General features: G+C 27.6%; 57 protein-coding genes, 10 tRNA genes, 2 rRNA genes, 1 pseudogene and 1 CRISPR repeat array (1 of these 71 running past the window's edge). Of the genes and pseudogenes, 1 reads left to right on the top strand and 69 read right to left on the bottom strand.

The annotated features are described in order from the left end of the window. From VJI77_RS05460 to hrcA, 13 genes are all read right to left on the bottom strand, one after another. Positions 1-893: the 5' portion of a DUF6017 domain-containing protein gene (locus VJI77_RS05460; protein ID WP_000063201.1), read on the bottom strand. It extends 136 nt beyond the left edge of the window; only the first 893 of its 1,029 coding nucleotides appear in the window; it begins with the start codon at positions 891-893; its stop codon lies off the left edge, out of view. Positions 894-982: 89 nt separating this feature from the next. Further along, positions 983-1,267 carry a CD1845 family protein gene (locus tag VJI77_RS05455; RefSeq protein WP_001267197.1) on the bottom strand — a complete coding sequence of 95 codons (285 nt, stop codon included), beginning with the start codon at positions 1,265-1,267 and terminating at the stop codon, positions 983-985. Between the two features lie 165 nt (positions 1,268-1,432). After that, a CRISPR array of direct repeats spans positions 1,433-2,325; the repeat unit is 30 nt; unit sequence ATTTACATTACAGTATGTTTCTATTTAAAC. Between the two features lie 191 nt (positions 2,326-2,516). Further along, a complete protein-coding gene (locus tag VJI77_RS05450) occupies positions 2,517-3,335 on the bottom strand; it encodes a hypothetical protein (RefSeq protein WP_323988579.1) in 819 nt (272 codons plus the stop codon). 1 nt (position 3,336) lies between these two features. After that, the gene (locus VJI77_RS05445) at positions 3,337-4,326 is read right to left on the bottom strand and encodes a CRISPR-associated protein Csm4 (RefSeq protein WP_323988578.1); all 990 of its coding nucleotides are present in this window, start codon (positions 4,324-4,326) and stop codon (positions 3,337-3,339) included. Between the two features lie 11 nt (positions 4,327-4,337). Next, the gene (locus VJI77_RS05440) at positions 4,338-5,018 is read right to left on the bottom strand and encodes an RAMP superfamily CRISPR-associated protein (RefSeq protein ID WP_323988577.1); all 681 of its coding nucleotides are present in this window, start codon (positions 5,016-5,018) and stop codon (positions 4,338-4,340) included. A 24-nt stretch (positions 5,019-5,042) separates the two neighbouring features. Beyond that, positions 5,043-7,001 (bottom strand): Cas10/Cmr2 second palm domain-containing protein, encoded by a 1,959-nt coding sequence (locus VJI77_RS05435; RefSeq protein ID WP_323988576.1) that lies wholly within the window; start codon positions 6,999-7,001, stop codon positions 5,043-5,045. Position 7,002: 1 nt separating this feature from the next. After that, on the bottom strand, positions 7,003-7,923 hold the full coding sequence (locus tag VJI77_RS05430; protein ID WP_323988575.1) for a DUF6602 domain-containing protein: 921 nt from the start codon (positions 7,921-7,923) through the stop codon (positions 7,003-7,005). 2 nt (positions 7,924-7,925) lie between these two features. Beyond that, on the bottom strand, positions 7,926-8,666 hold the full coding sequence (gene cas6 / locus VJI77_RS05425; protein WP_323988574.1) for a CRISPR-associated endoribonuclease Cas6: 741 nt from the start codon (positions 8,664-8,666) through the stop codon (positions 7,926-7,928). A 62-nt stretch (positions 8,667-8,728) separates the two neighbouring features. Then, positions 8,729-9,415 carry a hypothetical protein gene (locus tag VJI77_RS05420; RefSeq protein ID WP_323988573.1) on the bottom strand — a complete coding sequence of 229 codons (687 nt, stop codon included), beginning with the start codon at positions 9,413-9,415 and terminating at the stop codon, positions 8,729-8,731. Between the two features lie 143 nt (positions 9,416-9,558). After that, complete coding sequence (tkt, locus tag VJI77_RS05415) at positions 9,559-11,532, bottom strand: transketolase (protein WP_323988572.1); 1,974 nt, start codon at positions 11,530-11,532, stop codon at positions 9,559-9,561. A gap of 125 nt (positions 11,533-11,657) precedes the next feature. Then, positions 11,658-13,478, bottom strand: coding sequence for a molecular chaperone DnaK (gene dnaK / locus VJI77_RS05410; RefSeq protein WP_323988571.1), 1,821 nt, complete (start codon positions 13,476-13,478; stop codon positions 11,658-11,660). 16 nt (positions 13,479-13,494) lie between these two features. Next, positions 13,495-14,025 carry a nucleotide exchange factor GrpE gene (gene grpE / locus VJI77_RS05405; RefSeq protein ID WP_323988570.1) on the bottom strand — a complete coding sequence of 177 codons (531 nt, stop codon included), beginning with the start codon at positions 14,023-14,025 and terminating at the stop codon, positions 13,495-13,497. Between the two features lie 15 nt (positions 14,026-14,040). Further along, positions 14,041-15,054 carry a heat-inducible transcriptional repressor HrcA gene (gene hrcA, locus VJI77_RS05400; RefSeq protein WP_009354297.1) on the bottom strand — a complete coding sequence of 338 codons (1,014 nt, stop codon included), beginning with the start codon at positions 15,052-15,054 and terminating at the stop codon, positions 14,041-14,043. A 360-nt stretch (positions 15,055-15,414) separates the two neighbouring features. On the opposite strand from hrcA, the gene VJI77_RS05395 reads away from it, so the two are divergent. Continuing rightward, positions 15,415-15,843: a flavodoxin gene (locus VJI77_RS05395; protein ID WP_004833660.1), complete on the top strand. Its 429-nt coding sequence runs from the start codon at positions 15,415-15,417 to the stop codon at positions 15,841-15,843. 60 nt (positions 15,844-15,903) lie between these two features. Here the strand turns inward: VJI77_RS05395 and VJI77_RS05390 are convergent, their stop codons facing one another. The 56 genes and pseudogenes from VJI77_RS05390 to rrf (VJI77_RS05115) all read right to left on the bottom strand — a co-directional run bounded on the left by VJI77_RS05390 (position 15,904) and on the right by rrf (VJI77_RS05115) (position 57,611). Beyond that, positions 15,904-16,629 carry an HAD family hydrolase gene (locus tag VJI77_RS05390; RefSeq protein ID WP_039868293.1) on the bottom strand — a complete coding sequence of 242 codons (726 nt, stop codon included), beginning with the start codon at positions 16,627-16,629 and terminating at the stop codon, positions 15,904-15,906. A gap of 8 nt (positions 16,630-16,637) precedes the next feature. After that, entirely contained in the window at positions 16,638-16,934 is a 297-nt protein-coding gene (locus VJI77_RS05385; protein ID WP_009372771.1) for a hypothetical protein, read from the bottom strand. A 1-nt stretch (position 16,935) separates the two neighbouring features. After that, positions 16,936-17,481, bottom strand: coding sequence for a class IV adenylate cyclase (locus tag VJI77_RS05380; protein WP_323988569.1), 546 nt, complete (start codon positions 17,479-17,481; stop codon positions 16,936-16,938). 1 nt (position 17,482) lies between these two features. After that, positions 17,483-18,172, bottom strand: a complete 690-nt coding sequence (locus tag VJI77_RS05375; RefSeq protein ID WP_323988568.1) for a metallophosphoesterase — start codon at positions 18,170-18,172, stop codon at positions 17,483-17,485. A gap of 8 nt (positions 18,173-18,180) precedes the next feature. Continuing rightward, a complete protein-coding gene (locus VJI77_RS05370; protein ID WP_313961445.1) occupies positions 18,181-19,005 on the bottom strand; it encodes a patatin family protein in 825 nt (274 codons plus the stop codon). 113 nt (positions 19,006-19,118) lie between these two features. Further along, positions 19,119-21,530 (bottom strand): leucine--tRNA ligase, encoded by a 2,412-nt coding sequence (leuS, locus tag VJI77_RS05365; protein WP_323988567.1) that lies wholly within the window; start codon positions 21,528-21,530, stop codon positions 19,119-19,121. Positions 21,531-21,802: 272 nt separating this feature from the next. After that, the gene (locus tag VJI77_RS05360; RefSeq protein ID WP_293440553.1) at positions 21,803-23,155 is read right to left on the bottom strand and encodes an MATE family efflux transporter; all 1,353 of its coding nucleotides are present in this window, start codon (positions 23,153-23,155) and stop codon (positions 21,803-21,805) included. Positions 23,156-23,163: 8 nt separating this feature from the next. Then, complete coding sequence (locus VJI77_RS05355; protein ID WP_293440555.1) at positions 23,164-24,048, bottom strand: Hsp33 family molecular chaperone HslO; 885 nt, start codon at positions 24,046-24,048, stop codon at positions 23,164-23,166. A 68-nt stretch (positions 24,049-24,116) separates the two neighbouring features. Continuing rightward, positions 24,117-24,683, bottom strand: coding sequence for a GrpB family protein (locus tag VJI77_RS05350; RefSeq protein ID WP_323988566.1), 567 nt, complete (start codon positions 24,681-24,683; stop codon positions 24,117-24,119). Between the two features lie 124 nt (positions 24,684-24,807). Then, the gene (locus VJI77_RS05345; protein ID WP_004833677.1) at positions 24,808-25,008 is read right to left on the bottom strand and encodes a cold shock domain-containing protein; all 201 of its coding nucleotides are present in this window, start codon (positions 25,006-25,008) and stop codon (positions 24,808-24,810) included. Between the two features lie 93 nt (positions 25,009-25,101). Beyond that, on the bottom strand, positions 25,102-25,713 hold the full coding sequence (locus tag VJI77_RS05340; protein WP_004833679.1) for a thymidine kinase: 612 nt from the start codon (positions 25,711-25,713) through the stop codon (positions 25,102-25,104). 2 nt (positions 25,714-25,715) lie between these two features. After that, positions 25,716-26,312: a peptidylprolyl isomerase gene (locus VJI77_RS05335; RefSeq protein ID WP_323988719.1), complete on the bottom strand. Its 597-nt coding sequence runs from the start codon at positions 26,310-26,312 to the stop codon at positions 25,716-25,718. A gap of 66 nt (positions 26,313-26,378) precedes the next feature. Continuing rightward, positions 26,379-26,834 (bottom strand): annotated as a pseudogene (locus tag VJI77_RS05330) (GNAT family N-acetyltransferase); the annotation flags it as partial. Beyond that, a complete protein-coding gene (locus VJI77_RS05325; RefSeq protein ID WP_323988565.1) occupies positions 26,816-27,748 on the bottom strand; it encodes an RluA family pseudouridine synthase in 933 nt (310 codons plus the stop codon). The gene VJI77_RS05325 and the pseudogene VJI77_RS05330, both read right to left, overlap by 19 nt. Positions 27,749-27,751: 3 nt before the next feature. After that, positions 27,752-28,420 carry a uracil-DNA glycosylase gene (locus VJI77_RS05320; RefSeq protein ID WP_323988564.1) on the bottom strand — a complete coding sequence of 223 codons (669 nt, stop codon included), beginning with the start codon at positions 28,418-28,420 and terminating at the stop codon, positions 27,752-27,754. A gap of 1 nt (position 28,421) precedes the next feature. Then, positions 28,422-28,874, bottom strand: coding sequence for a signal peptidase II (gene lspA / locus VJI77_RS05315; protein ID WP_009372385.1), 453 nt, complete (start codon positions 28,872-28,874; stop codon positions 28,422-28,424). Continuing rightward, complete coding sequence (locus tag VJI77_RS05310) at positions 28,871-29,650, bottom strand: YlmH/Sll1252 family protein (RefSeq protein ID WP_323988563.1); 780 nt, start codon at positions 29,648-29,650, stop codon at positions 28,871-28,873. Before VJI77_RS05310 ends, lspA begins: the two co-directional genes overlap by 4 nt. A gap of 4 nt (positions 29,651-29,654) precedes the next feature. Beyond that, positions 29,655-30,122, bottom strand: a complete 468-nt coding sequence (locus tag VJI77_RS05305) for a cell division protein SepF (RefSeq protein ID WP_009732786.1) — start codon at positions 30,120-30,122, stop codon at positions 29,655-29,657. An 86-nt stretch (positions 30,123-30,208) separates the two neighbouring features. Continuing rightward, positions 30,209-30,907, bottom strand: a complete 699-nt coding sequence (locus tag VJI77_RS05300) for a YggS family pyridoxal phosphate-dependent enzyme (RefSeq protein WP_323988562.1) — start codon at positions 30,905-30,907, stop codon at positions 30,209-30,211. Next, on the bottom strand, positions 30,907-32,043 hold the full coding sequence (locus VJI77_RS05295) for an HlyD family efflux transporter periplasmic adaptor subunit (RefSeq protein WP_323988561.1): 1,137 nt from the start codon (positions 32,041-32,043) through the stop codon (positions 30,907-30,909). Before VJI77_RS05295 ends, VJI77_RS05300 begins: the two co-directional genes overlap by 1 nt. A gap of 29 nt (positions 32,044-32,072) precedes the next feature. Continuing rightward, positions 32,073-33,356, bottom strand: a complete 1,284-nt coding sequence (locus VJI77_RS05290) for an adenylosuccinate synthase (protein ID WP_009372454.1) — start codon at positions 33,354-33,356, stop codon at positions 32,073-32,075. Between the two features lie 14 nt (positions 33,357-33,370). Then, positions 33,371-33,982, bottom strand: coding sequence for a phosphatase PAP2 family protein (locus tag VJI77_RS05285; protein ID WP_323988560.1), 612 nt, complete (start codon positions 33,980-33,982; stop codon positions 33,371-33,373). Continuing rightward, positions 33,982-34,611, bottom strand: a complete 630-nt coding sequence (locus VJI77_RS05280; protein ID WP_323988559.1) for a phosphatase PAP2 family protein — start codon at positions 34,609-34,611, stop codon at positions 33,982-33,984. Before VJI77_RS05280 ends, VJI77_RS05285 begins: the two co-directional genes overlap by 1 nt. A 238-nt stretch (positions 34,612-34,849) precedes the next feature. Continuing rightward, the gene (locus tag VJI77_RS05275) at positions 34,850-35,080 is read right to left on the bottom strand and encodes a glutaredoxin family protein (protein WP_009372420.1); all 231 of its coding nucleotides are present in this window, start codon (positions 35,078-35,080) and stop codon (positions 34,850-34,852) included. A 126-nt stretch (positions 35,081-35,206) separates the two neighbouring features. Further along, entirely contained in the window at positions 35,207-36,049 is an 843-nt protein-coding gene (gene rsmA / locus VJI77_RS05270) for a 16S rRNA (adenine(1518)-N(6)/adenine(1519)-N(6))-dimethyltransferase RsmA (RefSeq protein ID WP_323988558.1), read from the bottom strand. A 1-nt stretch (position 36,050) separates the two neighbouring features. Continuing rightward, positions 36,051-36,602, bottom strand: coding sequence for a ribonuclease M5 (gene rnmV, locus VJI77_RS05265; RefSeq protein ID WP_323988557.1), 552 nt, complete (start codon positions 36,600-36,602; stop codon positions 36,051-36,053). A 1-nt stretch (position 36,603) separates the two neighbouring features. After that, the gene (locus tag VJI77_RS05260; protein ID WP_323988556.1) at positions 36,604-37,374 is read right to left on the bottom strand and encodes a TatD family hydrolase; all 771 of its coding nucleotides are present in this window, start codon (positions 37,372-37,374) and stop codon (positions 36,604-36,606) included. After that, positions 37,374-39,323, bottom strand: a complete 1,950-nt coding sequence (metG, locus tag VJI77_RS05255) for a methionine--tRNA ligase (protein WP_323988555.1) — start codon at positions 39,321-39,323, stop codon at positions 37,374-37,376. The genes VJI77_RS05260 and metG overlap by 1 nt, the downstream gene beginning before the upstream one ends. Before the next feature lie 17 nt (positions 39,324-39,340). Next, positions 39,341-40,651, bottom strand: coding sequence for a tRNA (N(6)-L-threonylcarbamoyladenosine(37)-C(2))-methylthiotransferase MtaB (gene mtaB / locus VJI77_RS05250; protein ID WP_281703344.1), 1,311 nt, complete (start codon positions 40,649-40,651; stop codon positions 39,341-39,343). Positions 40,652-40,658: 7 nt separating this feature from the next. Beyond that, complete coding sequence (locus VJI77_RS05245; protein ID WP_323988554.1) at positions 40,659-41,387, bottom strand: RsmE family RNA methyltransferase; 729 nt, start codon at positions 41,385-41,387, stop codon at positions 40,659-40,661. Beyond that, a complete protein-coding gene (prmA, locus tag VJI77_RS05240) occupies positions 41,380-42,318 on the bottom strand; it encodes a 50S ribosomal protein L11 methyltransferase (protein ID WP_323988553.1) in 939 nt (312 codons plus the stop codon). Before prmA ends, VJI77_RS05245 begins: the two co-directional genes overlap by 8 nt. After that, positions 42,318-43,454 (bottom strand): molecular chaperone DnaJ, encoded by a 1,137-nt coding sequence (gene dnaJ / locus VJI77_RS05235; protein WP_323988552.1) that lies wholly within the window; start codon positions 43,452-43,454, stop codon positions 42,318-42,320. The genes prmA and dnaJ overlap by 1 nt, the downstream gene beginning before the upstream one ends. 193 nt (positions 43,455-43,647) lie before the next feature. After that, positions 43,648-44,619 (bottom strand): gluconeogenesis factor YvcK family protein, encoded by a 972-nt coding sequence (locus VJI77_RS05230; protein ID WP_323988551.1) that lies wholly within the window; start codon positions 44,617-44,619, stop codon positions 43,648-43,650. Beyond that, a complete protein-coding gene (rapZ, locus tag VJI77_RS05225; protein WP_313961421.1) occupies positions 44,613-45,464 on the bottom strand; it encodes an RNase adapter RapZ in 852 nt (283 codons plus the stop codon). Before rapZ ends, VJI77_RS05230 begins: the two co-directional genes overlap by 7 nt. 3 nt (positions 45,465-45,467) lie before the next feature. Then, positions 45,468-46,355, bottom strand: coding sequence for a UDP-N-acetylmuramate dehydrogenase (murB, locus tag VJI77_RS05220; protein WP_323988550.1), 888 nt, complete (start codon positions 46,353-46,355; stop codon positions 45,468-45,470). A gap of 9 nt (positions 46,356-46,364) precedes the next feature. Beyond that, positions 46,365-47,297 (bottom strand): HPr(Ser) kinase/phosphatase, encoded by a 933-nt coding sequence (gene hprK / locus VJI77_RS05215; RefSeq protein WP_009372562.1) that lies wholly within the window; start codon positions 47,295-47,297, stop codon positions 46,365-46,367. Between the two features lies 1 nt (position 47,298). After that, the gene (gene uvrC / locus VJI77_RS05210) at positions 47,299-49,161 is read right to left on the bottom strand and encodes an excinuclease ABC subunit UvrC (RefSeq protein WP_323988549.1); all 1,863 of its coding nucleotides are present in this window, start codon (positions 49,159-49,161) and stop codon (positions 47,299-47,301) included. Further along, entirely contained in the window at positions 49,146-50,924 is a 1,779-nt protein-coding gene (locus VJI77_RS05205; protein ID WP_323988548.1) for an aminopeptidase P family protein, read from the bottom strand. Before VJI77_RS05205 ends, uvrC begins: the two co-directional genes overlap by 16 nt. A gap of 138 nt (positions 50,925-51,062) precedes the next feature. Then, the gene (locus tag VJI77_RS05200; protein WP_293440602.1) at positions 51,063-51,377 is read right to left on the bottom strand and encodes a YerC/YecD family TrpR-related protein; all 315 of its coding nucleotides are present in this window, start codon (positions 51,375-51,377) and stop codon (positions 51,063-51,065) included. 117 nt (positions 51,378-51,494) lie between these two features. Continuing rightward, positions 51,495-51,591, bottom strand: a tRNA-Sec gene (locus VJI77_RS05195). A gap of 98 nt (positions 51,592-51,689) precedes the next feature. Then, positions 51,690-52,178, bottom strand: a complete 489-nt coding sequence (locus tag VJI77_RS05190) for a threonine/serine exporter family protein (RefSeq protein WP_009372326.1) — start codon at positions 52,176-52,178, stop codon at positions 51,690-51,692. Positions 52,179-52,186: 8 nt separating this feature from the next. Next, the gene (locus tag VJI77_RS05185; protein ID WP_323988717.1) at positions 52,187-52,975 is read right to left on the bottom strand and encodes a threonine/serine ThrE exporter family protein; all 789 of its coding nucleotides are present in this window, start codon (positions 52,973-52,975) and stop codon (positions 52,187-52,189) included. Then, a complete protein-coding gene (locus VJI77_RS05180; protein WP_323988547.1) occupies positions 52,953-53,732 on the bottom strand; it encodes a hypothetical protein in 780 nt (259 codons plus the stop codon). Before VJI77_RS05180 ends, VJI77_RS05185 begins: the two co-directional genes overlap by 23 nt. A gap of 83 nt (positions 53,733-53,815) precedes the next feature. Continuing rightward, entirely contained in the window at positions 53,816-55,144 is a 1,329-nt protein-coding gene (locus tag VJI77_RS05175) for an APC family permease (RefSeq protein WP_009354252.1), read from the bottom strand. A gap of 15 nt (positions 55,145-55,159) precedes the next feature. Further along, positions 55,160-55,894 carry a gamma-glutamyl-gamma-aminobutyrate hydrolase family protein gene (locus tag VJI77_RS05170; protein WP_323988546.1) on the bottom strand — a complete coding sequence of 245 codons (735 nt, stop codon included), beginning with the start codon at positions 55,892-55,894 and terminating at the stop codon, positions 55,160-55,162. A 236-nt stretch (positions 55,895-56,130) separates the two neighbouring features. Further along, positions 56,131-56,207 (bottom strand) — tRNA-Arg (locus VJI77_RS05165). 33 nt (positions 56,208-56,240) lie between these two features. Beyond that, positions 56,241-56,315, bottom strand: a tRNA-Gly gene (locus VJI77_RS05160). Between the two features lie 5 nt (positions 56,316-56,320). Continuing rightward, positions 56,321-56,396 (bottom strand) — tRNA-Thr (locus VJI77_RS05155). A gap of 7 nt (positions 56,397-56,403) precedes the next feature. Further along, positions 56,404-56,480, bottom strand: a tRNA-Asp gene (locus tag VJI77_RS05150). Positions 56,481-56,485: 5 nt separating this feature from the next. Next, positions 56,486-56,561, bottom strand: a tRNA-Val gene (locus tag VJI77_RS05145). Positions 56,562-56,583: 22 nt separating this feature from the next. Next, positions 56,584-56,660 (bottom strand) — tRNA-Met (locus tag VJI77_RS05140). Between the two features lie 14 nt (positions 56,661-56,674). Next, a tRNA-Glu gene (locus VJI77_RS05135) sits at positions 56,675-56,749 on the bottom strand. Positions 56,750-56,755: 6 nt separating this feature from the next. Beyond that, a tRNA-Leu gene (locus tag VJI77_RS05130) sits at positions 56,756-56,844 on the bottom strand. Positions 56,845-56,849: 5 nt separating this feature from the next. After that, a tRNA-Asn gene (locus VJI77_RS05125) sits at positions 56,850-56,924 on the bottom strand. Further along, positions 56,925-57,040, bottom strand: a 5S ribosomal RNA gene (gene rrf, locus VJI77_RS05120). Positions 57,041-57,495: 455 nt separating this feature from the next. After that, a 5S ribosomal RNA gene (gene rrf / locus VJI77_RS05115) occupies positions 57,496-57,611 on the bottom strand. Positions 57,612-57,671 lie beyond the last annotated feature (60 nt).

Raw genomic sequence — 57,671 nt, 5'->3', positions numbered from 1 at the left:
GACAGATACTCCAAATGCTCTGATTTAAGTTTTCTAAATCTTTCTTTTACTATATGTGCCGGAAGCTTCGTTTGATTGATTGTAACAAGCTCTCTATCATCAAGTATCATAATATCTGCCAGTATCTTTAATATCTCATCAAAGTCTTTAACTATAAATTTATTGCCCAACTCAAGATGTTCATAATAGCCTGTCTGTGTTCTTAACTCATCTAAGCAGTTCTGATATATATTTTTGTTTTCTATTTCCGCCTCTCCGTCCATCCTTTTTCTTGGTTCTGAATACTCGGCATCTATGACGGAATGATGGGTGGAATTATATGATGAAATATCTGTAGTAATCTTTGATGAATTATTTGTAGTATTCTCTGGTAATGGTTGGGGCATATTGCCATTTTGCATTGGCAGATTTTGCTCTGTTGCATTGGTGCAATCTGCACTTGTGCATTGGTGGATTTTGCACTTTTCCATTGGTGCATTTTGCCCTAATGCATTAGGCACAGCTTTTTCTAAGGCTTGTAATTCTTCTTTTTTCTTTTTGTTCTCAATTTCAATATAAAGTTCCTCCAGCTTTTCGGTATTTATGCTGTACCATTTTGTTTTATCTCTTGGATCTTTATTGTAGTTTCCTACGAGTAGAAAACCTGCCTTTTCCAACTTCGCAAAGGTTCTTTTTACAGTATCGAAACTCATATAGTCAAAATCTTTTTCCTGCCATGCTCTTATTGAGTTATATGTCCAATATCTTCCGTCACAGAAGTTATTGCCGGATTTCTTATTTATTTCTATCCAATAGTTTATTTGCTGTAAGATAAGAGCTTCATTTAAACCTATCTCTCTTGCCAATGTCTTATTTGCAACGATAGGTTGTTCATCAAATAAATACATACTCATCTAAAAGCTCTCCTTTCCATGATATTTTTTCACTAAAAAAGACGATAGTTTTTATCTATCGCCCTTGGTAACCATTTTTATGAAATTTTTTATATTGATTTTATGGCTTCATTGATTCCTTGTATAAAAGCTATAATTACAGTTCCTATCATCGGTATTCCGTAAGGACTTAGTAGAAATCCTATAATGAGTGCTTCTATTGCTGCTCTTGTGTTGTGTAGCATAAAGAATGAGCCTATGGCAACAAATACACACATCAGCATAAGCAAATATAGGATTGCTGTTCCTACGCTAAGCAAGAATGTTAAAAATGCAGTAAGAATACTTAACAGCAAGCTGATTGGAAATAAAATTATTTTTATTATCCATCTCATTTATTCTCCACCGCCTTTGCTAATGGAATAACTGACATAATGGTTTGAAATATTCTTTTACATATCATAAAAGCCTCCTTTTCGATATTTTGTTTGATTTTAAAAATAGGGATACAGTGCTGAAAGCTCCTATTTATCAAGCTTTTTCCTCTGTATCCCTATTATATCTCAAGCCCAGTATGTTTCTATTTAAACAAAGTGGAATAAAAACTTCTATGACGGATTCAAAAATATTTACATTACAGTATGTTTCTATTTAAACTAATTAAAATGAATAAAAAATTAGGAAAGCAATATAATTTACATTACAGTATGTTTCTATTTAAACTTGATTATAAAGGTGTTGTACCCAACTCATATCTTAATAATTTACATTACAGTATGTTTCTATTTAAACCATAACTTTAGCTATTCAAACGAAATTCAATGATAAAATTTACATTACAGTATGTTTCTATTTAAACGACAATTGATTTTAGACTTTTTGAAACACAAGTCAAATTTACATTACAGTATGTTGCTATTTAAACAAAATATCACCTATTATGTAATCAGCCTATATGGAAATTTACATTACAGTATGTTTCTATTTAACATCACAGACGCTTATATTATCAATTCTTTAAGAATATTTACATTACAGTATGTTGCTATTTAAACTATAGCATTAATGCTAACAAGTTTAATTTTAGTAGGTTGATTTACATTACAGTATGTTGCTATTTAAACCAAAATACAAATGTATATACTACAAATGCAACATTAATTTACATTACAGTATGTTTCTATTTAAACCAACTGACGAGAATGGATTTACTAAATTAGATGACATTTACATTACAGTATATTTCTATTTAAACAAATAATAACGTTGTGGAGTCTTTTCCAAATGATATTTACATTACAGTATGTTTCTATTTAAACGTGGAACACACGGGCAAATGGACAGACTAAAGATTAAATTTACATTACAGTATGTTTCTATTTAAACAATCCTGCAAGTGTAAATATACTTGATGAAAAGTTGAATTTACATTACAGTATGTTTCTATTTAAACAGGTAGTTCTATACATATTGAAAATACTACCATTAATAAGTCAATTCTGTCTATATATAAAATTTTTTACCCGAAACAGAATTGTTTGAAATTTTAACATTTTTTTAATCTGTCGAACCTCCAGTAAATTTTATATACTGAAGGTTGACAAATCATCTTTTTTAGTAATTTTACTATTTTTTAAAATATTCTCAATTTTCAATTTTTAGTTTTACAAGTCCATATGGAAGATATTTTTTATCTCCGATATCACATAAATAAAATCCACTTTTAATATCATCAATATTTATTTCACCATTAAGAGAATTTATTTTCCCTTTAAAGCCTCCTAAAAATAAAATGTATTCATCATCATTTATATTGTTTAATTCAGAATTTATATTATTTATAATCTTCTTTAATTCTTTAGATATTTCCAAATTAAATTCATAATTTACATTAGTTTTGTTATCAGTAATCTTTTCTATTACTATTTCTAACTTCCTCATATAGTTATTTAATTTTTCTATTATTTTATCTTTTAAGTCTTTTAGAATATCATCAAACTCTATATCTTCGTTTAAATCAATATAAAATTCATAAGATTTACCATTTTGTAAAGTTTCAATTCCTACATTTTCGAAAAATTTTTCAAATTTAATTTTAGCAGTTTCAGAATCTAAATATTGATATTTAAATAAATTTTCTAATGATATATCTGTTGGATTAATATTTATATCATTAAATAAAAGTGTTCTTTTTATATCATCTTCTTTTATACATCTTAAAATAGCTCCTTTTAAAGATGAGGCTGGAATATAATATTTAATATTTTCAATATTATTTTCCATCAATAAAGCTCTATTTGTATAGCTATAAAAAGGATATATCATATTAACTTCTTTTGAAATTTCTTTTCCATGATTATAATTTAGAAATGAATAATCTATATCTTTATATAAAGCTCCAGAATCTCTAGGTGATAATATTACTTTTGATATAGTGGTAAGTTTTAAATCTATTTTTTTCATATTATACCTCCAATGTTTCTAAATAAGAATTTCCAAATACGATTGCTTTATCATACATCAAATTATATTCATTAAGAATACACTTGCTCATACAAGTATATTCTGATTTTTCCTTAAGACTCAATACACTTCCTGCATTTAAAAATGAAATAAATGTATTAACTCCATCTGATAATTCAAATGGTTTTCGATGAGATGTAAATAATTCGAAGTATGATTTTTCAATATTAACTTTATCAAGATTAGGAAGTAACATTCCTAAATTTAAAAATTTTTCGTTTTTAGGATATTTTAAGATATCTTTTTGCTTTTTATCTTTCTTTTGCTTACTAAATTCTATATCTTTAATAACATAAGTATTATATCCATAACTAGCCTTATGCCCTAAATGACAATCTATATTTAATAAATTATCTCTGTTATTCAAATAATCAAATAAAATATTTCCTTTTTCAAGTTTTATAAGAAAACTATAATCTGATATAATATTTCCAAAATTATCTTGATATTTTACAATTGGGATAGAATATGCAATATTAGGAAATCCTGAAAGTTCTCTAACTTGACTTTCTATTTTAAATTTTTGAATAAAGGTATCTTCCTTTTTTATATAATTATAATTATCTAAATTTATGTTGTTGATATTTGTAGTAGTATTTTTGGTTAAGTTTATTAATTTTTTTAAATCTTCTCTTTTTATAAACTCTATATTCTTAATTTTTTCATACAACTTTTTATCATTAATACCAATATTTAACTTATCTAAAATATCTAAAATATAAGATTTCGGCATAGGTCTATAGTCTGTTGGAAATAGATTTGATATCATACATATACTTTCTTTTCTTTCTACAGATTCTACAAACTCTCCTATTTTTTCATCTGAATAAGACTCTTTTAATTTCCCCATTAAAAATCCAAATAGTTTTTGTGAATCCGGTAATAAAGTAATCTCACCTTTTCTTTTTAGTTTAAATTCAAAAATATACATTTTTTGCTCCTTTAGTCATTTTCTATCTCAACTACAATTATTCCATATCCTCTTGATTTGGAATTTCCTATTCTATAGTATTCTTCATTAAATTTTTTCAAATAAGATATTATTTCTTTTTTTATTTTTTCTTCATCAGTATCTGTTTTAAGAATAATGTTTCCTTCAAATTTTATACCAGGCTTTACAACTTTATATGTTCTTGGATTGGATATAAGTTCTCCATTAATCTCCTCAATAGATGTTTTTGTATCTATTAAAAAATAATCTTCTGTTTTTAAATCAACAACTCTTAAGTCAGAAAAAAACAGACGAGGAGTATCATTTAATCCTTCAATACCAAAAATATACTCAGCTTTAATATCATTTAACAAATTTGAAATTTTAGTAATTATCTTTTTTATAGATTCTATATTTTTTGAAGATTTTTCATCCATTTGTTTTAATAATTCGGAATATTTATCTTTTTCTTTTTTTAAAAAATCTACAATAAACTTCTCTATGATATCATTTTTTTTACACTCTTTTCTAAAGATATTTCTCAAAGCTCCTTTCATTGCAGAGCCATGAATTATTGGTTTTCCATTTTCGTCAAGAGTTGTGCATTGATCTACTCCTCCTATTGAAAATGCACTTGTTTGATTACCTATTAAACAATTAGATTTAGTTGTTACTGTATATTTAATTTTCATAATTATTTTCCTCACTTTTATTTATCAGTTTTTTCTTTGTTTTTCATTTTGTCCTGAAATTATCCTATATAATATTCTTTGTTGGTCATATTTATAAAATAATATTATTCTATCTAACCACTCTGTTCCATTAATATTATCAAACTCTCTATTAAATTTATCTTTATTAAATTTTAATCTATAGTTTATAAAATGTTCTTCTTTTTGTATATCATTATCTTTTGCATACTCTTTTTCTTTTGTTTCTATTAATTCAGCATAATTTGCGAATAAAGTTTTAACCTTTTCTTTTTTTCCAATTTCTATTAAATTCTTAGCCTTAAAAAGCATAGATAAATGAAATGGAACTTTCTTAAATGTATTAAAACCTTTATCAGTAGTATTTAATATAAAACATTTTTCTATAGAATCTGAAGAATTGCAAATATATTTTAGAGGCTTTATAAATATATTAGAATTCAAAAAATCTCTTGTTTCATCATTCTTTTCAAATACTATATACCTGAACTGATTTAAACTAATATTAGAGATGTATTTTTCATCAGTTAATAATAAAATCAATTTTAATTTTGAAATTACATTTTTAAAATTACTTTTATCATATACTATTTGATTTTCATCTTCATTTTCCTGTTTATTTTTCATAAACATCTTCATAAAGTAATTCTTTAAATATAATTCTTTAGGAATAACTTTTGATTCCACATTCCTTATATCAGGGCACAGAAAATATAAAAAAGTGTTTATGAATTTTTTAATATTATCTTCATTATTTTTATTAGAAATATCAATATTTTCTAAAGCATATAAAAAATTATGAATGAATGTATTTGTATAGATATTTTCATTTTTCAATTGTATTAATTCTAAAATTTCCGTTTTAAATTTGAAAAAACAATCTTTTTCTCTTTTTCTTTGTTCTTCCAAATAACTATAAAACATATTTCCTGCAATAGATATTCCAAGTATAGCTTTTATTTCTTTTGAATTTTTTTCTTTAGTAAATTTTTTTGCATTATGCAATTCTCTTTCAACTATTTCTCTATAATATCTTATTGGTTGATGATTATTTGTAAATTCTACTCCAACAGATATTACAAGTTTATTCAATTTACTACTTTTATCATTACTCAAGCAATTAATTTTTTTATTAATCTCATCATTAATATCATCTATAAGATTTCTTAAAATCAAAATTGAATCCAAAACTGACTCTATTTTTACAGCAAAAAATATATCATCTCCCGCAATATACAGAGGAAAAATTTTATTAGTCAGATTATTTTTTTTTGATATTAGTTTTCCTAGATAATTTACTGTAATTTTATTTTCTAAAATTAAACTTAATTTCATATACGTATCATAATCAGTAATATCAGAAAAAATTTTTCCCATATTATTTATATCTGCTTTTACAATAGCTATTTTACCATTAGTTCTTTCTTTATCATCAGATATTAATTCATCCATATTTTTAATATATACACCTGTATAATCAATAAAATTTTTATCACAATTTATATCACAATTTAGAATATTAACTTCTTCTTGAAAAGAAAATAAAATCTCATTATTTTCTACAATAATTCTTCTTTTTGTATCATTAGATTTTAAATAAAAATTTACTTTATCTATAATCTCCTTATTATTAAGAATTAATTTTTCTAAATATACATAATTTATAAGAAGTGTTCCAGAATATTTCAAATAAATATCTTTAAATAAATTTTTCAACTTTTCTTTTATTTTATCTTCTATATCCTCAACTTCAAAAATATATTTTCCTGAAATCCATAATATTTTTTTGTTTATATCAAATAATTTTTCAATATCTTTAGAAATTGTACTGGAAACTGTATTTGATGCTTTTATAACTTCTTTTAAAGTGTGTTCATCTTTTTGTATCTCTGACCTATTATCATCTAAAGTTTGATAAATATATTTTTGAATTTTTTCGACAGAAATTCCAACTATAAATGGCATATTATTCTCCTTTATTTGTATTTTTATTAAACATATCTACATAAGCCTTATGTGGAAAAAACATAGGATTATTTATCATCATAAGCATTTGATTAAATTGAAAAATAAATGAAAGCAATGAATATTCTTCTTCTTTTCCTCTATGTATAACATAGTCAGATATTTTTCTATTTACTAGTGTCTCTGATTTAAGTTTCTTATCTTCTTTTAAATGTGCTAATTCTTTTTTATCAGCCTGATTATAATTTTTTAGGACATCGAATAAATTTTCATCACTAAAATTTATTTTTAAATTATCATTATATTCAGTATTATTTTGATTTTGATTTTGTTCTTTACTTGATTTGCTATTTTGATATGCCTCAATAACAATATCAAAATATTTTCTACCATTAGTATCATCGTTAGATGTCTCATTTGTAGGTATATGACATAATATCTTAATAGGCTTAGTTGCCGTTTGAATAGCATCACATATGCTTTCTTTACCAATATGAATATATGTAGCTAATCTAACTATTGAATCATTTGAAGTTTGTAAATTATCAATAGAGTCTGTCCAATTTAATAAGTCGACATTATCTAATGATCTACTTTTACATTGAACAACCGCTGCTACTGCTTCAATTGGTATAAATTTTATCAACCCATAATTAAATATATAAGGTGTATATTGTTCATCATATATTGCTATATCTACTTCTTTTGAAATATTTTCCTTTGAGTCTATTATAAATACCGAGCGTGCAATATTAAATTTTTTAGGTACTATTCTCCTAAAAAAATCTGCCCAAATTTCTTCACGATATGTCCCAGCTGTTAAATCGTGATTAGATACATTATAATTCAACTGAGTTACCAATTCTCTTTCCATTTTTAAATAATTTTCTTTAATATCTCTAATAAAATCAACTTTTTTCATAATTAAATCATCTCCCAAGATTCTATATGCTGTAATAGTCCAAAACCGGATGCATTTTTACTTCCAACAGACGAAATCAGCATTTCGTTTAATAAGTTATTATCAGCTTTAATTTCTATTACTCCTAAACTAACGTCTATATATAATCCATAAAAAAGTACAACCACTTTTTTCATTTCTGAAGTATCAATCTCCATATCATCAATAGAGTTGGAATAATTTGGAAAATGGATTTTTAAATTTTCTTTAAATTTATCAAAGAAATCCCCATCTTCAACAGTTATATGTCTGTCTGTATTATCTTCTCTATTATGTTCACGAATTACAAGGGGAGAACAAAATTTAAATCTTGCACAATTTCCTTCAATCTTTTTTTCATTGACAATTTTAGCATCTGTTAAAACTATAAAATTATTTTCAGAAATTTTAAATTCCTTTTCTTTATATTCTAAAAACGAATTGAAAAAGATAGTTCCAACATCTTTTTTTGGAGCTTTAAAAGTAATCTCAAAATTATTTTCTCCAACTTCAATTCTGTTGGGAAAAAATTTGGGTTTAAAAAATTTAACTGCCCATGAATATTTTTTTTCATCACTTTTGATATAATCATCCCCAAAAAACTTTTCAAAAAATTCACCATTAGAATAATTTGATACTGCTGTTTTAAAAAATTTAATACAGAAACGATGATAATCTTTAGGGATGAAATTATTATCTGTTTTAAATTTTAAAACGATTTTCATAACGAACACCTCTCTTTATATTAATTTATTATTATCTTATTTTAATTTCAAATTTTACTATTTTAATCAAATGTCTTAGGTTCATAAATTTTATAATATTTTCCTTTGTATTTTATTATATTTTCCTGCTTTTTATATTCATTTGTAGAAGAATCTTTTACTTCTGCTTCGTATAAGTCGGATTTTATTAATAATTTTCCTTTTTGATCGTATAATTCAATTTTTTTATCTTTCATTTTAGATATATTTTTTATTTCACTTTTAAAAATTTCTTCAAGAATAGATTTTTCTTTTAGTTCTTTAAAATCACTTACTCCGTTTTCAATCACGATTGTGTACGAAATGTTATAAATATTTTTTGTAGTTTCATAATAATCAAGACTTTTTATTTCAAAAAGTATTATTATTACTATAGAAACTGAACTTATTATATGTTTTATTTTTTCAGATTTTTTTGATATTATGATGAAAAAGATGTCTTCTAACAAAGCCAAAACCCATACAAATAACGCTACAACTACCAAATCTACAATAAAAAAGAGTATAATTACTAAAGCGGCAATAATAAAATGAAATAATCCATAATATTTCAAAATCTTTTCAGGATTTTTCATTTTAGGATTCCTCATTAAAATATCATATGCTTCAGAAACATACTCTTTATTTCTAATCTTATAGAACATAAGCCCGATATATACATATCTTGTCAAAATTAAAACCATTAAACCATAAATAAATAAGTATCTCATAGTTATTCTCCTAGTAATCTTAATAATTTACAACTCAAGATGATTATAACAAATTAAACTAATATATTCAACAATTTAATGAAAATATTTTCACACAAAAAAACAGCGAAGTTTTTCTTCGCTATTTTTACGATTTTTATTAATTAAAATAATTCTTTTTTTATTTTGTCATAAACTGCATCAACTGTAAATCCAAATTTTTCAAATAATAGATTTGCAGGTGCTGATGCTCCAAATGTGTCAAGACCTATTGAAATTCCATCTAATCCAACATATTTACCCCAACCAAATGTTGATAAGGCTTCAATGCTAACTCTCTTTCTGATGTTATTAGGTAATACTCTTTCTTTATATTCTTTACTTTGCTTTTCGAATTCTTCCATACATGGCATTGATACAAGTCTTGTGCAAATATTTTCTTCTAAAAGTTTTTCACAAACTTTGTAAGCTAACCCAACTTCTGAACCTGATGCAATAATAATCATTTCAAAGTCTTTCCCAAAGTCTTTTAGGACATATCCACCTTTTAGAGATTCTGCTGAAGTTTCTTCTAAATTAGTCAATTTTTGTCTTGTTAGTGCTAGACAACTTGGTGTTTTTCTATTCTTTAATGCAGATATCCAAGCATAAGCAGTTTCTTTTGCATCACAAGGTCTATACATAGAAACATTTGGTGTAGATCTAAACATTGCCAAATGTTCAATTGGTTCATGTGTAGGTCCGTCTTCTCCAACTCCAATACTATCATGAGTTAAAACATAAATAACACCTTGATTCATAAGTGCAGAAAGTCTTACAGCAGGTTTTAAATAGTCACTGAAAACAAAGAATGTTGCACAATATGGTAAAAGTCCTCCATGTAATGAAATCCCATTACAGATAGCAGCCATTGCATGTTCTCTTACTCCAAAATGAATATTCTTTCCACTTCTATTTTCAGGTGAATAGTATTCAAATTCTTTCATTGTTGATTTGTTTGAAGGTCCTAAATCTGCTGAACCTCCAAAAAGATTTGGTAATAATTTAGAAAATCTGTTAAGAACAATTCCGCTTGATTCTCTTGAAGCCATATCTTTATCAAACTCAGTAATTGATGAATCGTTTAAGATTTCTTCATCAATTTCTTCTTTCATAAACTTTTGGAATAAATCATATTTTTCAGGATATTTAGCTTTATATTCTTCAAGTAATTTTTCCCATTCGTCAACAAAAGTATTTTTTCTTTCAACAACTTCTTTCATATATTTTTTAACTTCTTCTGGAACATAAAAACTTTCTTCATATTCCCAACCAATATTTTTCTTAAATGTTGGAATATTATCTTCTCCCAATGGTTCTCCATGTGCTGAAGCACTTCCTTGTTTAGTTGAACCATATCCAATTTTTGTCTTTATTTCTATTAATGAAGGTTTATCAGTTAGCTTTGCTCTTTCTATTGCTTCTTTAATTTCATTAATATTATTACCATCTGCAACAAAATAAGTATCCCAACCTAGAGCTTCATATCTGCCTCTTACATTTTCACCAAAAGCAGTTGAAGTATCTCCTTCAATAGTAATATTATTACTATCGTATAAAACTATAAGTTTTCCAAGTTTTAATGTTCCGGCAAGTGAAGATGCTTCATTACTGATGCCCTCCATAAGACAACCGTCTCCAACAATTGAGTAAGTATAGTGATCAACTATTTTACAATCATCAGTATTGAAAATTGAAGCCAAATGACTTTCAGCAAGTGCCATCCCAACAGCCATTGAAATACCTTGTCCAAGTGGACCAGTTGTTGCATCTATTCCTGCAGTATGTCCGTATTCAGGATGTCCTGGAGTTAAGCTATCAATTTGTCTAAAATTTTTTATATCTTCAATACTAACACCATAATCAAATAAATGAAGTAATGAATATAAAAGCATAGAACCATGTCCTGCTGATAAAATAAATCTATCTCTATCAAACCAATTAGGATTTTTAGGAGAAATCTTCATACAATCATTAAATAAAGTAAATGCCATTGGTGATGCTCCAAGTGGAAGTCCGGGATGTCCTGACTTTGCTTTTTGAATAGCATCAGCACTTAATGTTCTCATAGTATTAATACATAAATTCTTAATTTCCATATCATTCCCTCACTTAAATATATTATTTTTTTAAATAAACTTAACGAACTTATTATATCAATAAATACATTTTTTTTCAATAGAAAAGGTAGTGCATCACACACTACCTTTTAGCATTTTTTATTCTATTTATTTTCGTCTTCATCAACTACTTCATAGTCAGCGTCAACTACATCATCTTTCTTTGGTTCTGCTCCTTGTCCTTGTGGGTTAGCATTTTGATATAATTTTTCTGAAATTTTATAGAATTCTTGAGTTAAAGCGTCATTCTTTGCTTTAATGTCTTCTACATTGTCAGTTGTTATTGCTGATTTTAAATCTTCTAATTTTGCATTAACTTCAGATTTTTCATCTTCTGAGATTTTGCCTTCTAAATCTTTCAAAGTTTTTTCAGTTTGATAGATTAAGGATTCAGCATTATTTTTAGTTTCTACAACTTCTTTTTTCTTCTTATCTTCTTGAGCAAATTGTTCTGCTTCTCTAACTTTCTTATTAATTTCATCTTCAGATAATTTTGTTGATGCAGTAATTGTAATCTTTTGTTCATTTCCTGATCCTAAATCTTTAGCACTAACATTTACAATTCCGTTAGCATCTATATCAAAAGTAACTTCAATTTGTGGAACTCCTCTTGGAGCAGCAGGAATACCTGTTAATTGGAATCTTCCTAATGTTGTATTATCATGAGCAAATTCTCTTTCACCTTGTAAAACATGGATATCTACTGCTGTTTGTCCATCTGCAGCAGTTGAGAAAATTTGACTTTTTTTAGCAGGAATAGTTGTATTTCTTTCGATTAATCTTGTCATTACGCCACCCATTGTTTCGATACCTAATGACAATGGAGTTACGTCTAATAATAATAAATCTTTAACTTCTCCTGTTAAAACACCACCTTGAATTGCAGCACCGATAGCAACACATTCATCAGGGTTAATATCTTTTTGTGGTTCTTTTCCAATTAATTTTTTAACAGCTTCTTGTACAGCTGGAATTCTTGTTGAACCACCAACTAGAAGAACTTTATCAATTTCAGATGCAGTAAGTCCAGCATCACTTAATGCTTCTCTAACTGGAACTAATGTTTTATCAATTAAGTCTGAAGATAATTCTTCGAATTTTGCTCTCTTAATATCCATATTTAAATGAACCGGCGCTCCATCAACAGCTGTAATAAATGGTAAGTTTACATTAGTAGTCATTGTTGTTGAAAGTTCTTTTTTAGCTTTTTCTGCAGCATCTTTTAATCTTTGCATTGCTGTTACATCTTTACTTAAATCAATACCATTTTCTTTTTTGAATTCTGAAATCATATATTTCATTAAAACTTCGTCAAAATCATCTCCACCAAGTCTATTGTTACCTCTTGTAGCTAAAACTTCAAATACTCCGTCTCCAATTTCCAAAATAGAAACGTCAAATGTACCACCACCAAGGTCAAATACCATTATCTTATGTTGTTCAGTATCTTTATCCATTCCATAAGCCAAAGCTGCTGCTGTTGGTTCATTAATAATTCTTTTAACATCTAAACCAGCAATCTTTCCAGCGTCTTTTGTAGCTTGTCTTTGGCTATCTGTAAAGTAAGCAGGAACAGTTATTACAGCTTCTGTAACAGTTTCTCCTAAATAACTTTCAACATCTGATTTAATCTTTTGTAAAATCATTGCAGAAATTTCTTGTGGGCTATATTCTTTATCATCAATCTTTACTTTATAATCTGTACCCATTTCTCTCTTAATAGAAGTTATTGTTCTTGCTGCATTTGTAATTGCTTGTCTTTTAGCAGTTTCTCCTACTAATCTTTCTCCATTTTTTGTAAAAGCAACAACTGAAGGAGTAGTTCTATTTCCTTCTACGTTTGCTATAATTGTTGGTTCTCCACCTTCCATAACAGCTACTGCTGAGTTTGTTGTACCTAAATCAATACCTATAATTTTTGACATAATTTTTTCCTCCTAATTATTCACTAACTTTAACCATACTTGGTCTTATTACTTTATCTTTAATTTTATATCCTTTTTCAAATGTTTCTAATACAATGCCACTTTCTACTCCATCTTTACTTTCAGTCATAACTGCATTATGTAGATTTGGATCAAAAACAGCACCATCACTTTCTATTTCCTCAACCATTTCGGTTTTCAAAATTGACTCAAACTGTTCTTTAATCATAACAAAACCTTTAATCGCCTCATCTTCTATATTTACATGAGTAAAAGCTCTATTAAAATTATCCAAAACAGGCAACAATTTTAATATTAAACCTTCATTTGCTAAGATAATAGAATTTGACTTTTCTCTTTCCGTTCTGTTTTTATAATTTACAAAATCAGCTTGAAGTCTTAAAAGTTGATTTTTTAATTCCTCAATTTCTGAATTTAATTTTTCTTCAACTTCATCAGAAGAGTTTTGTTCTAAGTCTTTTTTTTCTACTTCCTCAGTAGTTTCTTCTTTTAGCTCTTCTTCCATTTCCTTTTTATCTTCTTTCAACTATTTCGCCTCCCATCATTTTAAAATATCTTTAATTCTATCATTTATACTTAACATAGCTGATATTATTTTTTCATAATCCATCCTAGTAGGTCCAATAACAGCAATCTTTCCTTTGCTACCGTCCCCAAGATTATAGGATGTTGCAACTATTGTATTTTCATTTAAAAAGTCTTTGTTATTTTCACTTCCTATACTTACATATATTTTATCTCCACTGTAACTTAAGAATAAATCTTCAAGCTCATTCTTATCTTCTAAGAAATGAATAAGTTCTTTAGCTTTATTTAAATCTCGATATTCTGGAAAATTAAATATATTAGAAATTCCTTCTAGTTCAATACTGGATTTTTCATTCTTTGAAATCTCTTTACCAATTAAATCAGAAATTTCTGTTATAAAAGGAATTTTTGAAACAAAGGTAAGTTTCAAATACTCTAGTCTTTCATTTAAATCTGATACTTTAACATTTATCAAATACTTCTTCAAGTAAAATATCAAATCTTGTAATATATCTCCACTAAGTTCTGTTTTCGAATCAAATACTGTATTTATAACTTTTCCATTATCAAAAACTAATACCAAAACATAACAATTTCCGCTTATATTAATGACATCAATACTCTTAACAGAGCAATCCATATAATCCGTAATCATAGTCGCTGTGATACATTCTGTTACCTCAGAGATTATCTTTGCGGATTCTTTAAAAATTTTATTTTTTTCATTAATATGTTTTGATAAAATGTCAATTCCATACATATTTTTTGAAATCTCATCAAAATGTGAAGACAACAAATAGTTAACATAATGTCTATAAGCCTTATCTGATGGAATTCTACCAGAAGATGAATAAGCTTTATTTAAAAATCCTAATTCTTCCAAGTCACTCATTTCATTTCTTACCGTTGCCGAACTGACTCCCATATCATATTGTTTTGAAATCGTTCGGGAACCAATTGGCTCAGATGTGCTGATATAACTATCTATTATGGCATATAAAATCTTCAATTTTCTATCATCAAGCATTTTATCACCTCTTTTTAGCACTCAATCTCTTAGACTGCTAACAATATTATATTACTATTATTCCCCTATGTCAAGATTTAAAACATTTTTATTAAAAAAATTTTTTTACCGATTATTTTTTTAATAATTTAAAGATATTTTTCTAAGTTTTATAGTAAACTAGTCTATTTATTGTATAAAATAGAATGTAAAATTTTTGTAAATAGTTGACAAAATTTTATATTATTGTTATTATTATCTTGTAGAAATTGTTATTAAGTTTAAAATCAATATTTTAAATTTAATTATAATTTATATTGTATATTATATAAATACAATAAATTTTTGTTTTGTTATTCAAAATTTAAGGAGGACTTTTAAATGAAAGTAGCAGTTGTATATTGGTCAGGTACAGGTAATACTGAAAAAATGGCTGATTGTATCGCCGAAGGTATTGAAAATGCAGGTTCTGAAGTAGAAGTAATCTTCTGTGACGATTTTGGCGCAGATATGTTAAATGATTATGATTTAGTTGCATTTGGTTGCCCAGCAATGGGAGATGAAGTTCTTGAAGAATCAAGCTTTGAACCAATGTTCGAAGAAGTTGAAGAAGAATTAAATGGAAGAAAAATTGCTTTATTCGGATCTTACGAATGGAATGAAGGACAAAAATGGATGAAAGACTGGAAGGTTAGATGTGAAGGAGTTGGAGCTAAAATTGTAGCTGAACCACTTTGCGTATATGATTGTCCTACACCAGAAGATGAAGATGATTGTGTAGCATTCGGAGAAAAGATTGCTAAAGCATAGTTATACAAAAAAACAAAAGTAGCCCAATGGCTACTTTTTTTATGTTCTTAATATTAGAAATTATAAAGTTGTTACATCTGCCTTTAATTTATAAATAACATCTTTTCTCTCTACAATTATATTCACTTTTTTTGAAAGTTCTTCATCATTTTTTATTCTTTGTAATAATTTATTTGACGGATTAATTGTATAAGCATTACCAAATCTTCTAAGCATTGATAAATCTCCAGTTGTATCTCCATAGGCATAAGATTTCTCAACATCTATATTATATTTTTCTATAATCTCATTACATACTTCATCTTTTCCCTCGCTATGCCACATAGGTACAATTTCACCAGTAAACTTACCATTTTCATCAAACAAATATTTTGTTGCTCTAAATTCTGTAACATCATATTTTTCAGCCATTTCTTTAACCAAAAAATCAGGACTTCCTGAAATAAAAAATATTAAATGTCCATTTGCTTTATGGAATTCTAATTGATTTCTTGAGAAAACATAAACTCTTTCAAATACTTTTTTAATAGATTGTTCTGCAATAAATTTGTTATATCTTATATCAAAACCTCTTAAATCACTTCTATATTTTTCAGAAAGTGCTTCAATATAGGCGTCATACGCCCCATATCTATTAACATATTCCATATATAATTGTTTTACATCATCAACCCAAACACTTTCATCCAAAATTTCATACTTTATAAGTCTTTTAAAATGTTCAATCATAAGTGATTCTCTTGCAATAGTTCCGTCAATGTCAAAAAATGCGGCTATATTACCCATACACACACCTACTTTCTCTTAAAATTCATTAGTATTAAAGCATAGAATAGTGAAACAACACCACTAGTACCTATAATCATAGCATAGTATAATGAATTTATACCTCTTGCAGTTAAAATGTTTGTCCAACCGTCAGCTAAAAATATTGTTCCAACAATTATTAAAACAAATGCAGGAATAAATTTAACAAATCTATTTTTTAGTCTACTAAGCAAATATGTTACTAACATTCCAATAAATATTGCAAGTAAAACTATAAGCACTGATGTTCTTTTTTTCACCAAAATTCCTAATAACTCTTTCATATTAACTCCTACTTTTTAATTCTTCTTTAAGCTCAGGCAAAGATTTAAGGCAAACATCACCTTCACTTATTTCTAATAAATTTAAAACTTCACACAAATCACCATAATTCGAAACTTCAATTTCCATATATGGATCAGGATAAACTTCTTTATCCCATATATCAATGTCAATATGAGCATTTTTTAATTTATATGATGTTCTAAATTTTTTCTCTATATCAAGTTTATCATATCCTAAAAAATTTAAAATTTTTAGCATATCTTCACTATTTTCTAAAGAAACATTATATTCATTAAATTCCTTTAACAACTTATTTTCTTTATGCTCTTTATATGTTAACTCTGAATTAATTTCTTTTCCATTTTTATCTAAAAATTTTCGAATTCTCAAAAAACTTCCCTTGGGAATATAATCAAATTTTGAAGATGTAAGCCTTATATTTTCTTGATTTTCACTTTTCAAAAATTTTGCCCCTAAATTTTCCAATTTGGCTTTAACTTCTTCAACATCTATATTTAAAATTTTAACTTCTAACTCTTTCTCCATTTTATCTCCTAATAAGTCTTGGGATAAATTTTAAGTAATCCGCGGAAATACAATGGAATTCTATTCCGTTGACTACTTCATCCACAACATTATTTAAAGAATATGCATGTAGATGTCCATATAAAACAATTTTTATATTATGTTCCTTAACAAATAATCCAAAGTCATTTAAAGTCCTATCTTTTTCTACTGGTGGATAATGAAAAAGACAAATTATTTCCTTTTCTTTATTTTTAACAGAATTATAACTTAATTTTAATCGCATAAGTTCTCTATTGTAGATTTTTCTATCTGTATCTTCGGAAAATTCAGAAGATTTTGGAGAAATCCAACCTCTTGTTCCAATAAATACATATTTTTCAGTTTCAAAACTATTGTTTTGTAAAAAAAACATATTTTTTAAATCTAATTCTTTTATTTTATTAAGACTACTCCACCATAAATCATGATTGCCTTTTAAAAAAATTTTCTTTCCTGGAAGACTTTCAATTCTCTTTAAATCATTGTAGGCCTCATCAATTTTTAATGCCCAAGAAATATCACCAGGCACAATGACATAATCGTCATCTTTTACAATTTCTTTCCAAGCTTTAAACATTCTTTCTTCATAGTTTTCCCAAGCAGAGCCAAAAACCTCCATTGACTTATCTCCAGTATAATCTAAATGCAAATCAGATAAACCGTATATCATTATAACTCCTAAACAAATTTTTTAACATTTTCAATACTTTGACTTGCAATCATATATCCTTCCTTATATAAATCTACAACATCTTGCATATTAGTTGTAAACGACTTAAATTTTAAAGGATTAATAGGTGCAAAAACTAATGCTTTATCTTCTGCTTCTAGTTTATCTACTAAATCCATAGTTTCGTTATATTTATATTTTTCATTTTTCATTGATTCAATAAATTTAGGATAATCTTTATAAGCATACTTTACTCTATCACTAACATCAGAATCCTCTCTTCTATAACCTCTATTTCTAGTTAGTAAAATTACGTACTTTTCATAACCTTTTTCAATTGCTCTTTCAAGTGGATTGCTATTATACATTCCTCCATCAAAATAAGGAATTCCATCAATCACTACAAATTTTGCCATATCTGGAAGAGAAGATGAAGCTATTATCTTATCAACCATATCTGAAGTGTTTTTTGCATCTTTTGCTGAAAAGAATTTATAACTGCCATCAATTAAAGAAGTTACACCTGCTTCAAAATCTCCATCTAAACTTTTATCAAATTCAGGAAAATTAAAAATACTATTAACTGTTGATTTCAAATCAATAGGCTCAGAAGAATTCTTTAATAATTCCATATTTTTCAAAAACTCTTGAAACAATTTATTAACATCAAACTCTATTCCACTAAAAAATTCAAAGCCTGTAATAGCTCCTGCAGATACTCCTACAATATATGGAAATTTAATTTCATTTTCTTTAAAGCAATCTAAAACTCCTTTTAAAAAAGCTCCTCTCATTGCTCCGCCTTCAATAACCAATGCAACTTTATTATTCATAAAACACCTCACATCTTATTAATTATATTTAATATTTTACCATAAAAAACAAAAATATACAAAAAAGTAAGCCTACTTGACTTACTTTTTACATTTTAAAAAATTTTATTTTTTTATTTAACAACTATATTACAAATTTTCCCTGGAACAAAAATTTCTTTTACAACAGTTTTTCCTTCTGTAAATTTTTTAACATTTTCGTTATCATAAAGTTCTTCTTTAAAATCTTCGAATTTTGCATCTTTTGGAATCATTAATGTTGTTCTTACTTTTCCATTTATTTGAATAGGCATTTCAACTTCAGAATCAATTGTTTTAGCTTCATCATATTTTGGCCAAGTTTGTTCAAAGATATATCCACCAAAATTCATTTCTTGCCATATTTCTTCAGTAATATGTGGGGAAACCGGATTTAATAAAATCAAGAATATTCTTAAATCCTCTCTTGAAATTTCTTTTGCTGAATAAAATTCATTAATCAAAGTCATAAGAGCAGCTATTGCAGTATTAAATTTAAGACTTTCAAAATCTTCTGATACTTTTTTAATTGTCTTATGGATTGATTTTTCCAAAGATTTTGTCATTTCTTTGGATGAATTTGTAATTTCTTGTAATTTCCAAACTCTATCTAAGAATTTTCTACAACCGTTAATTCCACCGTCAGACCAAGACGCACTTCTTTCAAAATCTCCTAAGAACATTTCGTAACATCTCAATGCGTCTGCCCCATATTTGTCAATCATTTCATCTGGATTTACAACATTTCCTCTTGACTTAGACATTTTTTCTCCATTTTCTCCAAGAATCATTCCATGTGATGTTCTTTTTAAATAAGGTTCTTTTGTATTTACTACACCTATATCATAAAGAAATTTATGCCAAAATCTTGAGTACAACAAGTGCAATGTAGTATGTTCCATACCACCATTATACCAGTCAACTTGATTGAAATATTTTAAAGCATCTTTTCCGACAAGATTTTCTTTGTTATTAGGATCCATATATCTTAAATAATACCATGAAGAACCAGCCCATTGTGGCATTGTATCAGTTTCTCTCTTTGCCTTTCCTCCACATTTAGGACAAGTACAATTTACGAATTCATCAATTTTTGAAAGTGGAGATTCTCCTGTTTCTGTAGGTTCAAACGATTCAAGTTCAGGAAGTTTTAAAGGTAATTCTTCTTCCGGAATTGCAACCCAACCACATTTTTCACAATTTACCAAAGGAATCGGTTCTCCCCAATATCTTTGTCTTGAAAATACCCAATCACGAAGTTTAAAGTTTGTCTTTTTATTTCCAATACCAAGTTTTGATAAATATTCAAAAATCTTTTCTTTTGCTTCTTTAACTGAAAGTCCATTTAGAAAATCTGAATTAACCATAATTCCATTATTAGTATCCGTATATGCTTTTTCTTGAACATTTTCTCCACCACTAACAACTTCAACTATTTCTAATCCAAATTTCTTAGCAAAATCAAAATCTCTAGTATCATGTGCAGGAACCGCCATAATTGCTCCGCTACCATAAGTCATTAGAACATAATCGGAAATAAACACAGGAATTTCTTTTTTAGTACAAGGATTAATTGCTGTTATTCCGTCAATTTTAACCCCGGTTTTATCTTTATTCATTTCAGTTCTTTCAAATTCAGATTTCTTTTGAACTTCTAAAATATATTTTTCTATTTCTTCTTTATTCTTTATTCTGTCTTCGTATTTTTTAAGTAATGGATGCTCACAGGATATAACCATATAAGTTGCACCAAAAATTGTATCAGGTCTTGTAGTATATACCAAAATAGTATCATCAATATCTTTGATTTGGAATTTAACTTCCATTCCATAACTTCTACCAATCCAATTAATTTGTTGGGTTTTAACTCTGTCAATAAAGTCAACTGCATCAAGGTCATCAATAAGTCTATCTGCATATTCTGTTATCTTTAACATCCATTGGTTTTTTACTTTATGAATAACTTCACTACCACATCTTTCACAACAACCGCCGACTACTTCTTCATTTGATAAACCTACTTTACAAGAAGTACAGAAGTTTATTGGCATTTCCATTTTGTATGCAAGTCCTTTTTCAAACATCTTCATAAAAATCCATTGAGTCCATTTGTAATACTCAGGATCTGTTGTATTTATTTCTCTATCCCAATCAAAAGAAAATCCAATACTCTTTAATTGTTTTTTAAAGTTTGCAATATTATTTTTTGTTACAATTTCCGGATGAATTTTGTTTTTCATTGCATAGTTTTCAGTTGGTAAACCAAAAGCATCCCAACCCATTGTAAACAATACATTTTGCCCTTCAAGTCTTCTTTTTCTACTTACAACATCCATTGCAGTATATGGCCTTGGATGTCCTACATGAAGTCCTTGACCAGAAGGATATGGAAATTCTATTAAAGGATAGAATTTTTCTTTATCATTAATTTCACATTTAAAAGGCTTCTTTTCATCCCAAATATCTTGCCATTTTTTTTCGATATTTTTTGGATTATAATTTTTCATAACATTCCTCCATTCCATAAAAAAAACTTCCGCCTCACAAAGAGACGAAAGTATAAATTCCGTGGTACCACTCTAATTAGTATTAAACTCACTCTAAGATTATAACGTAATCAACGGCATTTGCATTTTATGAACAAGTTCAATACTTCAAAATATTATTTTTCACCAAACAATAACTCTCTAAAAATTTGAATATATTTACTACTTTCAATCTAAAATTTTATAAATATAATAAAGATATGATATCACATTTTTTATTTTTTTTCAATATATTATAACTTAAAATCAAAGTTTTCTCTAATAAATTTCTTAAAGAAAATATAATTTAGTATTCCCTTTAAAAAAGTACAAAAAGATATTACAGCCCAAATATACGTTATATCTAATTTTAAAAGCAAAACTAAATAAGCAAGCGGAATTCTCAATGCATTTGAAAAAGTACTTATTATAGTTGGAGTTTTAGTATTTTTCAGCCCATTAAACATTCCTGAGATTCCAATTTCAAGAGCTAAAAATATCTCTGAAAACGCTAAAACTTTCAGATAACTAACACCCATTCTAATAGTATCTACATCATCTCTTATAAATAATCTAATTATATAATCTGATGAGAAGAATAAAAAGAATGAGCAGAAAACACCAATCCATAAAATTATTTTAAGTCCTTTTTTATAACCAGAAGCTATATTATCATAATTTTTTGCACCAAAATTTTGTGCTATCAAAGCACAAAGAGCTATTGAAAATCCTTCAACAGTCATCCAGTTTATAGCTTCAATCTGTACAGCAACATTTTCTGCAGCAACCGCATTTTCTCCCCAATTTGCTATTATTCTTAGTAAAATAGTTGAAATAAATGCAAATATACAAGATTTAAAAGCAGTTGGAACACCAAGTCTTAAAACTTCTTTAAAAGTTGCATTGTTAAAATTTTTAACTAAATTAATGCCTTTTAAAATTTTCCCATCTAAAATTGAGAAAATTATAAAAATAAACGTAACAATAATTTGAGATAATGTTGTAGCAATAGCTGCACCACTAACTCCAAATTCTGGTAGTCCAAAATATCCATAAATTAAAATTGGATCTAAGACTATATTTATTATAAGTCCAATTGAGTTAGCAATAAAAGGAACTTTACTATTTGCTGAACCATTGAAAACTCCTGAAAATAGTGGATTTAAAAAAGTAAAAGGAAGTCCTAAAATAACAATTTTTAAATAGCTATTCGCTAGTGAAATTACCAATTCACTTTTTATATTGAAAAATTTAATTATATCAAGTCTAAAAAAATATACCAATAATCCAAATGTTATTGACATAAACAAATTTATGGCAACAGATGTATCAATATATTTTCTAAATTGCTTATCATCCCTAGAACCTACACTATAGGCAACTCCAATCTCTATTCCTGTTTTTGAAACTAGAACCAAAGAATTCGCAAACCACATAATAAATGAGACAATGCCTACTCCAGCAATCGCTTCAGTTCCAAGTTTTCCAACCCAAAAAGTATCCATTAAAGTGTAAGACATTTGAATAAATGAAGTCGTCATTATTGGAATAGACATCATTACTAAATTTCTATAAATTCTATTATCTAATAAATTTATTTTTTTCATAGATTACCCTAAAGTTTTTTTAATAAATTTTTTATATGTTCAATACTTTTCTTGTATTTCTTATCGCAGAAATTACAAGAAATTTCTATATCTTTCCCCTCTTCAACTATATCATTGAGCTCTTTTTTGCCTAGACCCAACAACATATTATCTATTTTTTCATCACTACAATTACATCTGTAATGAATAATTTTTTCTTCAATAATTCTAATATTAAAAATTTTCAAAATAGAAACAATATAGTCATAAAAACTCATATCATCAGTTTTTGAAGCTAAATAATTATCTAATTCAGTTTTAAACATATCTGAATAGATAGTAAATTGTGATAAGTCTTTTTCAGTATAGTTCGGCAAAAGTTCCATCATAAATCCAAAAGAAATATAATCATCTTCAACTTTTTTTACTTGTAAATCAATAGAAGTAACAGTTTGATTAGATGCACTGAAATAATTAGTAAAATTTTCACTAATATCAGAAGAAATTATACTTGTTTGTCCTACATATGGAGCTTTAAGACCTAAATCCTTTATCAAAACAAGTATTCCTTTATCCCCTATAAAATCTTTTGAAGATTTTCCTTTTTCATATATTTTATCATATTTACTTATATTTTTATTTTCCAAATATCCTGTTATATAAGAATTATTGTATAATTTTGAAATTATAAGACCACATTCACCATTAGTTTTTAATTTTAAATCAATTGAATCAGTATCATTTTTCAAATCGGAATAAAGTAAAGCATTCATCGTTAATACTTTTCCCATTTCAATATTTGCACTTATAGAACTCTTTTGTAATTTTTCAAAATCTTTTACTATATCATCTGTAAAAGCTAAGAAAAATCTCATAGAATTATGCTCATCAATACATCTTAATATTTTTGCCATAAAGACTCCTTAACATTAATTTTATATAAAGATTATATACTAAAAATTTAAAGAAATCAATTGATAAATTAATATCTTTTTCCATATTTTTTCTTCGCAATTTCAGTATATTTTTTAATAAATTCTCCTTTTGATTCTGTATAAGCATCTCGATTATGTTCGAATTTTTTCCACAGAGATAATTTTAGTCTTTCATACTCTTTTGCAATTTTAGAATTTTCAAATAAATAATCTCTAAAATACAATTCATCATTATCTCCTGCTAATCTTATATGCAAATGAAATACTTTTTTAGCAAATCCTTTTTCAGTATAGCCTTTATTCATAGAAATTCTCTTTTCATCTTCACTCATACAAAGCCAATTATTTTTTAATAATATCTCTTTTACAAACTTTAAATCTTCATTATTCTTAATCTCTAAAAGAATATCTACAATGTTTTTTGCCCATATTGTAGGAATATATGTACTTCCTATATGTGAAATTCTGTAAATTTTTTCGCTTGGAATTAAAGATAAAATATTTGATTTTTCATACTCATACCAAGTTTCCCATTCATCATTATGTTCAACTAGAAATATAGGAAAAATTTCCCATAATTCCTCTAAACTCATCTCATCTAATTTTTTACTCATAAAATTTCCTTTTGGTTAAATTTAAAAAATCTCCTAAAAAGGAGATTTTACTTCTTGATTAATATTAATATCATAACATACTGAAGTATGTTTAAATTGAATTTCCATTTAAGAAAAAACAATCTTATAACTTAACAACACCAGAAGCTTGAGGACCTTTAGCGCCTTCAACTATTTCGAATTCAACAGCTTGTCCTTCATCTAAAGTTCTAAATTCACCAGTTTCTTCTAATGCTGAATAATGTACAAATACATCTTCCCCATCTTCAGTAGAAATAAATCCAAATCCTTTAGCTGCATTGAACCATTTTACAGTTCCTTTCATATCCTTTTAATCCTCCAATACTATAGGAAATATGTAGTAAATTATTACTACCTTCATACTATAACATATCTATAAGAATAAAGCAAGTATAATTTACTCATCTTCTAACATACTTAATTGATTTTCCATTTGCTTTCTGATTTTTTCTTTTTCATAGTAACATTTTCTACAAAGTGGTTCATAACTTTCTGCAGCTCCGAGCTTTATTCTTTCATCATCATGAGTTTTTCTGTAACTAACCCAAGCATCAACACCACAATTTGCACAAACTGCATGGTGTTTATATAGATAATCAGCTCGTGGCATCAACTCTTTTACTAACTCAAAAGGTTCAGCTTTAAAGTCCATATCAAGACCAGCTAATACGACTGTAAATTCATTTTCTAAAAATAAATTTAAAGTTTCAACAATCTTATTAATATCTCCCTTGATGAATTGTACTTCATCAATTCCTATAATACTTGCAGTACTCGTCTTCATATATTCTATAATTTCATCAATATTTTCAACCGGAATAGCTCTCATTTTATTATTATCATGAGTAACTATTTCTTTATCTGCATATCTATTATCAAACTTTGGCTTAAAGACTACAGTTTCATATTTTGCAATTTCAAATCTATTTAAGTCCTTCCATAAACTTGAAGTCTTTCCCGAGAACATACTACCTGTATGTAAAATTAATTTACCTTTATATTGATGCATAATTAACCCTCAAAAACTTTTTCTTCAATTGATAAAATTACAATATCTTCTACCGGCTTATCATTTGAACAGTAAGTATTTGCTATATCATCAACTACTTCCATTCCTTTAAACACTTGTCCAAAAACAGTATGCTTAAAATCTAACCAAAAAGCTCCACCATTTTTTTCATAAGTTTCAACAACTTCATCAGGATAAACTTTTTTATCTGAATTTTTTAAATAATTTACATAATCATCAGAAATTTTACTATTTTGAACTATAAAAAATTGACTTTCATTTGTATTTGGCCCAGCATTTGCCATTGACAAAGCTCCTCTATAATTTCTAAAATTACCATCAAATTCATCTTCAAAGGATTCTCCCCAAATACTTTCTCCACCCATTCCAGTACCTGTTGGATCTCCACCTTGAATCATAAAATCTCTAATAACCCTATGGAAAATAACTCCATTATAATATCCTCTTTTAGCCAATGTAATAAAATTTTCACAAGCCTTAGGAGCAACTTCATTAAATAATCTTAGAGAAATTTCTCCTACATTTGTTTTCATTATATAAACTTTTTCACCATTTTTAGGCATTTCTAATTGTTTCATTCTCTTTTCTCCTTTTAAATAATTTTTTCTTAAAATTGCTCTATGTACTAAGGTTATATATCTTCCTTTTAAAAATTCTTCATCTTCAAATTCACCCTCGACTTTAAGTCCACATTTTTCCATAACTTTTCCTGAAGCAATATTTTCTTTAATATGAACGCCATAAACTCTATTAACTTTTAAGGTATTAAAAGCATAGTCAAGCATAAAATTCAAAGTCTCAGTCATATAACCTTTGTTCCAAAAAGTTTTATTTAAAACATATCCTAAAGATAAGGAATTATTTTTTATATCCGCTTTAAATTCAAAAGAACCGATACATTTATTGGAAATTTTTTCAACGATTGCAAAACAATAATTATTTTTCATAAAATAATCTGTAATTACTTTTTCAGATTCTAGAATATTTTTATGCTTATCCCAAGTAACAAATTTACAAGTTTCATCATCATTTCCAAACTCAAAAACATCATCTATATCATCTAAATTGAATTTTCTAAAAATTAATCTTTCGCTTTGCATAATAACTCCTCATTAAATTCTAACCCTGTTTTATTTAAAATACTAAAAAAATATTCATCAGGTAAAACGGTAAAACTTAAATTGTCCTCTGTAATTGGGTGCAAAAACTCAAGATAATAAGAATGTAACATCTGTCCATTTGCTTTTATCTTTTCATTTTTATTCCCATAAGTTTCATCTCCTACTATAGGATGATTAAGACTACTAAAATGAACTCTTATCTGATGAGTTCGACCAGTATGAAGAGTTACATCTACTAATGAATATTTTAAATTTGAAATTAAAACATTATATTCTGTAAGAGCTTCTTTTCCTGATTTACTTTTTACACTCATCTTCTTCCTATCTTTTTCATCTCTACCAATAGGCTTATCTATAAATCCATTTTCTTTCGAAAAACTTCCATTACAGATTGCCAAATATTTTTTATTAATTTCTCTATTAGAAAACATTTCAACCAATTTTAAATGTGTTTCATCGTCCTTTGCACAGACTATAAGACCTGTTGTATCCTTATCAAGTCTGTGAACAATCCCAGGTCTTTCGGAATTAATCATTGATAATTTACAATGATTTAAAAGAGCATTAACCAAAGTATGTTCTTCATTACCTGCAGCCGGATGAACAACCATATTTCTAGGTTTATTTATAATTATAATATAATCATCTTCATATACAATATCTAAAGCTATATCTTCGGCAACTAATGTCATTTCTTTTTTATCGGGAATAGAAACTGTAATTTCATCTCCTATTTCTAAAATTACATTAGGCTTTATATTTTTCCCATTAACAAAAACTAATTTCTCTTTTATCAATTTTTGAATTGAAGTCCTTGATAAATTAGAAATTTTTTCAGATAAAAAAACATCACATCTAATTTTTTTATCACTAATATATTTTAATTCTGTCAAAAATTACACTCTCCAATCTATCGGCTTAACTCCCTTGCTAATCAAAAATTCATTAGCCTTAGAAAATGGCTTGCTGCCAAAGAATCCTCGATGAGCAGAAAAAGGAGATGGATGTGGACTTGTAATTATAAAATTATTTTCATCTTTTTTTATCAAATTTCTCTTTGAAATAGCAAAACTTCCCCAAAGAATAAAAACTTTAGGATAATCAAAATTTGAAATTATTTCAATAACTCTATCTGTAAAAAGTTGCCAACCTATATCTTTATGTGAATTTGGCTTTGACTTTTCAACAGTAAGTGTAGCATTTAATAAAAAAACACCTTGTTCAACCCAAGCAGTTAAATCTCCATGATTTGGGGGAGTTATCCCTAAATCCGAATATAATTCAAGATATATATTTCTAAGTGAAGGCGGTATTTTTTCTCCTCTATTTACTGAAAAACTCATTCCATTTGCTTGATTTACCCCATGATATGGATCCTGTCCTAAGATAATTACCTTAATGTCTTTTGGTGATATTTTATCAAAAATAGTAAAAACATATTCATTAGGAGGGAATATAGTTTTATTCTTATATTCCTCATTTAAAAAATTTTTCATCTTAACAAAATAATCTTTTTTAAATTCATCTTTTAAATATTCATTCCAAGCAACATAATTAGACATCATCTTAATTCTCCTTTTTAGTAAATGAAACAACTATAAGTAAGAAACAAGCTACACAAATATAAATATCTGCAAAATTAAAAACTGGAAAATCGTATAGCCCACCAAATCTTGTATGTATAAAATCTACAACAAAAGAATACCTTATTCTATCAATACAATTTCCTAATGCTCCACAAGCAATTAAAGCAAATAATATTTGTTCAATTTTAGACATTTTATCTTTATTTTTATATATATAAAATAAAATTCCAAAAAATGCAACCAAAGAAATAAAAATAAAGAAATATTTATATCCTCTAAAACTGCCAAAAGCTACCCCTGTATTTTCTACATAGGTAAATTCTAGCCAATTTTTAATTAAAACTACTGAATCAGCACCTTTTAAATTGGCTACTGTAATATATTTTGTAAGTTGGTCTAATGCTAATCCAACAATTATAATTGCATATATCATATAGAATACCTCTTAATATTGACAACAAATTTGTTCTTTTTTGTTAACCCATCAAAACTGTCAACCTTAAATTTTCCTTCTTTTCTTATTGAAATTATATCATTTTCATTAATCTTTTTATCGAAATCTTTACATTCCTCATAGTTCAAATTTACATTTCCACTTTTAATAACTTTTTGAGCAATCTCTCTTGAAGTTCTTGAAAGTTCTTTTACAAAACAGTCTAATCTCAAACTGGAGACTATTATTTTTTCATCTTCGTATTTTCTAAAATTAGTAGGTATAAAATTATCATTCAGAATTTCCAATTTTAAATCTTGTCCTGAAAATTTTAAACCATTAGAAAATAAAAATGTTCCTATAGGTTTTAAACAATAAACATACCAATATTCATCAACTTTTAATATTTCTCCTACTTTCTCACGAGTTATTCCCAAATGAAGAATACTTCCCAAGATATTTCTATGTTCTATTCCCGAAATATCTTTAAATCTTAAAGTTTCCAAATAATCATTTAGTACATACTCATTCCTATAAAAGATTATAAACTTTCTTTCATAATCTTCTCCAGCAAAGATAATATCATAATCTAAATCTAAATTTTTTAAAATTCTCTCTATATATTTAAATTCCAATGGAGTAAAAAAGTTAGAAACAAATACATCTTTATAGTTTTTTTCCATAGAAACAAGACCATCTAAAAATTTATTGATGGTCTTTTTAATTTCTATATTATTAATATTATCTAAAATCTTAATCTTATCAAATGATTTCATTTAATTAAATTTGATAAAATCCGTTATTTTCAATTTGATCTTTAACTTTTCCGTCAATATCAATTCCCTTAGGAGCTAAGATAAAAATATCTTTAGTAACTTTTTGTATTTTCCCTGATAGAGAATAAATACCTCCACTTACAAAATCAAAAATTTGTCTCTTCTTATCAACTTCCAACATTTCCAAATTTAAAACAACAACTTTTCCCTTTAAAACATCATCTAAAACTTGAGTTCCATCATCAAAAGTTATTGGTTCTCTTATAGAAATTAAAAATCTACTGATGTTAGGCATTGTAACGATATTAGATTTTTCCTTTTCTAATGATAGTTTACTACTATTTCTAGCATAACTTTCCCCAACTGATTTAGGTTGTTTTTCAACAACTGCCTCTTCTTCATAATCATCATATTCATCTTCTAAGTCATCACTGCCAACAAATTTCTTTATTTTGTCCATAAAGCCTGCCATAATATTCCTCCTCATATTTTAATATATTTTATAACAAACGAAAATTTAAAATTTTCTAATTGTAATCAATCTACCTAACACTTTCATTAATTTGAAAGTACTCCATAATTTCTTGCACCAAATATTGATGTTCCAATCCTTATAAGGTTTGAACCTTCCTCTATGGCAACCATAAAATCATTACTCATGCCCATAGATAGAATCTTCATATCAACATTTTTTAATTTAAGTTTTGAAATTTCATCAAATAAAGATTTCATCTTTTTGAAATAAATTCTAGTATCTTCAGCATCCTCACAATAAGGTGCAACTGTCATAAGTCCATTTACTAAAACATTATCTCTTTTTGAAACTTCTTGTATAAAATCTAGGACATCTTCTTCGAAAATTCCAGATTTACTATCTTCTTTCCCAATATTTACTTCAACTAAACAATTTACAGTAATTCCTTTATTTTTAGCTTCCAATTCTAATTTATCTAAAAGTGAAATTCTATCTAAAGAGTGAATTAATTCAACTTTATCAATAATGGATTTAACCTTATTTGTTTGGAGATGTCCAATCATATGAAATTTAACTTTTCCATCAAAGTATTCGTACTTTTTTAGTATTTCTTGAACCTTATTTTCTCCAAAAGTATAAAATCCTAAATCAATAGCTTCTTGAATTTTATCCACATCAACTGTCTTTGAAACTGGTAACAAAAATATTTCTTCTTTATCTCTATTTGACTTTTTACAAGCAAGAGAAATTTTTTCAAGTATATTATTTATATTTTCTTTCATTACTTTAAAATTGCACCTTCTTTAACTTTACTGGCATCTTTTAAGATATTAGAAAAAATTCTAACTGAACTATTTTTTGAGTCAATATAAACTTTTGAATTTATCTTATCAATAAATTTAACCTTGACCTTTGCCCTTGTTATATTATCAAAAGAATCAACTACTAAAACATAATCTTCACCATCTTTAGAAGTAAGAGCAGTTAATGGAAGTTCAAAAGAACTTGAAACTGTCTTTATTACATTTAAGTCAATGAATCTTTTATCTGCAATTTCATTAAAAGCAGATGAAAACTGAGCAACAATTAAATCATATTCAGAACCTTTTTTTACCTTCTTTATTATTCCAATAGCAACAGAATTTCCAACATTTACTTTTATACTTTTATTTACATCTATATCTTCTAAAGTATCAGCCTTAACCCTAATACAAAGATAATATTTCAAGTTATCTACAATTTTTATTCCATCAATATTTGAAATATTATTCGCATTATCAAAATTAAAGTCCTTTTCATCTATAGAATCAATAACAGAAAAATCATAAACATTTTCTAGACCATCAATTTTATTTAATACAACTCCAGAATTTTTTGAAACAATCTTTCCAGAATTAATTGTATCATTTAGTAAAGAATACCTAAATAATTTATCGGAAGTATATTTTTTTCCAAAAGCATTTTTATTCTTATCACTTGAAAGTATATCAAAAGTTTTTGAAAAATCTTTATCTCTAACATATTTTAAGATATTGTCTAAGTCAATATTTTCAACTTTTGATTCTTTGTTATCCTCTTGTTCTTGCAATGCTTGAACTTTTTCAGCTAAATAATCTTTAAAGTTTTGATCAACCTTTGAAACATCAACCTCACCTATTTCTTTATCAACTCCAACTTTTGAATTATCTACTTCAATATTGCTTTTTCCTACATAATATAGGTATTCATCTTTTATAACTAATGCCTTAGATGAAAGGTTTAAGTCATAGGTTTTTGGATTTTCTAAAACCATTATATCTTTATTTAAATTTTTATTAAAAAACATATTTTTTACTAAAAATAAACTAACAAATATAATTAAAATAACTAAACCTAGATGTTCTTTAGCATTAGGTAAAATGCCTCTACGTTTCTTCATATAATACCCATTAGTACTAATTTATAAAATTAAATATTACTATTTTTATAAATTATATCTTCTCTCTTTGGACCATTAGAAATCATCTTAACCGGAACTTCCAATTCTTTTTCGATAAATTCTATATATTCTCTACATTCAATTGGTAATTCTTCGTAATTTTTAATTCCCCTTATATCTCTATTCCATCCCTTTAAGACTTTCCAAACTGGTTTTGCTTTTTCAAGCTTATCAGTTGTTGGAAAATCTCTAGTAATTTCGCCATCAATTTCATAACCAATACAGATTGGAATTTCCTCTAAATATCCTAATGCATCAATAACTGTTAATACAGCCTCAGTACTGCCTTGAACTCTACAACCATATCTTGAAGCAACTGCATCAAAATATCCAACACGTCTAGGTCTTCCTGTTGTAGCACCATATTCTCCCTTATCTCCACCGCGTTTTCTTAGTTCTTCAGCTTCTTCTCCGAAAATTTCACTAACAAACGCACCAGCACCAACTGCACTAGAATAAGCCTTGACTACAGTTACAATGTCTTTGATAGCATAAGGTGGAATTCCAGCTCCGATTGCTCCATATCCTGCTAAGGTTGATGAAGAAGTTACCATTGGATATATACCATGATCTGTATCTTTTAAAGAACCAAGTTGTCCTTCAAGTAATATTTTCTTTCCTGATTTTATAGCATCATTCAAGAATTTTGATACATCACAAACATAAGGTTTAATTGCATCTCTCCAGCTAAGCATAAGTTCGTATAATTCTTTAGCATTAATTCTTTCTTTATGATATAAATTTTCTAGAATTACATTTTTATATTCAACAACTCTTTCAACCTTTTCAAGTAAATTTTCATCAAATAATTCATTTACTTGAAAACCTATTTTAGCGTATTTATCTGAATAGCAAGGTGCAATTCCAGATTTTGTAGAGCCGAAAGAATTTTTTCCAAGTCTTTCCTCTTCATATGCATCAAAATCTATATGATAAGGCATAACAAGTTGAGCTCTATCTGAAACTAAAATATTAATATCAGGAACATTTTTTTCTTTTAAGTATTCAATTTCTTTTAGTAAATAAGGGATATTAAGAGCTACACCATTTCCGATTACCGATGTTGTATGCTTATAAAAAACACCTGAAGGTAGTAAATGTAATGCAAATCTTCCATACTCATTTATAATAGTATGTCCTGCATTGGAACCACCTTGAAATCTAACAATTATATCAGCATTTTCAGCTAACATATCCGTTATTTTTCCTTTTCCTTCGTCTCCCCAATTTGCTCCAACTACTGCTTTAACCATAAATCCTCCTAATATTAAAACAAAAATTTATAATAAAATCCAATATTATACAAATATACTGTCCAACTAAAAAATACAAGTCCTACTAAGGAACCAAAAACAACATCTGAAAACCAATGAACTCCAACAACAATTCTACTTATTGCAATACTAAGTCCAAACAAAATACCTACAGTAATCCAAAAAGGAAATGAGCTATGACCATTAAACAAAACATACATTACAGTAGGATAAAAACTTAATCCTATACAAGAATGTCCACTCGGAAAGCTATATCCCCAGTATTTTATATCAGAATGTGAAACTGGACGTTCTCTTCTAAATAAAAATTTAAAAGAATTTAAAAATATCATATTAAATAGCGATGAATTCAAAATCGCACTTGCTAACACATAATTTTTTTCTGAAACAGAATAAAAGAAGATAGGAAAAATAATAATAAGTGATGTTACAACATCTCCCATTGAAGTTATATGCTTCATTGAAGATTTTAAAAATCTTAAATTATTATTTTGAAAAAAATTCTTCAACTTTAAATCTATTAAAAAATTCTGTTTCTTTAATTTATTTCCAACTATTGATGTAAAAATAAATACAACAACAGTAAAGATAATAAGATATAACATTAATCCCTCCAAAAATTAAGATATATCAATTTTGCCAAATTATAACAAAAATATCCTAATACAAGTCCTACAATAACATCAGTTGGCCAATGAACTCCTAAAATAACTCTACTTATTGCTATTAAAAAAATCATAATATAAATAGTTATATCTATAATTCTACTCTTAAATTTTTCATGTAACAAAAATCTAAAAGTTAAATAAAAAGCTGAAAAATTCATAGCATGTCCACTTGGATAACTAAAACCACTCATATTTATAATAAAAAATTCAATAGGTCTTTTTCTTAAAACAATATGTTTAATTAACTCATTTAACATATACGTTAATAGTAATGTAGCAATTAAAAGTAAAAACTCTTTTTTCAAATTGTTATAATAAAAATATACTCCAAAAGGAACAAATAAAATAAAATAAGTTTTTCCATCTCCCAAAGATGTTATAAATTTAATAAAATTTAGGAGTATATAATTTTTGTTAAAAATATTATTACTTTGAACCAAAGTCATAATTTTATAATCAACACTATTAGTCAGTTCTATACTCTTTAGAAAGAAACCAAAAATAATGCTACAAATTAAAACTGCAAAAAATAAAACAAAAAATTGTCTTAATTTTAATTTTTCCATTTTTCCTCCTAAACCAAAATAATTATATCATAAATTGAATTATTAATCAAAATATTAAATATCTTTTAACAAAAAAACTACTATAAAATTACAAAAATTTAATAGTAGTTTTTTAGAAAATATATTTATTTTCAAATAATTTAGTAATATATTAAATAAGTATTTTTAATATTTTTAAAAATAAGCACAAAAAAAGTTCAGCAATTTTACTGAACCTCTTAAAATCATTATTTTAATATTATAATCCTAATGCTTTTGATAATTCAGCTTTATCAAAGCCAACCATTTCTACATCATCAACACAGATTACAGGAACACCCATATGTCCTTTTGCCATTAATTCTTTTCTAGCTTCTAAATCAGTTGAAACATTTTTTTCAACATAATCGATATTATTTGCTTTTAAAAATTCTTTTGCTTGTTTACAATAAGTACAAGACTCACTTGAATATACTACTACTTTTGCCATTTTTTTGCCCCCTAATAAATTTTTTCCGATAGTTTAAATATTTGTAATATTTATTCAGTAATTTTATACCCCTTGATTTTTTATTTAAACAAAGTATTACTTATTTTTTCTTAGTTTTTCAACAATTTATAAATTTTCATATTCTCTAGCAATATTTTTAAAATCTTCTAGAGATAATTTTTCTGCCCTTGTCCTAGTATCTATACCTAGTTTTTCCAAAACCTTAATAATTTTTTCTTTTTCTATACCAGACTTGCAAAATGAATTTAAAACTGTTTTTCTTCTATTTTCAAAGCCATTTTTTATAAGTTTAAACATCGTTTTTTCATACTCAAATTTTTCTTTTTTAAGTTTCATATTTACAACAGCACTATCTACATTTGGTGCAGGAACGAATACATTTCTTGACACATTGAAAGCTATATTAACATCAGCATAATATTTTACAAATAAACTTATGCTTGAATTATCTTTACTATTTTCATCTGCAACAAGTCTTTGAGCAACTTCTTTTTGAACCATTATAGTTATGGATTCCAAATCTAAATCACTCTCTAAAAGTTTTGTTATTATTGGTGTCGTCACATAATATGGTAAATTCGCAACCACAACTATTTTTTTTTGAGTAAATTTTTCTTCAATAAGCTTTTTAAAATCTATTTTTAATGCGTCGGATTGAACAAATTCAAAATTATCATATTCACTAAGTGTATAGTCTAAAACTTCTTTCAATCTTGTATCAATCTCTATTGAAACAACTTTTCCAGCTTTTTCAAGTAAAAACTTTGTAAGAACTCCAAAACCCGGACCTATTTCGATTACTCCATAATCTTTATCAACAGCTGAAACTTCAACTATCTTTTCTAAGATATTTCTATCTGTTAAAAAATTTTGTCCAAAATTTTTAGAAAATGAAAATCCGAATTTATCACAAATTTCTTTTATTACCGATAATTTATATAAATCCATTTTAAACTTCCTCTCCTAAAAATTTTTTAATAGCTGTAATTAATTCACTTTCGGTTATTCCAAAACTATTTAATCTCTTTACAAATTGTTTTGAATTACAATATCCAATTTTAAAATAATCACAAAGTTTTTCTCTAAGCTCTTTACTATTTCCCATTCCACTAATTCCTAAAGTAGTTAAAAGGGTTAAGTCTATTTCATCTTTTCTCTCCAAAACCGTTACTTTTGCATTTTCAATAGCTTCAATAATATCTTCAACTTTTGCATTTTCAACTCCAACATTATCTCCTTTAAGTGCAAGACTCCTACTTAAAAATGCATTTTTACAGTTTGGTATTACTCTATTTATATTTTTTCTAATCTTTTCTCCTGCATAGTCGGGATCGGTAAAAACTATTATTCCACATTTTTCGTTTGCCTCTTTTAATTTTTTAAGCAAATTTTTAGAAAAATGAGTTCCATTTGTTGCAATAACATCACAATCAAAGGCAGACTTAACTTTTGAAATATCGTCTTTTCCTTCAACTACTATTATTTCTTTGATTTTTTTCATATTAATCCTCTATTGAAAAAAGATTTCTGACATTACTATTCGTATTATAGATTAAATCATTCAATTCCATTTCTTTAAGTTCCGCAACTTTTTCAGCAGTGAATCTTACAAATTTCGGTTCATTTCTCTTTCCACGATTTGGTTCAGGAGTTAAATATGGACTGTCTGTTTCCACGAGCAAATTGTCTAGTGGAATTGTCTTTACCATTTCTCTAACATTAACTGCATTTTTAAAAGTTACCGTTCCTGAAATAGAAATATAGTAACCAAGCTCCATAAATCTTTTTGCCATCTCGCTTGAACCTGTGTAACAATGCATTACGCCTTTTACCTTACCTTTAAATTCAGATAGAATATCATAAGTATCTCCCATAGCATCTCTAGTATGAATGATTACCGGTAGTTTTCTCTTTTCAGCAATTTCAAGTTGCTTTCTAAAAATTTCTTTTTGTTTTTCTCTTGGAGAATTGTCATAGTAATAATCAAGTCCGATTTCTCCAATAGCAACTATTTTTTCACTAAAAGACATTTCATAAACTTTTTCTAAATCTTCATCAGTTACATCTTCAACTTCATGTGGATGAATTCCTACTGATCCATATACTCTATCATATTTTTTTACTATTTCAATTATCTTTTCACTTGATGATATATCAGAGGCAGGGTCAACAATAAAGTCGATTCCATCCTCTTCAAAATTAGAAATTATAGAATCTCTATCAAAATCAAATTTTTCATCATCAATATGACAATGACTATCTACTATTTTCATTATGATACCTTTGATCCTTCTTTAACATCATTTAAAACAGTCAATACACTTAAATTCTCATCATCAGATGTAGCAAGTATCATTCCATTACTTTCCACACCTCTTAAATTAACCGGTTTTAAATTTGTAACAACAATAACTTTTTTACCTATAAGGTCTTTTTCAGAATAGTATTTTCTTATTCCTGATACAATAGTCCTAACCTCTCCGCCAATGTCAATTTTAGAAACTAAAAGTCTATCAGCCTTTGGATGAGGCTCGCATTCTAAGATTTTTCCTACTTTAAGTTCAACTTTTGCAAAGTCATCTATTGTTATTAGTTCATTTTCTTTAACATCTTCTTTAACTTCATCCGCTCCTGAATTTTTCTTCTTTCTCATCTCAATAAGTTCAGAATTTTTTTGAATAATTATTTCTAATTCTTTATCAACATCAAGCCTATCAAATAAATTCTTTCCTTTACAAACTTTAGTACCAACTTCAAGTAATCCAAATTTAGTTAAGTCTTCATAAGAATAATCTGAATAACCTATTTGTTCATTTATTTTAGATGAAGTTTCTTTCATAAAAGGTTTAATTAATCCTGAAATAATTCTTATACTTTCAAGTAAATTATAAATTACAGTTTTCAATCTTTCTTCTTTTTGTTCTTTAATCAAAGCCCAAGGAGTTGTTTCATCAATATATTTATTAGTTCTTCTAACTAATTTCCATATTTCTTCAAGAGCCATTGAAAAATTAAGTTTATCCATCAACTCTGCAACTCTATCTCTAGTAGTAGTGGCAATTTCGATTAGATCATTATCAAGTTCAGTTAATTCTGTTTGAGAAGGAACAAAACTATCAAAATACTTTTCACACATTGCCACTGATCTTGAAACTAAGTTCCCTAAGTCATTTACAAGGTCTGAATTAATTCTGTTTAACATTTTAGTATAAGTGAAATTACCATCTTGCCCAAAAGTAAATTCTCTTAGCATAAAATATCTTAATGCATCCATTCCATATCTTTCTATAATCGGTTCAGCATAAACTATATTTCCCTTGCTTTTACTCATCTTATCATCATCAAATAAAATCCATCCATGTCCAAAAATTTTCTTTGGCAATGGTAAATCTAAAGCCATCAAAATTGCAGGCCAAATAATTGCATGGAAACGCATGATTTCCTTCCCAATTAAATGAACATCACAAGGCCAAAATTTATTGAACTTTTCTTCATCTGTTCCATAACCTATACCTGTTAAATAACAACTTAAGGCGTCTATCCAAACATAAACAACATGCTTTTCATCAAAAGGAACTTTAACACCCCAATCAAAACTTGAACGTGTAACGGATAAATCAGTTAATCCTTCGTTAATGAAACTTATCATTTCATTTTTTCTTGATTCTGGTTGAATGAAATCAGGATTTTCTTCATATAATTTTAAAAGTCTATCTTGATATTTAGAAAGCCTAAAGAAATATGTTTCTTCTTCACTAGGAGAAACTTCTCTACCACAGTCAGGACATTTATTTCCTTCAACTAGTTGGCTTTCAGTCCAAAAGGCTTCACAAGGAACACAATACATTCCTTTATAACTCCCTTTATAAATTTCTCCCTTTTCATAAAGTTTTGTAAAAATTTCACTTACATTTTTTTCGTGAATTTTATCTGTACTTCTAACAAAAGCATCAAAATCTATATCTAAAGTTCTCCAAAGTTCTTTTGCACTTTCAACAATGGGATCAATATATTCCAATGGAGCTTTACCAGCTTTTATAGCGGATTCTTGTAATTTTTGACCATGTTCATCAGTTCCAGTTGTAAAAAATACATCAAAACCTTGAGCTTGTTTATATTTCTTTAACACATCTGCAACAATTGTTGTATAAGTATGACCTAAATGTAAATTACTATTTGGATAATAAATAGGTGTTGTCAAATAAAAGTTTTTCTTTTCCAAAATAAGCCTCCTAATTTTTAAATCTTTATTTTACTTGCTAATCCAAATATTTCTTCTCCTTCAACCGAAATACCATTGCAATAAACAACTTTGTTTTTCATATCTTCATTATAAGGAGCAGAAAATCTTATATAATTTCTTGTATAACCTACAAGTCTATTTCCATTAATATTTTCTTCAAATAAAACTTCATGTTTTTCTGAAAGTTCTTTTTTCAAAAATTCTGTCGTCATATCCTTTGCTAATAGGATTAATTCATTACTTCTAAATTTCTTTACGTTTCCATCAACCTGTTCCTTAAAATCAAAAGCAGGAGTTCCCTTTCTCTTTGAATATTTAAAAACATGAATTTTAGAAAATCCTATTTCTTTTACAAAATTTAATGTCTCTTGAAAATCCTCGTCATTTTCTCCTGGAAATCCAACAATAATATCAGTTGTAAGAGCAACATTTGGAAAAATTTCTTTTATCATTCTAACTTTTTTTCTATACATATCAGTTGTATATCTTCTATTCATAAGTTTTAAAATTTTATCGCAACCGCTTTGTAAAGACAAATGAAAATGCTCACAAACTTTTTTACAATTTTTTAATCTAATTAAGAAATCTTCAGAAATAATTCCCGCTTCTATGGAGCTAAGTCTTATTCTGTCAAGATTTTCGATAGTAGATAATTTTTCTATAACATCAATAAGTCTAGTATCATTTCCTAAATCGAGTCCATAAGAACCAACATGAATCCCTGTTATTATGACTTCCTTATATCCATTATTCGCAAGTTTTACAGCTTCTTCATATATATCATCAATTGGTCTTGACTTAATCGGTCCTCTTGCATAAGGAATTATGCAGTATGTACAAAACATATTACAGCCTTCTTGAATTTTTATATATGCTCTTGTTTTACTTTCTTGATTTTCTATTGACAATACGTCAAAACCACAATCCTTTGTAAGTTCTGAAACGATATTAAACTTTAAATTCGACTTCTTTGATTCTTCACATAATTCAACTATTCTAGCTCTATTTTTAGTTCCAATAATTACATCTACATCCTCAATTGCAGAAATTTCATCAGGTGCAACCTGAGAGTAACAACCTACTACAGCTAAAATAGCATCCTTATTCAATTTTTTCGCTCTGGAAATAAATTGTCTTGATTTCCTATCGCTCAAATTTGTAACTGTACAAGTATTTATAACATATACATCACATATATCATTTTCATTACAAATCTCATACCCTCGTTTCTTAAATAACTCCTGCATAGCTTCAGTTTCATACTGATTAACTTTGCAACCCAAAGTTAAAAAACTAACTTTATTCATAAACCTCCTACATAAATTCATATTGCAAAATTGAAAGTAAATTTATGCCTGCAGTCTCCGTTCTCAAAATTCTAGCTCCAAGGCCAATGCTGAAAGCTCCATTATTTGTTAAAAATTCAATTTCTTCTCTTTCAAAGCCACCTTCTGAACCTATTAATATATAAATATCTTTGCAGGATTCTTCTGTTTTTATTTTCATAATTACATCCCTTAAAGAAATATTTTTATCCTCTTCATAAGCTACAAGTAAGTAATTATCTCCTACAAAATTTATAATATCCTTAATTTGTATTAATTCATTGATTTTAGGAACAATTAATCTCTTTGATTGCTTTGATGCCTCATAAGAAATTTTTTGCAATCTTTCAATTTTTTTATTTTCTTTTTTTTCATCAATTTTTACGATACATCTTTTAGAATTCACCAAAGTTATATCATAAACTCCAAGTTCAACCGCTTTTTGAACTATTAAATCCATTTTTTCACCCTTTGCCAAACATTGCAATAAGTGAATTCTAATATTCGACTCTGTGTTATCTGAAATTTTTTCCAAATTATAAACAGAAATATATTTATCACAAATCTCTATATTCCCAATATAAAGCTCCCCTAAAACTACTACCTCAATTTTTTCATCTTCTGCAATTCTAAGAACTTTTTTTATATGATTATAGTCATCTCCGTATATTTTAACTTTTCCATCTAAGATAGACTCGTCAGTAAAAAATCTATGCATTCTTTCTCCTTGCAATTACACAAACCCAATCTTTGTTTTTGTTTACTTCCAAAATTTCAAAATTATTTTTTATCAAGGCGTTTTCAACATCGGAATATTTTTCTTCTATTATTCCAGAACCAATAAAAATTCCTTCATCTTTTATAAATTTACTTATATCATCCAATAATTTTACTAGAATATGAGCAAGAATATTAGCAACAATCACATCCGCTTTTGAATTTAATTTTTCACATAAATCTCCATGATGAACAATAATTCTATCCTCAACCTTATTTAGTTTAGCATTATCTAAAGTTGCTTCAACACCTAGAATATCAATATCTACAGCTTCTACTTTTTTTGCACCAAGTTTCAAAGCTCCAACAGATAAAATTCCACTTCCTGAACCTATATCAAAAACAGTTTTATCTTTTAAATCTATCTTTTCGATAGCTTCTAAACATAAAGATGTAGTTTCATGAGTTCCCGTACCAAAAGCCATACCAGGATCTAATTCGATCATTATTTCATTTTCTGATAAATCATAAGCTTCCCAAGTTGGTTTTATAATAAAATTTTTTCCAACTTTTGTAGGTTTATAATATTTTTTCCACTCATTTGCCCAATCTTCCGTTTTTATTTTAGAATCTATTTTTAAAATGACTTTTTCGTTGTATTCTCTTTCAAATTCTGAAATTCTCTCTTGTAAAATTTGCAAATTTTCTTCAATTTCATCGTCATTTTTTAAATAAGTCTTAACAGTAATAAAATCACTTTTTTCAAAATTATCCTCATCTAAAACTACCCAATAAGGCTTTTCTTTTGCAAACTCTTCATAATCTCTTGAATCTTTTATATTTATTCCATCAATATCAAATAAATAAAGTATTCCAACTATATTATCTTCAAATTGATTTTTTACTACAACCTCAATTTCAGTCCAGTCCATTATTCAAATAGCTCCTTTACCTTTTCAAAAAAGTTTTTCTTATGCTCTGTCAAATGTTCTTCTCTCTCATTAGAAAACTCTCTTAAAAGTTCCTTTTGTCTATCAGTTAAATTCTTTGGAGTAATAATTTTAACTCTAAAAGTTAAATTACCCTTACCATATCCATTTACATCAGAAATTCCCCTATCTTTAAGGATAAATTCTGTACCAGTCTCTGTTCCTTCAGGAATTGTATATTTTTCTTTTCCATCTAAAGTTGGAATTTCTACTTCTGCCCCTAAAGTTGCTTCTGTAAAGGAAATTGGTAATTCATAGAAAACATCATTTCCATTTCTTACAAATAATTCATGAGATTTTACTTTGAAAATAACATATACATCTCCATTAGGTCCACCATTTTCTCCACAATTTCCTTGTTCTTTTAAAGTCATAATATTATTTGTATTCACACCTTTTGGAGCTTTAATAGTAAACTTCTTTCTTACAAGAACAAATTTTTTGCCTTTACATTTTTCACATTTTTCTTCTACAATTTCACCAGTACCATTACATTCGTTACATAATTCTTCAGAAACAACTGTTCCAAAAAAACTTTGTCTTTGAACTCTAATACTTCCACGTCCATTACATTTTTTACAAGTAACTTTCTTTGTTCCTGGTTTTGCACCGCTACCTGAACATACATTACAAACAGTTTTTACATTTACAAAAATTTCTTTTTCTACACCATTTACAGCTTCAAAAAAATCCAAATCTAAATAAACTTCAGTATCTTCTCCCTTTCTTGGACGATTGGAATTTCTATTAGAACCAAATCCTCCAAAACCTCCAAAGCCTCCAAAATTCCCGAAAATACTTTCAAAAATATCTTCCATATCAGAGAAGCCTCCAAAGCCTCCGCCTCCTGATGCATTAGCATTAAAGCTTGCTTCTCCATAGGTATCGTATTTCTGTCTTCTATTGTCATCACTTAGTATTTCATAAGCAAAGTTTACCTCTTTAAAATTTTCTTCTGCTTCTTTATCATTAGGATTAACATCTGGATGATACTTTTTTGCTAATTTTCTATATGCAGATTTTAACTCTGCTTTATTACAATTTTTATCTACTCCTAATATTTCATATAAATCTCTCATAATCTCTCCTAAAAATATATAATATATAATAACTCAATATATTATTTTACCATAAAATGAACTTTCTTTCCACTATTTTTATCTATTTTATGGCTTGTGTTATTAAAAATAATAACTTAAAAATGCAAAAAAAGATTGGGTAAATCCCAATCTAAAATTTACAAATTTAAAATATTCTAAATTTAACTATTATTTAAAAATTTTCTAAAATCAATCTTGCAAGTTTATCTTCATTATGTCTTGAATAGCCTGAAGATTTATTAACTAAATTGTCCTCTAAAACCCTTATTTTTAATTTTTTTAAATACTCTCTTTCTTCATCACTTAGTAACAGTTGACTTGCACTTTTTCTTTTATATTTTAACTCAACTTCTTCAGGAATTATTTCATTATTTACTATAACTGTGTCAATTTTAATTCCTTCACAATGCTTATAAATTGCGTTTAAATGATCAGTAACCTTATAATCGAAGGTTTCTGTTGATTGATTAACAACATTTAAAATAAAGCAAATTTTTGCTTTAGTATTTGTTAATGCTTCACTTATTTCAGAAATTAACAAATTAGGAATTACAGAAGTATATAAACTTCCAGGACCTATTAAAATTACATCAGAATTATAGATTTCATGAACAACTTCATTAAGTGGTTTAGCATATTTCGGAGAAATGAAAACTCTATTTATTCTACTACTTTTTTCATCTTCTAAATCTAAAGCAGTTATATTACTTTCTCCCTCGATTATTTCTCCATTTTCAAGCTCTGCAAATAATTTTATATTATCTAAAGTAACTGGTAAAACTTTACCGGTTATTGCTAAAATATTTGAAGTTTCTTGTATACCTAACATAAAATCTTTATATATATCAGCCATTGCAACTAGAAATAAATTTCCAAAGCTTTGTCCCTTTAGATTTCCCTCTTTAAATCTATATTTCATCAATCTTTCCATTGATTTTTCAGTATTTGCTAGGGAAATCAAACAAGCTCTAATATCTCCCGGTGGAATAATTCCTAAATCATCTCTTAGCATTCCGGAACTTCCGCCGTCATCAGCTACAGTTACAATTGCAGTAATATCTTTAAAATATTTTTTTAAACCTTTAAGAATAGTAGAACTTCCAGTTCCTCCTCCTATGGTTACAATTCTAGTATCATCTACCATAGTCTTTCATCCCTATGAGAAATATTAACATTAGAATGTTCTTTTTTAAGTTCTGAATAAATTTTTTCAGCTAAACAAACAGAACGATGCTTTCCACCTGTACATCCAACTCCAATAGTAAGCATATTTTTTCCTTCAGCCTTATATTTAGGTATTAAGAACTCCAATAAATCAACAACCTTATTTAAAAATATCTTTGAGTCACCAAAACCCATAACATAATCTTGAATTTCATCATCTTTTCCGTTAAGTTCTTTTAGTTCTTCAATATAATATGGATTAGGTAAAAATCTAACGTCAAAAACTAAATCAGCTTCAACCAAAATTCCATTTTTAAATCCAAATGATTCTATATTTATAACTAAATCTTTTTTATTACCATTGAAAAAAATTGAATTCAATTTATTTTTAAAACTTATAGCAGAAAGTCTTGTAGTATCTATGATAATATCAGATTTATCTTTTATATCATTAAGTAATTCCCTTTCTAGCTCTATGGAATCTGAAAGTGCACCATTCGGGTTTACAGGATGAGGACGTCTTAATTCCTTGTATCTATTAATAAGAGTTCTATTACTTGCATCTAAAAATAAGACTTTAAGTTCACAATCCATTTTTTTCAAATTTTGAATTGTTTCTGATAAGTCTTCAAAAAACCTAGCTCTAACGTCAATAACTATAGCCAACTTTTCAATAGACTTTGTAGAATTATTTATTAATTCAACAAAATCTACAATAAATTTTGGAGGGAGATTTTCCATGCAATAATAACCCATATCTTCAAAATGGTTTAATGCCAATGTTTTTCCTGCTCCACTCATTCCTGTAATTATAACTGCTTCCATAACCTAATCCTTTAAAATTCTTACTTCTGTTTCCAACTTAACTCCAAATTTTTCAAAAACAACTTTTTGAACATATTCAATAAGCTCCATAACTTCTTTATAACTTGCATTTCCTTTATTAACAACAAAGCCTGAATGTTTTTCGGAAACCCAAGCATCATTTATATGATATCCCTTAAGTCCAGCATCTTCGATTAATTTTGAAGCAAAATGTCCTTCAGGTCTTTTAAATGTACTTCCCGCAGAACCGAAGTTCAAAGGTTGTTTTGAATTTCTTCTTTCTCTTAAATCTTCATAGACAGCATTTATTTCTTCTTTATTTCCTTTTTGTAATTTCAACTTAATAGTAGTTACAATATAGTTTTTCCTTTGAATTATGCTTTTTCTATAAGAAAATTCAAGCTCTTCATTTTTTAATTCTCTTAATTCAAAATTATCTAAGTCCAAAACTTGAACGGATTCCACTATATCTTTTATTTCCCCACCATAGGCTCCTGCATTCATATAGATTGCTCCACCTATTGTTCCAGGAATTCCTGAGGCGAATTCAAATCCTGTTAAAGAATTTTCATAAGCTACAGTATAAACTTCTGATAATTTTGCACCAGAATTTACTATTAAATATTCGCCCTCAACTTGTATTGCTGAAAATTCACCCTTTAATTTTATTATAACTCCATTATAGCCTTCATCTGGAACAAGTAAATTTGATCCGTTTCCAATTACAAAAAATTTAATACTATTTTCTCTACATATTTTTATAGTTTCAACTATATCGGAAACTTCTCTTGGTTCAATTAAAGCTATACAATTTCCACCAATTTTGAATGTAGTATGATTTTTTAAAGGTTCGTCATATCTTACAATACAATTCAATTTACTAAATAACATATTTACCACCTAATTTGATTTATTTTTTATTTCTTCCATTATTCTTTTATTTAATTCCTCTGCAGCATTATATCCATACATTTTTTGACGCATATTTCTTGCTGCAACTTCAACAATCAGTGCTATATTTCTACCCGGTTTTACAGGAATTACAATATATGGAAGTTCAAGACCCAGGATACTTTTGTATTTATCATCAAGACCTAATCTATCATATTCTTTATTATCTATCCAATTTTCAAGCTCAATAACAAAATCAATCTCTGTAGATCTTTTTATTGCCCCTGATCCATATAACCTTTCAATATCCAATATTCCAAGCCCTCTAATCTCTAAAAAATGTCGAATATTTTCAGGTGACTCACCATAGAGTTTATTATCTATTTTTCTTATATCTACAGCATCATCTGCCACCAATCTATGTCCACGAGCAATAAGTTCAAGAGCAGTTTCACTTTTCCCTATACTACTTTTACCAAGTATTAAAATTCCCATACCAAAAACTTCAAGTAATCCACCATGAACTCTTATTTCTTCACTTAAGGCATATTCTAAAAATAAATTTAACTTGGAAATAAGTTTAGTAGTTCCATAATCTACTCTTAAAATTGTTCTATTATGTTTTTTTGCCAAAGAATAAACTTCATAAGGTATATTAATTCCATAACTGTAAATCAAAGCGGGAATCGGATATGAAAAGAACTTATCAAAAATATTTCTTCTTTCATCAAAGGGTAAATATTTGTTATAATATTCATGCTCCGGAAGTCCAATTATTTGAATTCTTTTATATGAAAAAGTATCAAAAAAACCACTTAGTTGAAGCCCAGGTCTATTAACTTCATTAATATCTATTTCTATTTTATCATAATCATCGCTTTTATAAACAATCTCAAATCCAAGTTTTTCAACTAAGTCTTTCAATAGAACACTTTTTTTCATATTATCCCTCATTATTAAAAAATTCAAAAATATTTTTAGCTGTTTTCTTATCCATTTTATCAACCATAAGAAGTTCTTCAACACTTGCTTTTTTTATCGAAGAAATGCTTCCAAAATGAGATAATAGTTTAATCTTTTTAATTTCTCCAACACCTTTTATCTCATCAAGAACAGAATTTTGTAATTTTTTATTCTGTAAACTTCTATGGTAGTTAATAGCAAATCTATGAACTTCTTCTTGTATGTCAAATAAAAATCTATATATATTTGTATTTATATCTAATTCGATATAATTGTCTTCAAAAATTATTCCTTTAGTTCTATGCTTGTCATTTTTTACAAGTCCAATAACAGGAACATCCAAGTTCCTTTCTAAAAGAACTTCTTTTGCTACATTAACATGTCCCTTTCCACCATCCATTAAAATTAAGTCCGGTTTTTCTGAAAAACTGCTTCCAGCAGAATTTATTTTTTCATCTAAAAATCTATTAAATCTTCTTGTGAGCATCTCTCTATGGCTTGAATAATCATCTTGCCCTACAACTGTTTTTATCTTAAACTTTCGATAATCTTTTGAGCTTTTAAAACCATTTTTATAAACTACCATACTCCCAACATTAAAATCACCTGAAATATTTGAAATATCATAACATTCTATTCTGTTTAGATTGTCAATATCCAAAATATTTTTTAGATAATTAATAGCTTGTAAATATTTTATATTTATATTTTTACTGTCAAAAATATGTTTAGTTAAAATTTCATTTGCATTTTTTTGCAAAATTTTCATTTGATCAAATTTAACACCTTTTTTAGGATTTTTTACAGAAATAGATTTTTCAGAAAAAATATTTGCTAAGAATAATGAAATTTCATTTAAAAATTTTTCATCCGAATAATCAATATATACTTCTTTAACCTTGTTATGATGACTTATGTAAAATTGCCTTATAACATTTGAGAATAGCTCTTCAACTTCCAAGTCCAAAATATTTTCAACAATGAAATGTTTTCTATCAACTACAAGTCCATCATTTACAATAAAAATTGCAACAACCAAAATATTCTCAGCATAAGCATAAGAAATCAAATGATACTCCTTAAATTTCTTGATATTAAAAATCTGCTTAGTAAATAAATAATCAATTTCACTTAAGAAATCTCTATATTTCATCGCAAGTTCATATTCTTCTTTTGCTGATGCCTGTTTCATTCTATTTAGTAAAATTTCCTTTATCTCAGTTGTATCTCCTGAAAGAAACTTAATAACTCTTTTAACATCATTATTATAATTTTCTCTATCTATATTTTGAGTACATGGTGCTGAGCATCTTCCCAAATAATAGCTCATACAAGGTCTTTGTAAAAACTTTCTTTTATCAAAGTTCAACTTACAATCTCTTATATTGTAAATCAATATTGATAATTCCATCAATTTTTCTAAGTCTGAAATTGTAGGAAAAGGCCCAAAATATTGAGCCTTATCTTCCTTAACATCTCTAACTTTTAAAATTTTAGGAAATTTTTCATTTGTAATTTTTATATAAGGATATTGTTTATCATCCTTTAAATTTATATTATACTTAGGTCTATTTTTCTTAATCAAATTTGCTTCTAAAACTAAGCTTTCAGTTTCGTTGTTTACAATTATATATTCAAATCTATGAATATGTTCTACCATAGCTTGAACTTTTTTGTATTTGTGATTAGTAGTAAAATATGACCTAACTCTATTCTTTAAAGAGACTGATTTTCCAACATATATAATATTATCATCCTTATCATACATTATATAAACTCCTGGCAAATCAGGTAGTTTTTTTAATTCATAATTTATATCAAATTCCGTTAAATTTCCTTGCATTGTTCTCTTAAATATTCTAAATCATGTCCACTTAAATATGGAGATAATTTTTCATAACACATCTTATTATAATCATTTAACCAAGTAATTTCTTCTTCACTCATTAATGATTTATCTACAGGTCTTGTATCAATAGGCACAACTGTTAAATTATCAAATTTTAAGAATTGACCAAATTCAGTCATTTCATCTTTAACACAAACCATAATGCTTTCAATTCTAATTCCATGACTACCACTAATATAAATTCCTGGTTCATCAGAAGTTATCATTCCAACTTCCATTGGATATTCATTTCCTGCAGTACCTATTCTTTGAGGTCCTTCATGAACATTTAAAACATGACCAACTCCATGTCCTGTACCATGATTGAAATTAATTCTATTCTTCCATAGATTATATCTTGTGAAAGCATCTAAATATCCACCATTAGTTCCTTCTAAGAACTTAGCTTCCATTAAAGCAATATGTGCCTTTAAAACTAATGTATAATGATAAATTTCTTCTTCTTTTAATTCTCCAAGTGCAACTGTTCTTGTTATATCAGTTGTTCCATCTAAGTAATGTCCACCACTATCAATTAAATATAATCCTCTTGGTTCAACTTTTACAGGATGTTCATGACTTGGTTTGTAATGTGGCATTGAAGCATTTGCCCCATAAGCAGAAATTGCTTCAAAACTGTCTTCAATAAACAAATCTTGTTGTTTTCTAAATTCAAATAACTTTTCAGACGCAATCATTTCTGTTATTGTTCCAGTTGAAACACCTGTTTCCAACCAATTTAAATATCTAACTAATGCAACACCATCTTTGATGTAAGCATTTTTTGTATTTTTAATTTCTATTTCATTTTTATGAGTTTTCATAATGGAAGTAAGATTTAAACCTGTAACAACATTAACTCCTCTTCCAATAGCTGAGTAAACGGCTACATTTGTTTTTCTTGTTTCTAAATACAAAGTCTTTTTAGCTTCAATATCAGAAATATCTCTTCCTATAACTTCATAAGCTTTGATAGAAATATTATTTTCCTTTAAATAATTTGCAACTTCTTCTGATAATTTAGATTTATCAATGTATAAATTACAAGCATTTTCAGAAACTAATAAATATGAAATTACTACAGGATTACATTGAACATCATTAGCTCTAATATTTAAAACATAAGCAATATCATCTAATGAGCCTATAAAATGATAATCTATTCCTTTTTCTTTCATCATTTCTCTAAGTCTTGCTATTCTATTAGAAGTTGACTCTCCAGAATATTTTTCATCAAAAATATAAACTTTACTATCTGGTTTTGCAGGACGACCTTCTTCATTCCAAATATCTCCCACATAATCAACATCAGTTATAAACTCAAAATTAGGTAACTTTTTCATTAAATTTTCATATTCTGCAACAGAAGTATTATTACCATCAAAAGCAATCTTTGCACCTCTATTTGGAAACTCTTTTAACAAGAATTCTTCAATAGAAATTGAATCAGGAACACCAATCTTATAAAGTTCAACTTCTCCAACAGCTAATTCTTTAGCGGCTTGAATAAAATATCTACCATCAGTCCATAAACCTGATTTCTTTGTAGTAATAACAGCAGTTCCTGCAGAACCTGTAAAACCTGTTATAAATTCTCTAGTTTTGTAATAATCCGCTAAATATTCTGATTGATGCGGATCTGAGCTAGGTACAATATAGGCATCTATATTTCTTTTAGCCATCAACTTTCTCAATTTACTAATTCTTTCATTAATCATAATGACAATACCCCCTTATAAATTTAAAACTAACAATTATATTATAGCATTGTATCTGTAATATTTCAATAAATTTTAAAATCTATAACAAAAAAATAGATACTATTTTAAAATAGTATCTATTTTACTTAAAATCAATTATTTTTTAGTTTTTAAATCTTTAGCAATTAACGCATCAAGAACTAATTCATAACCTTCTGCACCAAATTGTAATGATCTATTTACTCTACTAATTGTAGCAGTTGATGCTCCAGTTTCAAGTTCTATTTCGTTATAAGTTTTTCTTATCTTTAAAAGTTTAGCAACTTCTAATCTTTGTGAAATAGAATTTAATTCACGTAAAGTACATACATCTTCAAAGAAAGCATAGCAATCATCTTTAGATTTTAACATTAATATTGCTTCAAAAAACTCGTCTAATTGTTTTGATTGCAATTTTTTTAAATTTGACATAACACACCTCCATTTATTAAATAACATCTTAACATAATTATACCAAATAACAGCTTAACATAATTATACTTCATCGTAAAAGAATAGTCAAGTGCTAAATTGTATTTTTAAAAAAACTGGCGGGAATATGTGGGAATCGAACCCACCTAAGAAGCTACAAACTCCTCATGCTGGTTTTGAAGACCAGAGAGCACACCAGAACTCATCTACTCCCATAAAACAACATTAAGTATTATACATTATTTAACTAAAAAAATCAACCTTTTTACAAAAAAATTTTTCATAAAAAAGTCTATTCGAATTAAACTTTCTTTATTGTTTTTCTGAGAACTCTCCTATTATTTCAGTTATTTCGTTAATTTTATTAACTCTATCAAATTTTACTCTCTTAATCGATTTGGAAAATACCGCTGAAACTAAAACTCCAATTGCTATAGAACCTGCATGCACAACTGTACTTATTCCAATATCTAAAGCTAATAAATACTCATTTTTTGCAAAATATTCCATAGTGTGATACATTCCATACCCTGGAACTAACATTACAATTCCAACATATAAAAATACTGTAGAAGGCATTTTTAACCTTACAGAAAAGTATTCTGCAAATAACCCTACAACTATAGATGCAATCAAATTGCTAACCGCATTTCCAAAATGTTTACTACAAAAATAATAAACAATCCAACTGATAGTTCCAGTAATAGAACAGTAAATAATAGCTTTCTTTGGAACTATAAAAAATATTGAAAATGCAATACTAGATACAACCGCACAAATTATATTTAAAAATAAATCCATAAAATCACCTATCCAAAAAGTCTAAGAATTAGAACTACACCAACAGCAATAGAAACTGCTGTAAATATAGCAGACATTATTCCAATTATTCCTGACAAAATATCTCCTGATAAAATATCTCTCATTGAATTTGTTATTTGTATTCCTGGAAACAGAGGAACAATCCCTGCAATCAAAATACTTGATACATTTTCAATATGAATAATCCTAGACATAGTCATTGTAAAAAGTGCTACTGCACTTGCAGATAAAAAAGTTGTCAAGAATGATGGTAACTTTAATTTTTCTACATAAATCAAAAATAGCATTTCAACAAGCATAGCCATAGAAGCTGGAATAAAATCGCTTAAAGTTCCACCAAAAATAAAAGCTAAAAACGGTGCAGATATAGTAACTAACAAAACAATAGCTACATTACTATATGAACTTTTATTTTTTATATTTTTCAATTCTTTAAATGCTTGATCAATATCAACTTTTCCAGAAACTATATTTCTTGATAACTCATTTAGCAAAGCTATTTTTTCCAAATTTTTTCCAGAATCATTTAATCTTCTCATACTTGTATAAGTAGTTCCATTAAATACAAATGAAATAATTACCATATTACTTAAAGCAAAAGTGTTAACAGCCTTTATGTTTTCAAAAGACTTACAAATTCTATTTATACTATCCTCTACTCTATAAACTTCAGCTCCATTATAAAGCAAAGAATAAGAAAATTTTACACTAAAATTCAATAATTTCTTAGCTTCATAATCACTATTTATAGAATTATTCTTTGTCATTGTATTCATCTTCAATACGTTCTTCCATTTCTTTTAAAAATTTTCTTTTTGAACGAACAACATAAAAAATTAATAAAAACAGAATTGACGGAACAATAAGCACAACAGGATTTTTTAATAAATTAGAGATAGCTTCCATTCGTTCTTTATAATCTTTCTCAGACTTTTCACTTACCGCCTCTAGTCTGTTTTGTTTCTCTTCTTCAGTCAACTCATCATAATTTTTACTAAAATCATCTTTTGGTTTTGAATATTTATTAGCCTCTAATCTCTTATTTTTTTCAATTTCATCAAGATTAGGTACATAATCACCTTTATTAATCATATTCTGGAACAATTTAACTTCTGAATTTTCAGGATCTTTATCATTTGCTAAATATAGTGTTTTATAATTACCAGAAGTAGCTTTAAATATCCAAGTCAAATCTAAAGTATTATCTTTCTTCAAAATTCCTACAAAATAATCTCCTTTTGCTGGAGTTAATCTACTATAGCTATATTCTTTAAACTTAGGAACTTCTATTTCATTAAGATTTTCGCCTAGGAAAATAGTGGTAACTTTTATTTTAAATTTCCCATTAGAATCATCGGTTATATTTCCTATAAAAAAACTTCTATAATCCATATCATAAATTCTATTAGCCCTATCAAAATTATCATCTGCATATGAAACTTTTGAAATAAAGCTAAAACTAATGATTGAAATTAAAAACAAAACTAAAAATTTTTCTATGATATATTTTATATTTAAAAAAGTATTTTTCATAAAATCACCTCTAGATATATTTTACCATAAACTAAAAATAAAAAATAGAGAAGAAATAAATTCCTCTCTATTTTTTATTTTTACTATGCATTTTCTTTGTTTAATAATTTCATTAAAAAATAAACAACAGCTCCAATAACCAATCCACCAAGTCCAATTACTATTTTTTGCATATCTGAATTATATAATAACCAGAAACTTACAACTACTGCTAAAATTGGAATTACTGGTCCAAATGGAACTCTAAATGATGGTTTTAAATCTGGACGTTTCTTCCTTAAAACAATTACTGATAAACAAGTTGGTACATATTGTACAAATCTTGATACAACGCTTATAGCAGCTAATATTGCAAATGAACCTATTAATGATCCATATAAGCCTAAAGCTAAAGTTATAACGCCTGTAATAATTATTGCAATATATGGAACATCCTTTGAGCTCTTTTTAGCAATAACTCTAGGAATTAAACCATCATCAGCAAGAGCTGAACCACTTCTTGGTGTCATTATAGATGCAGCTAAATTAATACCACCTATTGATACTAATGTACCAGCACCAACTAAGTATTTTCCAGCATTACCAATAATTCTTTGGAAAGCTTCTTGAATAGGAGCTTTTGCAGTAACTAAATCTGTTCCTAAAATTCCTATTGCTATTCCAATAATTAAGACATAAAAAATCGAACAAATAAAGATAACCAATAAAATAGCTTTTGGTACATCTTTTTCTGGATTGTCCATGTCTTCAGCAGCAACAGCTATACTTTCAAACCCAGTAAATGCGTAGAATATTGTTAATGCAGCAGCACCAATAGCAGCACCAGCTGACATAGTTTGTCCACTAGCAGTTTTCCCAGGAACAAAGAACGGAGTAAAGTTTGATCCATTTATAAAGAACAAACCTACTGCAATAAAAATAATAAGTGGTAATAACTTTCCAGTTGTTACAATATTATTTAAAATCTTTGAAGTCTTAATACCTGATAAATTCACTAAAGTAAGTAAAACAACAATAATAGTAACTATAATAGCTTTTGCAATATTCTCATTAGCAAATGTTCCCTTAGGTAATAATCCCATTAAGGCTTCAGCAAAACCAACAGTCATTGTAGCCCAAGCAATAATAGCTATAGCCCATTTCATAAAACCTACTTCAAAACCAACAAACTCACCAAAGGCCTCCTTAGCATATACATAAGGACCTCCATTCTTTTTAAACATTCCACCAACTTCGGCAAAACATACTGCAATACTAATAACTAATAATGCATCAAATAATGTTACTAAAACAGCAGCTGGCCCAACTTGTGCCATAACCTTATTAGGTAACAAGAAAATACCAGAACCTATAATACCATTAAATCCTAAAAGAATAATACTAAATAAGCCCATCTTATTTTTATTAGTCATAAAAATATACACCTCCTACTTTTTGTATTCTATGACTTTTTTGACAAATGAATTAAAAATCTCTTGAGATTTTTTGCAATTTAAAGATAGCATTTCTGGATGCCATTGAAGTCCAATTACAAAACAATCTTCTGTTATTTTTTCAATAGATTCAACAACTCCATCAGAACTTTTTGCAACAATCTTAAATCCAGGTGCAACATCTTTTACTATTTGATGATGAAAACTATTTACTTTATATTCTTCACCTAAAATATTTCTCAAAAATGTTCCATCATTTAATTCTACCAAATGAGTAGCCTGACTTGGATTATCACCTTGATTATGTTTAAGTTTAACAAAATCTGCATAAGATAAATCTTGATATAAAGTTCCTCCATTAACAACGTTAATTATTTGATAACCTCTACAAATACCAAAAATAGGTTTCTTTAACTTAATGGCAGTTTTGTATATTTCCATATCAAAAGCATCTCTTTCAGGAAAAACTTCTCCAATTTTTAGTAATGGTTCTTCTCCATAATTATGTGGATCTACATCATGTCCACCTGATAAAATAATTCCATCAACTTGTTCAACCATTTCTCTAGTACTTTCCAAATCTTCATTAAATGGTATAATAAAAGGAATACCACCCGCTCTTAATATAGCTTCTACATAATCTTGATTTACATAAGATCTTCTATATCCTGAAAAAGTATTACCCTTATTAATCAAAATACTACCTGAAATTCCAATAATCGGTTTCATAAAATCGCCTCCTTAAATAGTGTCTTAACAATTATATCACTAAAGCTACTAAAATACAATATAAAATGGCATTTATTAATAAAAAAATCTAAATAATATCAATGTATTAATTCTGCTTCTAAGATAATGTTAATCAATTTTTTTATACCCAATTTTTGCAAAAAAAAAGAGTCAAATATAATTTATTTGATTCTTTAGTTAAAAATTAGCAATCACAAAACTGTAATCACTTTGTTTGGCGTGCCATAGAGGATTCGAACCCCTGGCCTTTTGGTCCGTAGCCAAACGCTCTATCCAGCTGAGCTAATGGCACATAATACAAAACTCAGAATAAATTCTGAGTTCTTGGAGCGGAAGACGAGATTCGAACTCGCGACCCTCGCCTTGGCAAGGCGATGCTCTACCACTGAGCCACTCCCGCAAATATGGAGCTGGTGGGAGGACTTGAACCCCTAACCTACTGATTACAAGTCAGTTGCTCTACCAATTGAGCTACACCAGCATACTAGTGGCGACCTGGATGGGACTCGAACCCACGACCTCTAGCGTGACAGGCTAGCATTCTAACCAACTGAACTACCAGGCCGTATTTGGTGGGCACAATAGGGCTCGAACCTATGACCCCCTGCTTGTAAGGCAGATGCTCTCCCAACTGAGCTATGCGCCCAAATATAACCTTAATATAAAAATGGTAGCGGAGAAGGGATTTGAACCCCTGACACTGCGGGTATGAACCGCATGCTCTAGCCAACTGAGCTACTCCGCCACATAAAAATTAAATGGTGACCCCACCGGGATTCGAACCCGGGTTACCGCCGTGAAAGGGCGATGTCTTAACCGCTTGACCATGGGGCCTAAAACTGGTGCCGAGGACCGGAATCGAACCGGTACGATGAGTTAACATCGCAGGATTTTAAGTCCTGTGCGTCTGCCAGTTCCGCCACCCCGGCATAATTGGCTCCCAGGGTGGGGCTCGAACCCACAACCTACCGGTTAACAGCCGGGTGCTCCACCATTGAGCTACCTAGGAGTTTGGCTGTTTTCTATTCTTCCAATACGAGATGTATCAGTACCTTCGACGTTTAGGAGCTTAACTTCTGTGTTCGAGATGGGAACAGGTGTATCCTCCTAGCCATCACAGCCATACTTGTCTATTTAATTTTGCTGTTAAGCTCTGAGCTTTCACTGTCGAAACTTACCATTTGTTTCACAAATGGAGTTTCTTAGCATCTGACCTACGACACAATCACAGATTGCTGTTAGGTCATTAACTTCTGTGTTCGGGATGGAAACAGGTGTATCCTCCTAGCCATTACAGCCATACTTGTTTATTTACTTTTCTTTGCCGTTAAGCTCCGAGCTTTCACTGTCGAAACTTGCCATTTGTTTCACAAATGGAGTTTCTTAGTATCTGACCTACGACGCAATCTCAGATTGCTGTTAGGTCATTAACTTCTGTGTTCGGGATGGGAACAGGTGTATCCTCCTAGCCATTACAGCCATACTTATTTGTTTAATTTTGCTGTTAAGCTCTGAGCTTTCACAACAATAAACAAAATTAATTATTTATATAAACAAAAAACCATTCTTTCGAGTGGTTTGTTTGGCTGTTTTCTATTCTCCCAGTACGAGATGTACTAGTACCTTCGACGTTTAAGAGCTTAACTTCTGTGTTCGAGATGGGAACAGGTGTATCCTCTTAGCCATCACAGCCATACTTGTTTATTTACTTTTCTTTGCCGTTAAGCTCTGAGCTTTCACTGTCGAAACTTACCAT

This window comes from Parvimonas sp. D2, assembly GCF_035282635.1.
GTDB lineage: Bacteria > Bacillota > Clostridia > Tissierellales > Peptoniphilaceae > Parvimonas.
This window is presented reverse-complemented; position numbering and strand designations above follow the sequence as displayed.

What these genes read in the sequence shown, in the direction of transcription:
- VJI77_RS05335 (WP_323988719.1), bottom strand. Translation starts at nt 26,312, where the DNA reads ATGAAACAATTAGAAATGCCTAAAAATGGTGAAAAAGTTTATATAATG.
- VJI77_RS05245 (WP_323988554.1), bottom strand. Translation starts at nt 41,387, where the DNA reads ATGCATAGATTTTTTACTGACGAGTCTATCTTAGATGGAAAAGTTAAA.
- VJI77_RS05390 (WP_039868293.1), bottom strand. Translation starts at nt 16,629, where the DNA reads ATGGGTAATATAGCCGCATTTTTTGACATTGACGGAACTATTGCAAGA.
- VJI77_RS05395 (WP_004833660.1), top strand. Translation starts at nt 15,415, where the DNA reads ATGAAAGTAGCAGTTGTATATTGGTCAGGTACAGGTAATACTGAAAAA.
- VJI77_RS05280 (WP_323988559.1), bottom strand. Translation starts at nt 34,611, where the DNA reads ATGGAAAAATTAAAATTAAGACAATTTTTTGTTTTATTTTTTGCAGTT.
- VJI77_RS05170 (WP_323988546.1), bottom strand. Translation starts at nt 55,894, where the DNA reads ATGAAACCGATTATTGGAATTTCAGGTAGTATTTTGATTAATAAGGGT.
- VJI77_RS05445 (WP_323988578.1), bottom strand. Translation starts at nt 4,326, where the DNA reads ATGTATATTTTTGAATTTAAACTAAAAAGAAAAGGTGAGATTACTTTA.
- VJI77_RS05230 (WP_323988551.1), bottom strand. Translation starts at nt 44,619, where the DNA reads ATGGTAGATGATACTAGAATTGTAACCATAGGAGGAGGAACTGGAAGT.
- VJI77_RS05285 (WP_323988560.1), bottom strand. Translation starts at nt 33,982, where the DNA reads ATGTTATATCTTATTATCTTTACTGTTGTTGTATTTATTTTTACATCA.
- VJI77_RS05430 (WP_323988575.1), bottom strand. Translation starts at nt 7,923, where the DNA reads ATGAAAAAAGTTGATTTTATTAGAGATATTAAAGAAAATTATTTAAAA.
- VJI77_RS05310 (WP_323988563.1), bottom strand. Translation starts at nt 29,650, where the DNA reads ATGAAATCATTTGATAAGATTAAGATTTTAGATAATATTAATAATATA.
- VJI77_RS05305 (WP_009732786.1), bottom strand. Translation starts at nt 30,122, where the DNA reads ATGGCAGGCTTTATGGACAAAATAAAGAAATTTGTTGGCAGTGATGAC.
- VJI77_RS05355 (WP_293440555.1), bottom strand. Translation starts at nt 24,048, where the DNA reads ATGGCAAAAATATTAAGATGTATTGATGAGCATAATTCTATGAGATTT.
- VJI77_RS05420 (WP_323988573.1), bottom strand. Translation starts at nt 9,415, where the DNA reads ATGAGATACTTATTTATTTATGGTTTAATGGTTTTAATTTTGACAAGA.
- dnaJ (WP_323988552.1), bottom strand. Translation starts at nt 43,454, where the DNA reads ATGAGAGATTTATATGAAATATTAGGAGTAGATAAAAATTGTAATAAA.
- VJI77_RS05385 (WP_009372771.1), bottom strand. Translation starts at nt 16,934, where the DNA reads ATGAAAGAGTTATTAGGAATTTTGGTGAAAAAAAGAACATCAGTGCTT.
- uvrC (WP_323988549.1), bottom strand. Translation starts at nt 49,161, where the DNA reads ATGCAAGGAAATTTAACGGAATTTGATATAAATTATGAATTAAAAAAA.
- VJI77_RS05185 (WP_323988717.1), bottom strand. Translation starts at nt 52,975, where the DNA reads ATGAATACAATGACAAAGAATAATTCTATAAATAGTGATTATGAAGCT.
- VJI77_RS05200 (WP_293440602.1), bottom strand. Translation starts at nt 51,377, where the DNA reads ATGTCAAATTTAAAAAAATTGCAATCAAAACAATTAGACGAGTTTTTT.
- mtaB (WP_281703344.1), bottom strand. Translation starts at nt 40,651, where the DNA reads ATGAATAAAGTTAGTTTTTTAACTTTGGGTTGCAAAGTTAATCAGTAT.
- VJI77_RS05290 (WP_009372454.1), bottom strand. Translation starts at nt 33,356, where the DNA reads ATGGTTAAAGCAGTAGTTGGAGCAAATTGGGGAGACGAAGGAAAAGGA.
- cas6 (WP_323988574.1), bottom strand. Translation starts at nt 8,666, where the DNA reads ATGAAAATCGTTTTAAAATTTAAAACAGATAATAATTTCATCCCTAAA.
- VJI77_RS05180 (WP_323988547.1), bottom strand. Translation starts at nt 53,732, where the DNA reads ATGAAAAATACTTTTTTAAATATAAAATATATCATAGAAAAATTTTTA.
- VJI77_RS05380 (WP_323988569.1), bottom strand. Translation starts at nt 17,481, where the DNA reads ATGGAGAAAGAGTTAGAAGTTAAAATTTTAAATATAGATGTTGAAGAA.
- VJI77_RS05205 (WP_323988548.1), bottom strand. Translation starts at nt 50,924, where the DNA reads ATGATTAATGAAAGAATTAGTAAATTGAGAAAGTTGATGGCTAAAAGA.
- hprK (WP_009372562.1), bottom strand. Translation starts at nt 47,297, where the DNA reads ATGAAAAAAAGTGTTCTATTGAAAGACTTAGTTGAAAAACTTGGATTT.
- tkt (WP_323988572.1), bottom strand. Translation starts at nt 11,532, where the DNA reads ATGGAAATTAAGAATTTATGTATTAATACTATGAGAACATTAAGTGCT.
- VJI77_RS05345 (WP_004833677.1), bottom strand. Translation starts at nt 25,008, where the DNA reads ATGAAAGGAACTGTAAAATGGTTCAATGCAGCTAAAGGATTTGGATTT.
- VJI77_RS05440 (WP_323988577.1), bottom strand. Translation starts at nt 5,018, where the DNA reads ATGAAAATTAAATATACAGTAACAACTAAATCTAATTGTTTAATAGGT.
- rsmA (WP_323988558.1), bottom strand. Translation starts at nt 36,049, where the DNA reads ATGGATTTATATAAATTATCGGTAATAAAAGAAATTTGTGATAAATTC.
- VJI77_RS05275 (WP_009372420.1), bottom strand. Translation starts at nt 35,080, where the DNA reads ATGGCAAAAGTAGTAGTATATTCAAGTGAGTCTTGTACTTATTGTAAA.
- VJI77_RS05190 (WP_009372326.1), bottom strand. Translation starts at nt 52,178, where the DNA reads ATGGATTTATTTTTAAATATAATTTGTGCGGTTGTATCTAGTATTGCA.
- VJI77_RS05455 (WP_001267197.1), bottom strand. Translation starts at nt 1,267, where the DNA reads ATGAGATGGATAATAAAAATAATTTTATTTCCAATCAGCTTGCTGTTA.
- VJI77_RS05300 (WP_323988562.1), bottom strand. Translation starts at nt 30,907, where the DNA reads ATGAAAGAAAATATAAATAATATACTTGAAAAAATTTCTCTTGCTTGT.
- rnmV (WP_323988557.1), bottom strand. Translation starts at nt 36,602, where the DNA reads ATGAAAAAAATCAAAGAAATAATAGTAGTTGAAGGAAAAGACGATATT.
- VJI77_RS05175 (WP_009354252.1), bottom strand. Translation starts at nt 55,144, where the DNA reads ATGACTAATAAAAATAAGATGGGCTTATTTAGTATTATTCTTTTAGGA.
- rapZ (WP_313961421.1), bottom strand. Translation starts at nt 45,464, where the DNA reads ATGGAAGCAGTTATAATTACAGGAATGAGTGGAGCAGGAAAAACATTG.
- VJI77_RS05320 (WP_323988564.1), bottom strand. Translation starts at nt 28,420, where the DNA reads ATGATGTCTAATTATGTTGCTTGGAATGAATATTTAAAAGATGAATTT.
- VJI77_RS05340 (WP_004833679.1), bottom strand. Translation starts at nt 25,713, where the DNA reads ATGCATCAATATAAAGGTAAATTAATTTTACATACAGGTAGTATGTTC.
- VJI77_RS05375 (WP_323988568.1), bottom strand. Translation starts at nt 18,172, where the DNA reads ATGATATACGGTTTATCTGATTTGCATTTAGATTATACTGGAGATAAG.
- VJI77_RS05360 (WP_293440553.1), bottom strand. Translation starts at nt 23,155, where the DNA reads ATGAAAAAAATAAATTTATTAGATAATAGAATTTATAGAAATTTAGTA.
- VJI77_RS05350 (WP_323988566.1), bottom strand. Translation starts at nt 24,683, where the DNA reads ATGAGTAAAAAATTAGATGAGATGAGTTTAGAGGAATTATGGGAAATT.
- murB (WP_323988550.1), bottom strand. Translation starts at nt 46,355, where the DNA reads ATGTTATTTAGTAAATTGAATTGTATTGTAAGATATGACGAACCTTTA.
- dnaK (WP_323988571.1), bottom strand. Translation starts at nt 13,478, where the DNA reads ATGTCAAAAATTATAGGTATTGATTTAGGTACAACAAACTCAGCAGTA.
- leuS (WP_323988567.1), bottom strand. Translation starts at nt 21,530, where the DNA reads ATGAAAAATTATAATCCAAAAAATATCGAAAAAAAATGGCAAGATATT.
- VJI77_RS05260 (WP_323988556.1), bottom strand. Translation starts at nt 37,374, where the DNA reads ATGAAAATAGTAGATAGTCATTGTCATATTGATGATGAAAAATTTGAT.
- prmA (WP_323988553.1), bottom strand. Translation starts at nt 42,318, where the DNA reads ATGGACTGGACTGAAATTGAGGTTGTAGTAAAAAATCAATTTGAAGAT.
- VJI77_RS05450 (WP_323988579.1), bottom strand. Translation starts at nt 3,335, where the DNA reads ATGAAAAAAATAGATTTAAAACTTACCACTATATCAAAAGTAATATTA.
- hrcA (WP_009354297.1), bottom strand. Translation starts at nt 15,054, where the DNA reads ATGCTTGATGATAGAAAATTGAAGATTTTATATGCCATAATAGATAGT.
- lspA (WP_009372385.1), bottom strand. Translation starts at nt 28,874, where the DNA reads ATGATATATGCAATTATAATTGTTGGATTAGCATTAGACCAACTTACA.
- VJI77_RS05435 (WP_323988576.1), bottom strand. Translation starts at nt 7,001, where the DNA reads ATGCCATTTATAGTTGGAATTTCTGTCGAAAAAATTCAAAAATATATT.
- VJI77_RS05370 (WP_313961445.1), bottom strand. Translation starts at nt 19,005, where the DNA reads ATGAATAATAAAGTTGCATTGGTTATTGAAGGCGGAGCAATGAGAGGA.
- VJI77_RS05295 (WP_323988561.1), bottom strand. Translation starts at nt 32,043, where the DNA reads ATGAAGAAACGTAGAGGCATTTTACCTAATGCTAAAGAACATCTAGGT.